The organism is Pseudarthrobacter sp. 05T312 (genome assembly GCF_056396685.1).
Genome location: NZ_JBFTLY010000004.1, coordinates 1 through 56,156 on the forward strand (window position 1 = coordinate 1; position 56,156 = coordinate 56,156).

Annotated in this window: 58 protein-coding genes (1 of these 58 running past the window's edge); 22 read left to right on the top strand and 36 right to left on the bottom strand. The window is 65.4% G+C overall.

The features are described from left to right. The coding region (locus AC1DIP_RS07670; RefSeq protein ID WP_477733389.1) for an integrase core domain-containing protein at window positions 1–272 on the top strand (272 nt) is incomplete at its 5' end. Window positions 273–331: 59 nt separating this feature from the next. Here the strand turns inward: AC1DIP_RS07670 and AC1DIP_RS07675 are convergent. From AC1DIP_RS07675 to AC1DIP_RS07695, 5 genes are all read right to left on the bottom strand, one after another. Beyond that, on the bottom strand, window positions 332–679 hold the full coding sequence (locus AC1DIP_RS07675) for an RNA polymerase-binding protein RbpA (protein WP_026266052.1): 348 nt from the start codon (window positions 677–679) through the stop codon (window positions 332–334). A 238-nt stretch (window positions 680–917) separates the two neighbouring features. Next, window positions 918–1,865, bottom strand: a complete 948-nt coding sequence (locus AC1DIP_RS07680; RefSeq protein WP_476211131.1) for an SPFH domain-containing protein — start codon at window positions 1,863–1,865, stop codon at window positions 918–920. 22 nt (window positions 1,866–1,887) lie between these two features. Continuing rightward, complete coding sequence (locus AC1DIP_RS07685) at window positions 1,888–2,361, bottom strand: NfeD family protein (protein WP_476211133.1); 474 nt, start codon at window positions 2,359–2,361, stop codon at window positions 1,888–1,890. A 129-nt stretch (window positions 2,362–2,490) separates the two neighbouring features. After that, the gene (locus AC1DIP_RS07690; protein WP_477733390.1) at window positions 2,491–3,372 is read right to left on the bottom strand and encodes a methyltransferase domain-containing protein; all 882 of its coding nucleotides are present in this window, start codon (window positions 3,370–3,372) and stop codon (window positions 2,491–2,493) included. A 68-nt stretch (window positions 3,373–3,440) separates the two neighbouring features. Next, the gene (locus AC1DIP_RS07695; protein WP_476211137.1) at window positions 3,441–4,121 is read right to left on the bottom strand and encodes a peptide deformylase; all 681 of its coding nucleotides are present in this window, start codon (window positions 4,119–4,121) and stop codon (window positions 3,441–3,443) included. Between the two features lie 54 nt (window positions 4,122–4,175). On the opposite strand from AC1DIP_RS07695, the gene AC1DIP_RS07700 reads away from it, so the two are divergent. Then, a complete protein-coding gene (locus AC1DIP_RS07700) occupies window positions 4,176–4,589 on the top strand; it encodes a nuclear transport factor 2 family protein (RefSeq protein ID WP_476211139.1) in 414 nt (137 codons plus the stop codon). A gap of 24 nt (window positions 4,590–4,613) precedes the next feature. On the opposite strand, the gene AC1DIP_RS07705 is transcribed toward AC1DIP_RS07700, so the two are convergent. The 4 genes from AC1DIP_RS07705 to AC1DIP_RS07720 form a co-directional block, all read right to left on the bottom strand. Next, complete coding sequence (locus tag AC1DIP_RS07705) at window positions 4,614–5,765, bottom strand: FAD-dependent oxidoreductase (RefSeq protein ID WP_477733391.1); 1,152 nt, start codon at window positions 5,763–5,765, stop codon at window positions 4,614–4,616. A gap of 1 nt (window position 5,766) precedes the next feature. Next, complete coding sequence (locus AC1DIP_RS07710; protein WP_476211143.1) at window positions 5,767–6,417, bottom strand: methyltransferase domain-containing protein; 651 nt, start codon at window positions 6,415–6,417, stop codon at window positions 5,767–5,769. A gap of 55 nt (window positions 6,418–6,472) precedes the next feature. Next, window positions 6,473–7,711, bottom strand: a complete 1,239-nt coding sequence (locus AC1DIP_RS07715) for a type III polyketide synthase (protein ID WP_477733392.1) — start codon at window positions 7,709–7,711, stop codon at window positions 6,473–6,475. Between the two features lie 251 nt (window positions 7,712–7,962). Beyond that, complete coding sequence (locus tag AC1DIP_RS07720) at window positions 7,963–8,112, bottom strand: hypothetical protein (protein WP_476211146.1); 150 nt, start codon at window positions 8,110–8,112, stop codon at window positions 7,963–7,965. A gap of 760 nt (window positions 8,113–8,872) precedes the next feature. Between AC1DIP_RS07720 and AC1DIP_RS07725 the strand changes: the two genes are divergently transcribed. From AC1DIP_RS07725 to AC1DIP_RS07750, 6 genes are all read left to right on the top strand, one after another. Further along, entirely contained in the window at window positions 8,873–9,829 is a 957-nt protein-coding gene (locus AC1DIP_RS07725; protein WP_477733393.1) for a polysaccharide deacetylase family protein, read from the top strand. Beyond that, window positions 9,787–10,314, top strand: a complete 528-nt coding sequence (locus AC1DIP_RS07730) for a glycosyltransferase family 2 protein (RefSeq protein WP_477733394.1) — start codon at window positions 9,787–9,789, stop codon at window positions 10,312–10,314. Before AC1DIP_RS07725 ends, AC1DIP_RS07730 begins: the two co-directional genes overlap by 43 nt. Before the next feature lie 191 nt (window positions 10,315–10,505). Further along, window positions 10,506–11,402, top strand: coding sequence for a chitinase (locus AC1DIP_RS07735; protein ID WP_477733395.1), 897 nt, complete (start codon window positions 10,506–10,508; stop codon window positions 11,400–11,402). An 82-nt stretch (window positions 11,403–11,484) separates the two neighbouring features. Further along, window positions 11,485–12,069 (top strand): hypothetical protein, encoded by a 585-nt coding sequence (locus AC1DIP_RS07740; RefSeq protein ID WP_477733396.1) that lies wholly within the window; start codon window positions 11,485–11,487, stop codon window positions 12,067–12,069. Window positions 12,070–12,078: 9 nt separating this feature from the next. Next, complete coding sequence (locus tag AC1DIP_RS07745; protein ID WP_477733397.1) at window positions 12,079–12,486, top strand: DUF3054 domain-containing protein; 408 nt, start codon at window positions 12,079–12,081, stop codon at window positions 12,484–12,486. A 118-nt stretch (window positions 12,487–12,604) separates the two neighbouring features. Next, a complete protein-coding gene (locus AC1DIP_RS07750; protein ID WP_141160402.1) occupies window positions 12,605–12,886 on the top strand; it encodes an Lrp/AsnC family transcriptional regulator in 282 nt (93 codons plus the stop codon). A gap of 7 nt (window positions 12,887–12,893) precedes the next feature. Here AC1DIP_RS07750 and trpD read toward each other — a convergent pair whose 3' ends face one another. Next, window positions 12,894–13,949: an anthranilate phosphoribosyltransferase gene (gene trpD, locus AC1DIP_RS07755; RefSeq protein ID WP_477733398.1), complete on the bottom strand. Its 1,056-nt coding sequence runs from the start codon at window positions 13,947–13,949 to the stop codon at window positions 12,894–12,896. Between the two features lie 148 nt (window positions 13,950–14,097). Between trpD and ctaE the strand changes: the two genes are divergently transcribed. The 4 genes from ctaE (at window position 14,098) to qcrB (ending at window position 18,428) form a co-directional block, all read left to right on the top strand. Beyond that, window positions 14,098–14,736 carry an aa3-type cytochrome oxidase subunit III gene (gene ctaE, locus AC1DIP_RS07760; RefSeq protein ID WP_175318541.1) on the top strand — a complete coding sequence of 213 codons (639 nt, stop codon included), beginning with the start codon at window positions 14,098–14,100 and terminating at the stop codon, window positions 14,734–14,736. 86 nt (window positions 14,737–14,822) lie between these two features. Further along, window positions 14,823–15,611, top strand: a complete 789-nt coding sequence (qcrC, locus tag AC1DIP_RS07765; protein ID WP_476211157.1) for a cytochrome bc1 complex diheme cytochrome c subunit — start codon at window positions 14,823–14,825, stop codon at window positions 15,609–15,611. A 98-nt stretch (window positions 15,612–15,709) separates the two neighbouring features. Then, window positions 15,710–16,780, top strand: coding sequence for a cytochrome bc1 complex Rieske iron-sulfur subunit (qcrA, locus tag AC1DIP_RS07770; RefSeq protein WP_141181610.1), 1,071 nt, complete (start codon window positions 15,710–15,712; stop codon window positions 16,778–16,780). Next, window positions 16,758–18,428 (top strand): cytochrome bc1 complex cytochrome b subunit, encoded by a 1,671-nt coding sequence (gene qcrB / locus AC1DIP_RS07775; protein ID WP_141181611.1) that lies wholly within the window; start codon window positions 16,758–16,760, stop codon window positions 18,426–18,428. The genes qcrA and qcrB overlap by 23 nt, the downstream gene beginning before the upstream one ends. A gap of 137 nt (window positions 18,429–18,565) precedes the next feature. Here the strand turns inward: qcrB and AC1DIP_RS07780 are convergent, their stop codons facing one another. Next, on the bottom strand, window positions 18,566–19,336 hold the full coding sequence (locus tag AC1DIP_RS07780; RefSeq protein WP_387565368.1) for a GntR family transcriptional regulator: 771 nt from the start codon (window positions 19,334–19,336) through the stop codon (window positions 18,566–18,568). A 158-nt stretch (window positions 19,337–19,494) separates the two neighbouring features. On the opposite strand from AC1DIP_RS07780, the gene AC1DIP_RS07785 reads away from it, so the two are divergent. Next, complete coding sequence (locus tag AC1DIP_RS07785; protein ID WP_477733399.1) at window positions 19,495–19,788, top strand: HPr family phosphocarrier protein; 294 nt, start codon at window positions 19,495–19,497, stop codon at window positions 19,786–19,788. A 75-nt stretch (window positions 19,789–19,863) separates the two neighbouring features. Here AC1DIP_RS07785 and AC1DIP_RS07790 read toward each other — a convergent pair whose 3' ends face one another. The 3 genes from AC1DIP_RS07790 to ctaC are packed head-to-tail and all read right to left on the bottom strand — an operon-like array spanning window position 19,864 to window position 22,815. After that, window positions 19,864–20,265 carry an aa3-type cytochrome oxidase subunit IV gene (locus tag AC1DIP_RS07790; RefSeq protein ID WP_476211160.1) on the bottom strand — a complete coding sequence of 134 codons (402 nt, stop codon included), beginning with the start codon at window positions 20,263–20,265 and terminating at the stop codon, window positions 19,864–19,866. After that, entirely contained in the window at window positions 20,262–21,989 is a 1,728-nt protein-coding gene (ctaD, locus tag AC1DIP_RS07795; RefSeq protein WP_477733400.1) for an aa3-type cytochrome oxidase subunit I, read from the bottom strand. The genes AC1DIP_RS07790 and ctaD overlap by 4 nt, the downstream gene beginning before the upstream one ends. A gap of 10 nt (window positions 21,990–21,999) precedes the next feature. After that, window positions 22,000–22,815, bottom strand: a complete 816-nt coding sequence (gene ctaC, locus AC1DIP_RS07800; protein WP_476211164.1) for an aa3-type cytochrome oxidase subunit II — start codon at window positions 22,813–22,815, stop codon at window positions 22,000–22,002. Between ctaC and AC1DIP_RS07805 the strand changes: the two genes are divergently transcribed. Next, window positions 22,748–22,954: a hypothetical protein gene (locus tag AC1DIP_RS07805; RefSeq protein WP_476211916.1), complete on the top strand. Its 207-nt coding sequence runs from the start codon at window positions 22,748–22,750 to the stop codon at window positions 22,952–22,954. The genes ctaC and AC1DIP_RS07805 overlap by 68 nt on opposite strands. A 104-nt stretch (window positions 22,955–23,058) precedes the next feature. Here AC1DIP_RS07805 and AC1DIP_RS07810 read toward each other — a convergent pair whose 3' ends face one another. Both AC1DIP_RS07810 and AC1DIP_RS07815 read right to left on the bottom strand, forming a co-directional pair. Next, window positions 23,059–23,445, bottom strand: coding sequence for an iron-sulfur cluster assembly accessory protein (locus tag AC1DIP_RS07810; RefSeq protein WP_476211165.1), 387 nt, complete (start codon window positions 23,443–23,445; stop codon window positions 23,059–23,061). A gap of 183 nt (window positions 23,446–23,628) precedes the next feature. After that, window positions 23,629–25,083: a M20/M25/M40 family metallo-hydrolase gene (locus tag AC1DIP_RS07815; RefSeq protein WP_477733401.1), complete on the bottom strand. Its 1,455-nt coding sequence runs from the start codon at window positions 25,081–25,083 to the stop codon at window positions 23,629–23,631. Window positions 25,084–25,175: 92 nt separating this feature from the next. Between AC1DIP_RS07815 and AC1DIP_RS07820 the strand changes: the two genes are divergently transcribed. Then, window positions 25,176–25,778, top strand: a complete 603-nt coding sequence (locus AC1DIP_RS07820) for a DUF3043 domain-containing protein (RefSeq protein WP_477733402.1) — start codon at window positions 25,176–25,178, stop codon at window positions 25,776–25,778. Between the two features lie 100 nt (window positions 25,779–25,878). Here AC1DIP_RS07820 and AC1DIP_RS07825 read toward each other — a convergent pair whose 3' ends face one another. Further along, on the bottom strand, window positions 25,879–26,949 hold the full coding sequence (locus tag AC1DIP_RS07825) for a quinone-dependent dihydroorotate dehydrogenase (protein ID WP_477733403.1): 1,071 nt from the start codon (window positions 26,947–26,949) through the stop codon (window positions 25,879–25,881). Between the two features lie 94 nt (window positions 26,950–27,043). Here AC1DIP_RS07825 and AC1DIP_RS07830 point away from each other — a divergent pair, with 94 nt between their 5' ends. After that, on the top strand, window positions 27,044–28,009 hold the full coding sequence (locus AC1DIP_RS07830; protein ID WP_477733404.1) for an alpha/beta hydrolase: 966 nt from the start codon (window positions 27,044–27,046) through the stop codon (window positions 28,007–28,009). On the opposite strand, the gene AC1DIP_RS07835 is transcribed toward AC1DIP_RS07830, so the two are convergent. From AC1DIP_RS07835 to leuA, 3 genes are all read right to left on the bottom strand, one after another. Continuing rightward, window positions 28,006–28,845, bottom strand: a complete 840-nt coding sequence (locus AC1DIP_RS07835; protein WP_477733405.1) for an isoprenyl transferase — start codon at window positions 28,843–28,845, stop codon at window positions 28,006–28,008. The two genes, AC1DIP_RS07830 and AC1DIP_RS07835, sit on opposite strands and share 4 nt — an antisense overlap. A gap of 2 nt (window positions 28,846–28,847) precedes the next feature. Continuing rightward, a complete protein-coding gene (gene recO, locus AC1DIP_RS07840; protein WP_141160392.1) occupies window positions 28,848–29,600 on the bottom strand; it encodes a DNA repair protein RecO in 753 nt (250 codons plus the stop codon). Window positions 29,601–29,684: 84 nt separating this feature from the next. Then, window positions 29,685–31,424 carry a 2-isopropylmalate synthase gene (gene leuA / locus AC1DIP_RS07845; RefSeq protein ID WP_476211172.1) on the bottom strand — a complete coding sequence of 580 codons (1,740 nt, stop codon included), beginning with the start codon at window positions 31,422–31,424 and terminating at the stop codon, window positions 29,685–29,687. 253 nt (window positions 31,425–31,677) lie between these two features. Here leuA and AC1DIP_RS07850 point away from each other — a divergent pair, with 253 nt between their 5' ends. Continuing rightward, a complete protein-coding gene (locus AC1DIP_RS07850) occupies window positions 31,678–33,630 on the top strand; it encodes a M13 family metallopeptidase (RefSeq protein ID WP_477733406.1) in 1,953 nt (650 codons plus the stop codon). A gap of 87 nt (window positions 33,631–33,717) precedes the next feature. Here the strand turns inward: AC1DIP_RS07850 and AC1DIP_RS07855 are convergent, their stop codons facing one another. The 5 genes from AC1DIP_RS07855 to AC1DIP_RS07875 all read right to left on the bottom strand — a co-directional run bounded on the left by AC1DIP_RS07855 (window position 33,718) and on the right by AC1DIP_RS07875 (window position 39,234). Beyond that, a complete protein-coding gene (locus tag AC1DIP_RS07855; protein ID WP_477733407.1) occupies window positions 33,718–35,307 on the bottom strand; it encodes an LCP family protein in 1,590 nt (529 codons plus the stop codon). A 97-nt stretch (window positions 35,308–35,404) separates the two neighbouring features. Further along, entirely contained in the window at window positions 35,405–36,364 is a 960-nt protein-coding gene (gene era, locus AC1DIP_RS07860; protein ID WP_476211178.1) for a GTPase Era, read from the bottom strand. After that, window positions 36,348–37,679, bottom strand: a complete 1,332-nt coding sequence (locus AC1DIP_RS07865) for a hemolysin family protein (RefSeq protein WP_477733408.1) — start codon at window positions 37,677–37,679, stop codon at window positions 36,348–36,350. Before AC1DIP_RS07865 ends, era begins: the two co-directional genes overlap by 17 nt. Next, complete coding sequence (gene ybeY / locus AC1DIP_RS07870) at window positions 37,676–38,149, bottom strand: rRNA maturation RNase YbeY (protein ID WP_476211181.1); 474 nt, start codon at window positions 38,147–38,149, stop codon at window positions 37,676–37,678. The genes AC1DIP_RS07865 and ybeY overlap by 4 nt, the downstream gene beginning before the upstream one ends. Further along, window positions 38,146–39,234 carry a PhoH family protein gene (locus AC1DIP_RS07875; RefSeq protein WP_476211890.1) on the bottom strand — a complete coding sequence of 363 codons (1,089 nt, stop codon included), beginning with the start codon at window positions 39,232–39,234 and terminating at the stop codon, window positions 38,146–38,148. The genes ybeY and AC1DIP_RS07875 overlap by 4 nt, the downstream gene beginning before the upstream one ends. A gap of 415 nt (window positions 39,235–39,649) precedes the next feature. On the opposite strand from AC1DIP_RS07875, the gene AC1DIP_RS07880 reads away from it, so the two are divergent. Next, the gene (locus AC1DIP_RS07880; protein WP_477733529.1) at window positions 39,650–40,567 is read left to right on the top strand and encodes a GerMN domain-containing protein; all 918 of its coding nucleotides are present in this window, start codon (window positions 39,650–39,652) and stop codon (window positions 40,565–40,567) included. On the opposite strand, the gene AC1DIP_RS07885 is transcribed toward AC1DIP_RS07880, so the two are convergent. From AC1DIP_RS07885 to hrcA, 3 genes are all read right to left on the bottom strand, one after another. Then, window positions 40,560–41,333, bottom strand: a complete 774-nt coding sequence (locus AC1DIP_RS07885; protein WP_477733409.1) for a 16S rRNA (uracil(1498)-N(3))-methyltransferase — start codon at window positions 41,331–41,333, stop codon at window positions 40,560–40,562. The two genes, AC1DIP_RS07880 and AC1DIP_RS07885, sit on opposite strands and share 8 nt — an antisense overlap. Window positions 41,334–41,335: 2 nt before the next feature. Next, window positions 41,336–42,463 (bottom strand): molecular chaperone DnaJ, encoded by a 1,128-nt coding sequence (gene dnaJ / locus AC1DIP_RS07890; RefSeq protein WP_477733410.1) that lies wholly within the window; start codon window positions 42,461–42,463, stop codon window positions 41,336–41,338. An 85-nt stretch (window positions 42,464–42,548) separates the two neighbouring features. Next, complete coding sequence (hrcA, locus tag AC1DIP_RS07895) at window positions 42,549–43,562, bottom strand: heat-inducible transcriptional repressor HrcA (RefSeq protein WP_477733411.1); 1,014 nt, start codon at window positions 43,560–43,562, stop codon at window positions 42,549–42,551. Window positions 43,563–43,732: 170 nt separating this feature from the next. On the opposite strand from hrcA, the gene AC1DIP_RS07900 reads away from it, so the two are divergent. After that, window positions 43,733–44,584, top strand: coding sequence for a DUF3097 domain-containing protein (locus tag AC1DIP_RS07900; protein WP_477733412.1), 852 nt, complete (start codon window positions 43,733–43,735; stop codon window positions 44,582–44,584). 121 nt (window positions 44,585–44,705) lie between these two features. Continuing rightward, window positions 44,706–45,116: a DUF4870 domain-containing protein gene (locus AC1DIP_RS07905; RefSeq protein ID WP_477733413.1), complete on the top strand. Its 411-nt coding sequence runs from the start codon at window positions 44,706–44,708 to the stop codon at window positions 45,114–45,116. 36 nt (window positions 45,117–45,152) lie between these two features. On the opposite strand, the gene hemW is transcribed toward AC1DIP_RS07905, so the two are convergent. Further along, window positions 45,153–46,382, bottom strand: coding sequence for a radical SAM family heme chaperone HemW (gene hemW, locus AC1DIP_RS07910; RefSeq protein ID WP_477733414.1), 1,230 nt, complete (start codon window positions 46,380–46,382; stop codon window positions 45,153–45,155). Between the two features lie 25 nt (window positions 46,383–46,407). After that, a complete protein-coding gene (lepA, locus tag AC1DIP_RS07915) occupies window positions 46,408–48,264 on the bottom strand; it encodes a translation elongation factor 4 (RefSeq protein WP_043454334.1) in 1,857 nt (618 codons plus the stop codon). A 175-nt stretch (window positions 48,265–48,439) separates the two neighbouring features. On the opposite strand from lepA, the gene AC1DIP_RS07920 reads away from it, so the two are divergent. Together AC1DIP_RS07920 and rpsT are read left to right on the top strand one after the other, a co-directional pair. Then, on the top strand, window positions 48,440–48,991 hold the full coding sequence (locus tag AC1DIP_RS07920) for a type II toxin-antitoxin system PemK/MazF family toxin (RefSeq protein WP_477733415.1): 552 nt from the start codon (window positions 48,440–48,442) through the stop codon (window positions 48,989–48,991). Between the two features lie 170 nt (window positions 48,992–49,161). After that, entirely contained in the window at window positions 49,162–49,422 is a 261-nt protein-coding gene (gene rpsT, locus AC1DIP_RS07925; protein ID WP_018761400.1) for a 30S ribosomal protein S20, read from the top strand. Window positions 49,423–49,559: 137 nt separating this feature from the next. Here the strand turns inward: rpsT and holA are convergent, their stop codons facing one another. The 6 genes from holA to leuS all read right to left on the bottom strand — a co-directional run. Continuing rightward, a complete protein-coding gene (holA, locus tag AC1DIP_RS07930) occupies window positions 49,560–50,576 on the bottom strand; it encodes a DNA polymerase III subunit delta (protein ID WP_477733416.1) in 1,017 nt (338 codons plus the stop codon). Beyond that, entirely contained in the window at window positions 50,510–52,624 is a 2,115-nt protein-coding gene (locus tag AC1DIP_RS07935) for a ComEC/Rec2 family competence protein (protein WP_477733417.1), read from the bottom strand. The genes holA and AC1DIP_RS07935 overlap by 67 nt, the downstream gene beginning before the upstream one ends. Before the next feature lie 8 nt (window positions 52,625–52,632). Beyond that, a complete protein-coding gene (locus AC1DIP_RS07940) occupies window positions 52,633–53,493 on the bottom strand; it encodes a ComEA family DNA-binding protein (RefSeq protein WP_477733418.1) in 861 nt (286 codons plus the stop codon). Between the two features lie 92 nt (window positions 53,494–53,585). Further along, the gene (locus AC1DIP_RS07945; protein WP_477733419.1) at window positions 53,586–54,653 is read right to left on the bottom strand and encodes a hypothetical protein; all 1,068 of its coding nucleotides are present in this window, start codon (window positions 54,651–54,653) and stop codon (window positions 53,586–53,588) included. Window positions 54,654–54,788: 135 nt separating this feature from the next. Next, window positions 54,789–55,784, bottom strand: a complete 996-nt coding sequence (locus AC1DIP_RS07950; protein ID WP_477733420.1) for a DegV family protein — start codon at window positions 55,782–55,784, stop codon at window positions 54,789–54,791. Between the two features lie 87 nt (window positions 55,785–55,871). Beyond that, a protein-coding gene (leuS, locus tag AC1DIP_RS07955; protein ID WP_477733421.1) for a leucine--tRNA ligase crosses the window boundary here: on the bottom strand, window positions 55,872–56,156 show its end. It continues 2,241 nt past the right edge of the window; only the last 285 of its 2,526 coding nucleotides appear in the window; its start codon lies beyond the right edge, outside the window; it ends in the stop codon at window positions 55,872–55,874.

Genomic DNA, 56,156 nt, shown 5'->3' on the forward strand with positions numbered 1-56,156 from the left:
ACCGCTCCCGGGCCTTCGCAGCAGCCCTGGGCCCACACCTCAAGCATCGGCGGACCCGCCCCTACCGGCCGCAGACCAACGGCAAGGTAGAACGCTTCAACCGCACTCTCGCTACGGAATGGGCCTACGCCCGGCCCTACACTTCAGAAKCCGAACGCGCCGCCACCTACGACCAGTGGCTCCACCACTACAATCACCACAGAACCCATACCGGCATCGGCGGCACAACCCCCATCAGCCGCGTTCACAACCTCAGTGGGAATTACACCTAGGGCCTCCGCCCGCGAGGGCACCGCCAGCGTCGCGCCGGCACAAAAGAGGGGGCTGGGCCTTAGGCCGAGCGGCGCTCTCCGCGGCGTTCGCGCAGGATGGTGAGGCGGTCCTCGAGGATCTGCTCGAGTTCAGGCAGCGAGCGGCGTTCGAGCAGCATGTCCCAGTGGGTGCGGACTGCTTTGTCGTTGCTGGTGTCCGGCTTTTCGCCGTCGACCAGGAGCGCTTCCTTACCGGTCTTGGAGACCCATACCGGAGGAATTTCCGCCTCGGAGGAGAACGTGACGAAGACCTGCTCGCCATCCGCGCAACGGTATTCGACCCGCTGGCGCGGAGCCGGCTCAACTCCGGACTCGGTCTCCATGCTCTGCGCACCAAGGCGCATGCCCCGCAGGCTGCGATCGCTCATGATTTCTCCCTCTGGTCGGTTCGCGGATGAAATCTCCGCGCTAGCCGGTGGCGCCGTGGCACCGCCGGACTACTTTGTGCAGTGTGTTGCATCATAGGATTCAACGCATTGCGAAGCTTGGTTGTTCCAGCTGGTATTCTCCTGCCGGACAAATACCCAATTATACGACTCTTATCCCACTGGAGACAAAACAGGAGGGTTTGGCGTCTGCCGCCAAACCCTCCTGTTGTTCGGGATGCTAGGGTTGCGTGCGCTCCGTGGGCTCGTCCTGGAACAGCGTCCCTGCCGTCCCGGCCTCCCCGGCGGTGCCGCCCAGAGCGTTCCCAATTCCCTTCAGGGCTTCCCCGACTTCACTGGGGATGATCCACAGCTTGTTGGCCGAACCTTCCGCGAGCTTGGGCAACGTCTGCAGGTACTGGTAGGCCAACAGTTTCTGGTCCGGGTTTCCCTTGTGGATGGCGTCGAAGACCTTCTGGATCGCCTGCGATTCACCGTCTGCCCGCAGGATGGCGGCCTTCGCTTCACCCTCGGCAGCCAGGATGGATGCCTGGCGCTGGCCCTCCGCGGTGAGGATGGCCGACTGCTTGGTTCCTTCGGCGGTCAGGATCGCGGCACGGCGGTCGCGCTCGGCGCGCATTTGCTTCTCCATGGAGTCCTGGATGGAGTGGGGCGGATCAATGGCCTTCAGTTCAACCCGCGAAACGCGGATACCCCAGCGGCCAGTGGCCTCGTCCAGGACGCCGCGGAGCTGCCCGTTGATTTGGTCCCGGGACGTGAGGGCTTCCTCCAGGTTGAGGCCGCCCACCACGTTGCGCAGGGTGGTGGTGGTGAGCTGTTCGACAGCCTGGATATAGTTGGCGATTTCATACGTCGCGGCGCGGGGGTCTGTCACCTGGAAGTAGACCACCGTATCGATGGAGACCACCAGGTTGTCCTCAGTAATGACGGGCTGCGGCGGAAAGGACACAACCTGTTCACGCAGGTCCAGGAGCGGCAGCAGCCGGTCCACAAAGGGAATCAGGATTGTCAGGCCCGGATTCAGGGTGCGCTGGTATTTACCCAGCCGTTCAACGACGCCCGCGCGGGCCTGCGGAATAATCCGGACGGACCGGACTAAAACTATGATGACAAAGACGATCAGAACCACCAGCACAATGGCCAGCGCGGTTCCGCCTGCGTTTTCCATACAACTCCTTGTTCCCCAATTGTCAGGCTGTATCGGGTCCGGTGGCCGCCGCCGGCGGTACCGAAACCACTGCTGTTGCGCCGTCGATGGCCGCGACGACCACCGTCTGTCCCGCGGGGAGCACTCCCGCAGCGGAGCGCGCACTCCAGATATCGCCGCCGATTTTCACCAGGCCGCCGTCAGACGTCACGGCTTCCATCACCACGGCCGGTTCACCGATCAGCCGGTCCACGTTGGTCCGCTGTTCGGAGGGTCCCTTCTTCAGGTGCGAGAGTGCCACAGGCCGGACGAAAGCGACCATGAGCAGGGACACGATGCAGAAGATGACTACCTGGAGCCAAGGCTCGGCGCCGGCAAAATCGGCGACCAGGGCGGCAAGTGATCCTCCGCCAAGCATGATGAAAAACAGGTCAAGGGTGATCATCTCGACCACTGCAAACGCCAGGAAAGCCGTGAGCCACAACGCCCACCAGTTTTCCCCAAGCCACTCGAACATTCCTGTTTCCCCCTTCGTCACGGCGCCGCGGTTTACGCGTACACGCCAGTAACTGTCTTTTCATCGTAGTCCGCGGACCCGGCCCGTGGGCCGGTTCACAGCGGGCGCCGGGGGATAGTGGCCAAGTCGTTACGGGGCGCCCTGGGCCCGGGGCCGGAACACTGAAATCCGGAACCTTGCGTCGGCCCGCACCGGTTCCGGCGAGCTTTCCAGCCGGGCCGCGATCTGGCCCCGGTCCAGGTGGTGGCCGGCCGGTCCCATGAACGCCAGGTCTGCGGCGGCCGTACGGCCCAACTTGAGGGGTATGTCCACCTCAAGGGATGTGTCGGGCTCGAAGTGCCCGGCCATCGCCTCCGCAAGCCGCTCATCCTTGCCCTCTTCAATGCCGAGCATTCCGGTTATGGCCGCGATATCTGCCAAATGTCCGGGCCGGGGAGTCACCACTGCCAGGACACCCCCTGGGCGCAGGACCCGGGCGAACTCGGCGGGGTTCCGCGGAGCGAAGACCACGGTGACCGCATCCACCGAATTGTCCGCCACCGGAAGCGGCCGCCAGATGTCCCAGACCAGGTTGGCGGCCTCCGGGTTGAGGCGGGCGGCCCGGCGAAGGGCGAACTTCGAGATGTCCAGGCCGACCGCGGAGGCCGGCCGCCCTGCGGTGGCTGCAGCGTCGAGGATCTCCCGCAGGTAATGGCCGGTCCCTGTTCCGGAGTCCAGGACCACGGCGCCTTCCTCCCGCAGCAGGGGTACAACGGCGGAGGCCAGGGCGTGTGCCAGCGGCGCGTAATGGCCGTTCCCCAGGAAGGCGAACCGAGAGGCCACCATCGCGGCGCTGTCCGGTTCAAAAGGTGTGCCCTTGCCCACCAGCAGGTTGAAGTAGCCCTGCCGGGCGGCATCGAAGTTGTGCCCCTCCGGGCAGGACAGGCGGGGCTGGCGCGTGGCCTGCGCAGACAGGTATTCAAGCGGACGTGAGCAGACGGGGCACAGGAGGGGAAGGTCCGCAGAAGGCATGGGAACCAGTTTAGGGCGGGCTCGGCTTTCCGCCCTGCCTGCCCGGCACGCGGGGGAGGCGGTCGTTATCAGCCGAGGGAGATCCCGGCGGGCCCGTCGTCGAAGCCCAGCCCTTCCCGTGCCTTGGCAATGCCCGACTCCGCCCAGTGCGCTGCGTATTCGGCGTTGCTGCTTAACGACCGAAGCTGGGCGCGGTCTATGTACAGGATGCCGTCGAGGTGGTCCGTCTCGTGCTGCACGATGCGCGCCTGCCAGCCGGAGAACTCCCGCCGCTCCGCCGCGCCGTCGGGCGTTACGTACTCCAGCAGCACGGCCTCCGGACGCGCCACCACAGCCTGCAGCCCGTTGAGGGAAAGACAGCCCTCGTAGAACGACGCATGTTCGCGCCCAAGCGGCGTGTAGCGGGGGTTGAGGATGGCCAGGAAATCCAGCGGGCTCCGGTTGCGCAGGGCGGCGGCCGCCGGGTCGATGTCGTACTGGTCCTCCAGGACGGCCAGCCGCAGCGGGATGCCCAGCTGAGGTGCGGCCAGGCCCACCCCGGGAGCTTCATGCATGACCTGGCGCATGACTCCGATCAGTCGGCCCAACTGGTCATCTGACAGCTGTCCATCCAAATCCGCGGCACGCTGGCGGAGCGCCGGGTGCCCGGCCTGGACGATGGGCGGCAGGGATCCGGCAGAGAGGACCTGCTCAACGATCTCGCGGATCTGGGCGGCGCCGGCGGTGGTCGTGGGAACAGTCTGGGTCATGGGGACAGCCTACTGGCGGACGGTGCGGAGGAACGGTCGGCTAGGGTCTACTTCATGGCTGAAGATTCCCTTCCTGCACAGTCCCCGCTGGAACACGTCCTGGCATTCATCCGGGTCCTCGAAGCGGGTGGCGGTGCGGCGGACATCCGGCCGTTCCTCTCTGAGCAGTTCGTGCTGATGGAGGCCCCGCACTTGTTGGCACCGGAAGGTTCCACGCGGACGCTGGCGGCGGTGCTGGCCGGCGCCGACCAAAGCCGGGACGTGGTCAAGGACCAGCAGTTCACTGTCCGGCGCACCACGTGCGAGGGCGGCCGGGTGGTGGTGGAGGCTGACTGGTCCGCCACGGTGCTGATGGACCTGCGGTATTGGGACCTCGGCGAGACGATCCGGGCCAGGACGTCGTCCGTCTTTGAGGTCAGCGACGGTGTGATCGTTAGCCAGGACAGCTACGACTGCTATTTCCGGTAGCCCCCGCGCCGCGGCCCGGAGCTGCTATTGCATGGTGAAGCGTGTGGCGGCCCACCGGTTCACCGCGGGTATTGCGGCGGCCGCACCAATGCCGGCAACCCGGAACCGCAGGAGCGGCTGCGGCAGCGGCCTGCCCAGCATCATGTTGATTTCCGCCTGCCGGCGGGCCACGTTGGCCGCCCGGCGGCGGTCCCGCTCGAATTTCCGAAGCCGGGGGCCTACGGCTTCACCCGCCAGGGCGGCGCAGACCAACGGCGCCAGGTCCCGGGCGCCCAGCCAGCCCAGGTTCATGCCTTGCCCACCGATGGGGCTGATTTCATGGGCGGCGTCACCCAGCAGCACTGCGCGTCCGGCGACCGTCCGCTGCGCAATTCCGGACCGCACGCTGAAGGCGCTCAGCATGGAGTTCGACGCTGGATCCGGTTGATTCCCGGTCCGGCGGCGTACCAGCTCCGCAAGGACATGTGGCCCTGCATCCGCTCCGGCGGGCGAGTCCAGCCGCACCACCCAGCGCCGGACACCTCCCGGCAGCGGGAACGACTCAACGATTCCGTCGGGCTCAAGGAACAGGACGGCCTTGTCTCCGTACTCCGTGCCGTCCTCGAAATCGCCCATGAGGTAGTGGTCCGGATACGTCCTGCGGACAACGGGGACGCCGAGCCGCCCCCGCAGCGCTGACCGGGCACCGTCGGCCGCAACGAGCAACGCTCCAGTGGCACTGCCGCAGGGATGCGTGGCACCCGGGCCGGTCTCCACCGCAGCGGTGACCCTGCCGCCGTCGTCCGTAACCCCCGTGATCCGGGCGCCCCTCACAATCGCGCCCGGATCAAGGGCGAGGACCCGCTCTTCCAAAATCTGCTCGGTCCTGAACTGGGGGAGTGCCAGCACGAATGGAAAGGCACTGGACACCTGGCCGAACTCCATCGTTCCCACCGTCCTCCCGCCGCTGACCGCCATTCCGGCACGGATGCGGACGCCTTCGTGAACCATGCTGGACGCCACCTGCACCCCGGCCAGGGCCTGCAGGGCCGGCGGGTGGATGCCGATGGCCCGGGTATGCCTGTTCAGAGCCTGCCGCTGCTCAAAGACTTTCACCGTTACCCCTTCCTGCAGCAGCGCCGCCGCCAGGTACAGGCCCACGGGACCGCCGCCGGCGATCAGGACATCGGCGTCCATGTCAGTCCTTCCGGCAGACCAGGACCTGGTGGAAGGCCGACGGGCGTTCCACTGACCAGCCCGGGGGAGCGGAAGCGGCCAGCTCCGCGGGCGTATAGCTGCGCCGGATGGAAGTGAGCCCGTCCTCGCGGATGTAGGACTTCCTGAACGGCAGCGCGGCCACACTGAAGAGGCCAAAGGCGGCGGGGCTGCGGATCAGGTCATTGTGAAGCGACTTCCTGGTGGCCAGGATTTCTGAGTCCGCCAGCAGTTGCCGGAGTTCCGTGGCCTCAAGGTGGTGCAACACGTGGTTGGAAATCACGACGTCGAACCGGGCGCCTTCCCCGACCAGGTCGCCGCTGTGCGCCTGCCGGAAGTCGACCCCCGGGGTTGGCGGACGACGGCGCGCAAATGCGGCGGCGCGGGGGTCCGGATCGATGCCAGTGACATGGATTGGCCGGCCGTCCCGCTTTGACCAGCGCGCCAGCATGACGGCGAGGTCGCCGCCACCGGAGCCGATGTCCAGCACGGTCAGTGGGCGCTGCTGCGCTGCGGCGACGGTTCGCAGCTCCGTCCGGTACAGCCGCCGCCAACCGGACAGCACCCGGTTAATGACCCAGAACTGCCGGTACGTATTGTCCAGGAGCCGGGCATCGCAGTCCGCGCGGTCCATCTGCTCCACCTCTCCGGCAGCGCGCGTTCGCAGCAGGATCCCCACGCGAACCCTGTCAGGCCATCTCTGCCGGCATCCGGTCCTGGCCCGGCTTCAGGGAGCCTGCCGGAGCGGATTCCCCCAGTCCGGGGTCGTCCCGGGTCTTTGCCGCGGCCTGCCGGAGTTTGGTGAACAGTCCCGTCTCCACCGTGAGCCCTGGGCCAAAAGCCATGGAACAGATGGCCTCTCCTTCGTGGGGTCCAGCCGGGTGCAGCGGTTGTTCCAGGATGTGCTTGAGGACGAACAGGACTGTGGCGCTGCTCATGTTGCCGTAATTCCTGAGGATGTCCCTGGCGGGAACCAGCTGCACATCGCTGAGGCCAAGCCGGGACTGGACCTTGTCAAGGATGCTGCGCCCGCCGGGGTGGATCGCCCAGTGGGGGATTGCGGTGTAGGGGAGTGCCGCCAATTCCGGGTCTTTTGCCAGCAGCGGCTGCAAGGCACCTACGATGTGGTCGTCGATGATGTGTGGCACATAGTTGCCCAGGACCATCTCGAACCCATGATCGCCGATGTTCCAGGCCATCGAGTCTTCACCAACGGGGGTGAGGACTGTTTCGAAATGGTCCAGCTTCAGAAGCGCGGCTTCCTCGGCGCCGGGGCGTGCAGTGACGACGGCGGCAGCAGCGCCATCGGCAAACAGGGCCGAACCCATGATCGTGTCCGGATCATTGGACGTGCGGACGTGCAGTGAGCAGAGTTCGGCGCAGACCACAAGGACAACCGCGTTCGGGTCGGATTCACAGAACAGCTTGGCCGCCCGGAGCGCAGGAAACGCCGCGTAGCAGCCCATGAAGCCCAGGTGGTACCGCTGCACGGAAGGACTAAGCCCGAGCTCGCGGACCACCTTGTAGTCCGGGCCAGGATTGAAAAAGCCCGTACACGACACCGTGATGAGATGAGTTATGTCAAGTAAATCAAGCTCCGGGGCCGCCTGCACGGCAGCCCGGGCCGCCTCTACGAACAGTTTGGTGGCTTCCCGGGCAAAAATATCGTTGCGGACTTTGGTACTGGGGTTCAGCAGGAGCCCGGTGTCGGGGTCGTAGAACTGGGGGTTCTCCGAGCGTGACGTGTTGGTGAGTTCCTGGACGGCAGTGAACCTCGTGTCGATCGCTGCGCCGTCGAAACAGGTGCTGACCAGGCGGGATGCGAGCCGGGAAAGTCCCGGCTGGGCGGCGAAGACATCACGGGCTTCGGACTGGATCAGTTTTGTCGCCGGAACTGCAGTTTCAAGTGAACGCACGTAAACCGTCATCACGTCATTCTTGACGTGCGGTTGGATAAAGACAATGGGCCGCCTCGGCTGGACGGTTGGAACGGCGCCCTGTGCATGGTTTTGCGTGGCGGGTGAAGGCCCGGCCGGCGGGTGTCCCATGCCCCGCTTCCAACCTTCCCGAAAACGCCGATAATCTACATTATGTCAACTAACGCAGAACTGGCACTCCCTCGTTCAGCCTTCTGGATGCCGTCCTGCGGCACAAGCCAACGCAGGCCCTCTGGCAGCCGCTAGTGCCGCCGCCGCATCGAGGCCCCCACCACCGCGCCCAGGCCGAGGCCCAACGCGAACCCCCAAAAGGGCGTGTGGAAGATCGCCAGGCCCAGGCTGATCCCCACAGCGGCGCCCACAAGGCTGCAGATCCATAGGGCTTTGTTCACGGTGTCTCCGTCATGGTTAGGGGGCCTCACCTACTGCAGCGAGATTACTGCATCCCTATCCCCTACGCGCCCAACAACGGGGAGGTCCCCCCGAAGTTGGGTAGGTTCCGTCCGTGCGCGGCCACGTGGAGGATCCTGGTGTGTTGGTGAAGGCGGCAGGCCCGCAAGGGCCGCCGCGGGCACGCGACGGAGGTAAGCCTTCAACGACACCTCCTTTGTTCATGCAGACGGCGGCGGCGCCCGGTTTCCCTGCTTCCCCCTAGGACGCCCCATGCGTGAACTCCCCCGCCTCAACGCCTGCGCAAACTGCTCAACTCCATGCACCCTTTGCCGGACACAATTCCGGGAGGAAGCGCTGCGGCAGGCGCCCGGCAGGCCCGTTGTCCTCCTTCACCCGGCAGCGGTTAAAGTCCGCTCGATCCAGGGCCGTGCGGTCGCCTACACGGTAACCGATGTCCTTGTGGAGTGGACTGAAGACTCCTTCTACCACCTCCGGTGGGAAGCAAGCTGGCTCGTCCGCCGAAGCCCGGGCTGACTGGGGGCCACGCGGACCGCCTGGTGGGGATTGTTGCGGGATACGCAGGCACCGTAGGTAAGTAGCCCCCAAATCTTCAATGACGTACCGCTTACGCGTGCCGGCCGGCACACCCAAACCTAGTCTCGTCCTCAGGACGGATCCTTGCAGCCGCCCGGAAGAGGCGGTCCTCCCCGTCTGGGGGTTCTCGCCGTTGCTTTTGCAGGTTTCCACGCAGGGGACCCAATGACAGACGTTTCCTCTACCAGCAGCACTGTTCACCAGCCCGTTTTTTTCGATACCAGCGGCACCCGCTGGTATCGGATCCTGAACGGCCTCCTGGCTGCAGTGCTGTCCATCGTGCTGACCCTGTGCGCCGTGCTGCCCGCGGCCACCGCTCCCCTGCGCCCTGGCCAGCTCAATCAGGCAGCCGGCTATCCGCGACAACTGCTTGCACAGCAGGACGTAAGAGACATTCCCCGCGTCGGCTACGAGCAGGGGAACGAAATTTTCCACCGGATCGACCTGGTGGAGAGGCGCGACGGCATCGATTACCTCACTGACCCGTTCAGCAACGAAGTGCTTCGCGAAGCCACGGCCGAGGAGGCTGCGGCTATTGGCGACAAGCCCTATGCCGTTGAAGCCTACGGCCTCCCTCCTGACCACACATTGATGCTGACATTCGACGACGGCCCGGATCCCACCTTCACCCCGCAAATCCTCGATCTACTCTCGCGTGAAAGCGTCCCCGCAACCTTTTTCGTTATCGGGGAGCAGGTGGTGGAAAACCCAGATATCTTCCGGCGGATGGTGCGGGAAGGCCACATGGTGGGGAACCACACCATGAGCCACATCGACTTCTGGGCGCATGACGACGCCTATAACCGCCAGGAAATCATTGGTGAAGACCGGGTGCTGCGCGCGGTGGACAACTACGCCTCAAGGCTCTTCCGGATTCCCACCGGCAATCCGGAGAACAACACGCTGGCGCTTTTGCAGTCGCAGCAGCTGGGGTACCTTCACGTCAACATGGACCTGGACACCCGCGACTGGGAGTACAAGCCCGGCACCCAGGTCCCCACTCCTGAACTCGACGGACTCGGGCACGTTATGTTGGTCCACGACGGCGGCGGGGACCGGACGGCGACCATCGAAACATTATGCAGGAGAACAATGCGGTGGCCTGGACGGAGGCGCCGCTGACCCTCAAAGGACTCTTCAAGCAGCGGCTCCGCTGGACTTATGGCAATATCCAGACGCTGTACAAGCACCGCTCCATGCTTTTCAACCCGAAGTTCGGAGCGCTCGGGATGCTGACCATGCCATACGCGCTGATCTCAGTCCTGGTGCCGCTGATCTTCATGCCGTTGGCTTTGGGAGTGGCCATGCTCAGCCTTGCACGCGGTGAATGGCAGGCCATTGCCCTGTTCTCCGCGTTCGTTGCCACCACCCACATGGTGGTCTCCGTGGTGGCGGTGGTCATGGTGCGCGAGAGCCCGCTGCACCTGCTCATCGTGCCGATCTACCGGCTTATCTACGAACCGCTGCGGGCCTACGTCGTTTTTGGCTCGGTGATCCGGGCGCTGAGGGGTTCCGCCGTCGGGTGGTACAAACCCCAGAGGACCAACAGCGCTTCGTTGCCCTCTCCCGCCGCTGCCTCGCGGCACCTCTCCCCCACGTCCGCCTGACCACGCCGACGATGAAGGCACTTCGCACTAGCCACTGGGGTCCCGTCCTTTTCAGCGCCGCGATCGCCCTGGCAGGCTGCAGTACTTCACCAACACAGGATGCGGGATCTCCAGCTCAACCAATTCCGGCCCGAAGAGCCGCCGGCTGGTTCGGCGGGTACCTGGACGTTACGCTGCCGCCGAATCCCGCCTTGCAGCATGAGGCTTCCGCGGGGTCCACCATGGTACTGGCCTTTATCACCGCGGATCCTTCCCAGCCCTGTATTCCAGCCTGGGGCGGAACGCTCGGCCTGGAAGCGGCCGGCAATCAGCTCCAGCTCGACATGCAGATACGGCAGGCCCGTGCGGCCGGAAGCAACATTGCCGTTTCGTTCGGCGGACAGCGAGGCCGGGAACTCGCAACCACATGCCGGGAGGCCGGCGCCTTGGCAGAGGCCTACGGCACTGTCATCAACCGGTATGGACTTGATGTGGTGGACCTGGACATAGAGGGACGGGCCGCTGAACCGGCCGCGGACCAGCTTCGCGCCGAGGCCATGGCCAGGCTTCAGGAACGGCGTCCAAGGGACCGCCCCCTCAGGATCTGGTTGACGCTCCCCGTAAGGAGGGATGGACTGGATGAAGGCGGTAAACGGAGCATCGAGACGATGCTCGCGGCGGGAGTCGCGCTGGAAGGAGTCAACCTGATGACCATGAACTTCGGCCGCCTGGGAGAGGGCGAAACCATGCTCAGCGCATCCACGGGCGCGGCGGAGGCAACCCACCAATATCTGGAGCAGTTGCCTTTCAGGGCCGGCGGATCCCCGGACGCTGCAGCGTTGTGGCGGAGCCTTGGGCTCACGCCCATGATCGGTAACAACGATGTGGAGGGCAACACGTTCTCATTGCAGGACGCTGCCGGACTCAACGCATTTGCCGCTGAACGTGGCGTAGGCAGGCTTTCCTTCTGGTCCATCAACCGGGATACGTATTGCCCCCGGCCGGCCCTGGACAACCCGGAGCGGCCGTCGAGTGGCTGCAGCGGCGTCAGCCAGGACGCGGGAGCCTTTGCCAGAGCGCTTGGCAAAGGCTTCACGGGCGGCAGTTGAGTATTGTGCCGGGGCGGGATCCAAGCGGGGCGGCCACCGGATGGCTCGCATGACCAGAGGGGGACGTGCGTGCAATAACGGCATGGCTGCGGCAGTTGCCTGCGGTATTGCGCTCGTCGCCAATGGATGCGTCGGGACGCCCCAGCCTGTCCAGGACGCGGAGACCCGGAAGGATGTCTTCGTCACGGCCTACACCTGGTTCGACAACACCCCGCCCGGCTCTACGGCTATCAGCCACCCGATCCTGCACAAAGCGGCGGGCGGTACCGGAACATACGCCGATCCGGTGACCATCGCCGTCGGGCATTCCCGTGAGACGGGTGATGACGTGCTCGACATCCCTGCAGGGACGCGGATCTACCTGCCGGACGTCCGCCGCTATTTCATTGTTGAAGACACCTGCGGGGACGGCCCGGCTCCTGAGGATGGGCCCTGCCATACAGGGGCCGAAAAATATGGCCACGCAAAGCTGTGGATCGACATGTGGATCGGGGGTAAGGGTGAACCGCAGTCATTCGTCCGAAGCTGCGCGCGGAAGGTAACGGGGATAAGTACCGCCATCTTCGACCCCCCGGACGGTTACCCTGTGGCATCCGGCCGGGGCGTGATCCATGACGGAAAGTGCGACGCCGGCTACGGAACCACTGCGCCTCCTGCCGGCAGCTAAGCTCGAAACATGAGTTCCCTGAAAATCAAGCCTGCACCTGCCTCACCAGGGACAGCGGTGGCTGCAGCAGCGGCCGACGTCGTGCTGATCCTTGTTTTCGCCGCGATAGGCCGGGATGCGCACCACCGCGAGGAGCCCATCCTCGGCGTGCTGCTGACCGCCTGGCCGTTCCTTGCCGGTGCATCAGCGGGATGGGCGATTGCCAGGGTGTGGCGCAGTCCATTCGACATTGCCCGGGCAGGCGTTCCCGTCTGGCTGGCCACCCTGGTTGGCGGAATGCTGCTCCGGGCCCTGACCGGGCAGACGGTGGTCCTTCCCTTCATCATCGTTGCCACGCTGGCCCTCGCCGTGTTTCTGGTGGGCTATCGCCTCCTGTTGGCGGGTGTGGTCCGCTTCCGCCAACGATCGGGCAGGTAGCGGCGGCGGAATCCGGGTGGCAGGGTGTCAGCCGGGTCCGGCGCCCGTGTAATAGGCTGGCTGGAGAGAAAAGCCTGCCGTGCGTCATCGCGGCGGCACCGATTGAAGGGGTTCAAGCGTGGTTACCGCATTTGTACTGATCAAGACTGACGCCGCCCGTATCCCGGAGACGGCTGAAGAGATTTCAGCGATCGAAGGCATCAGCGAGGTGTATTCGGTCACCGGAGAATGGGACCTTATTGCGGTAGCACGGGTCCGCAGGCACGAAGACCTCGCAGACGTCATCGCGGACCGGCTTTCAAAGGTTCCCGCAGTGGTCCACACCACAACCCACATCGCGTTCAGGGCATACTCGCAGCACGACCTTGACGCTGCTTTCTCCCTGGGCTTCGAACAATAACCGCCGGTTAGGCCCTCGAGAGGGACACCCAGCGGTCCAGGACGGCGGCGGCGGCGCCGGAATCGATCGAGTCCGCAGCCCGCGCGAAGGCGTCTTTCATGCGGTCCAGGAACGGGCCCTCGGCGTGCCGGTCGAACGCAACCAGGCCCGCCGCGGCGTTGACCAACACCGCGTCCCTTGCAGGCCCCTTACTGCCGGCCAGCACATCCCGGACAACTCCCGCATTGGCCGCCGCATTACCGCCACGGAGTTGTTCAACAGTAGCCAGGCTGATGCCAAGGTCCTCCGGCGAGAAACGCAGTTCACTGACGGCACCATCCCGGATCTCCCACACGGTGGAAGGCCCGGTCGTGGTCAGCTCGTCCAGTCCGTCATTGCCGCGGAAGACCAGTCCCCGGCTCCCCCGGCGCGCCAGGACGCCGGCCACGAGCGGTGCCATCCGCGCATTGGCGACGCCCACCGCTGACGCCTGCACATTGGCTGGGTTGGTGAGCGGTCCAAGGAAATTGAAGGCCGTGGGTACAGCCAGTTCCCGCCGCGGGACGGCAGTGTGCCGGAAGGACGGGTGGAATACCTGCGCAAAGCAGAACGTGATGCCTGCCTCCTCCGCGTTCCGTGCCACCTGGGCAATGGGCAGGTCCAGGCGGACGCCGAGCGCTTCCAGTACGTCAGCGGATCCGGACGACGACGACGACGCACGGTTCCCGTGCTTGACCACCTTGGCGCCGGCCCCGGCTGAGACCAGGGCTGCCATGGTGGAGATGTTGATGGTGTTAAGTTGGTCACCACCGGTGCCGACAATGTCGAGTTTTTCCCCGCTGATGGTCACGGGGTTGGCGTGGGCAAGCATCGCCTCCACGAGGCCGGAGAGCTCATCCACTGTCTCGCCCTTGGCGCTGAGGGCTACAAGGAATCCGGCGATCTGGGCCGGCGTTGCTTCCCCGGACATGATGGTGTCCATGGCCCAGGAGGTGCTCTCCGCAGTGAGGTCGTTGCCCTTGATGAGCGCCGAGATCAACCGGGGCCAGGTGTTGCCGGACGCTTTAGTTGCCTGAGAAGTCACGTGCTGATGCTATCGACCGATGGCGGCCAGTGACCAATGTGAACCGTCGCGGGAACTTTTCCGGGCAATTTCGCGTCTTTGTAGAAAAAGTCCTCCGAAAAGGCGGTTTGCGTTGGGCAGCACGGACTTTTACAGACATAATGTCTATGTGACATCTGCGACCCATGCCCCCAGTACCCCGGCGCACCCCACGCTGAACCGCCCCAATATGGTTTCCGTAGGAACCGTTGTGTGGCTGTCCAGCGAGTTGATGTTCTTCGCCGGTCTCTTTGCCATGTACTTCACTCTGCGCTCCACGAGCGGACAGATGTGGGCGGAAGAGACGGCCAAGCTCAACTTCCCCTTTGCGCTCGTTAACACGATCGTCCTCGTGGCCAGTTCCTTCACTTGCCAGATGGGCGTCTTCGCCGCAGAGCGGCTGCAGCCACGGCGCACCGGCGGCGCCCTGCAGTTTGCCCGCTGGGGAATGAACGAATGGTTCACCCTGACGTTCCTCATGGGTGCGTTCTTCGTTGCCGGGCAGACCACCGAGTACGCCATGCTGGTATCCGAGCACGTCTCGCTCTCCTCCAACGCATACGGCTCGGCCTTCTACATGACCACGGGCTTCCACGGCCTCCACGTGATCGGCGGCCTCATCGCCTTCCTGCTCATCATGGGCCGGTCGTTCGCCGCGAAGAAGTTCGGACATTTCGAAGCAACGTCCGCGATCGTCACCTCTTACTACTGGCACTTCGTTGACGTCGTGTGGATCGGCCTCTTCCTGGTCATCTACGTACTCAAGTAGCCAGCTTTGATTCTTTTTCTACAAGAGGCAGAATTTCAGGTAGCGGCTCCCGGAGCCGGCGCAGGATCGAATAAAGGAACCACCACGTGAAGGCACTCTCACAAAAGCGGCGTCACCCACTTGCAGCAATAGCGCTGCTTCTGATGGGGCTCCTCATCACGGGTGGGCTGTACGCCGTGGCAACCACCGTCAACCAGGCCAAGGCTTCCACCACCACGTTCAGTGCAAGCGACACGGAAGAAGGCGGCAAGCTCTTCGCCGCCAACTGCGCCACCTGCCACGGCATGGGTGCCAGTGGTTCCAAGGATGGCCCGTCGCTGGTGGGTGTCGGTGCAGCCGCTGTTGATTTCCAGGTAGGCACCGGCCGCATGCCGATGCAGATGAACGGCCCGCAGGCCATGAAGAAGCCCGTGCAGTTCAACGACGAGCAGACCCACCAGCTTGCAGCCTACGTTGCCTCCCTGGGAGCCGGCCCGGCAGTTCCTGCAGAAGACCTGACAAACGGTGGCGGCGATGCAGCTGCCGGCGGTGAGCTCTTCCGCACCAACTGCGCCATGTGCCACAACGCCGCCGCTGCCGGTGGTGCACTGACCCGCGGCAAGTTCGCGCCTGCCCTGGCCGACGTTTCCGGCAAGCACATCTACGAGGCCATGGTCACGGGCCCGCAGAACATGCCGGTGTTCAACGATGCCAACATCACTCCTGAAGGCAAGAAGGACATCATCACCTTCCTGAAGCAGATCGAATCCTCCGGCTCGCCGGGTGGAGCCGACCTCGGCTCGCTCGGTCCGGTTGCCGAAGGCCTGTTCGTTTGGGTAGCCGGCCTTGGCGTCATCATTGCCTTCACCATCTGGCTTACGTCCAGGACGTCCTGACTTTTCGCAGGAACCCACAACTTCTGCTGCCAAGTCAGCAGCTTGAAATTAGAAACTAACCCGGTAACTGCCGGGACGAGAGAAGGATGAGGCGAATTATGGGCAACCATAGTGACGGCAGTCCGAACCACTCGGGCACCGTAGCTACGGCTGGTCAGAATGAGGTGGAGAAGTTCCAGGATCCTGGAATTCCCCCGCATCGTTTGCGCCTGGCTGACACGGACCCGAAGGCCGCAAAGCGGGCAGAACGGCAGGTCGCCTTACTATTTGGCATTTCTGTTGTTGGAACCCTGATCTTCCTGGTGGCGTACTTCGCCATTGATCTGGGTGATGACTCCAGCATTGCCACCATCCGGCTCCAGAATGCCCTGCTCGGCATTGGCACTGCCTTTGCAATGCTGGGTATCGGTACCGGCATCGTGCACTGGGCCAAGGCCCTGATGCCCGACCACGAAGTCTCCGAAGAACGCCACGCCATCCGTTACGAAGAGGACCGCCAGGCCGCGGTGCGCATCGTCGACGACATTGTGGAAGAGACCGGCATCAAGCGCCGCCCGCTGATCCGCAACACCCTCCTGGGTGCTGTCGCACTGGCCCCGCTCCCCGCCGTCGCCATCTTCGGTGACCTCGGTCCCCGCCCTGACGACAAGCTCGCGCACACCATGTGGGCTCCGCAGGACGGGAAGCGCAAGCGCCTCACCCGCGACCCCGATGGCACTCCCATCAAGGCCTCGGACGTCACTATCGGTTCAGCCTTCCACGTCATCCCGGAAGGCCTGAATGAACTGCAGGAAGGCAAGCTCAACGAGAAGGCAAAGTCCGTTGTGCTGCTGATGCGCCTTGATCCCGCATCGCTGAACCCCTCAAAGGGCCGCGAAGAGTGGGGTTACAACGGCATCGTTGCCTACTCCAAGATCTGCACCCACGTTGGCTGCCCGGTTGCTCTGTACGAGCAGCAGACGCACCACCTGCTGTGCCCGTGCCACCAGTCCACCTTCGACCTCACGCAAGAGTGCAAGGTGATCTTCGGCCCCGCCAGCCGTCCTCTCCCCCAGCTGCCCATCGCAGTTGATGACGAGGGCTACCTCGTCGCTACCAGCGACTTCCATGAACCCGTAGGACCAAGTTACTGGGAGCGTGATTCGCATGAGCGCAGCATCAACAGCTGAGCCGGCTTTCGTCGCCAAAACCAAGACAGGCCGGATCACCGACTTCGTCGACTCGCGTGTTGGCGGCTCCGGAATCCTTCGCGAGTTCGGCCGTAAAGTCTTCCCCGACCACTGGTCCTTCATGTTCGGTGAAGTGGCGCTGTACTCCTTCGTCATCCTTCTGCTGTCCGGAACCTTCCTGACGTTCTTCTTCGATCCGTCCATGGCGGAGACGCATTACGACGGCGGCTACATTCCCCTCAAGGGAGTGGAAATGTCGGTGGCGTACAGCTCCTCGCTCAACATCTCCTTTGACATCCGTGGCGGACTCTTCATGCGCCAGGTGCACCACTGGGCGGCACTGCTGTTCGTGGCCTCCATCGCAGTCCACATGCTGAGGGTCTTCTTCACCGGTGCGTTCCGCCGGCCCCGCGAAATGAACTGGGTTGTGGGCAGCGTCCTGCTGATCCTGGCCATGGCTGCCGGCTTCACCGGCTACTCGCTCCCCGACGACCTGTTGTCCGGCAACGGCCTGCGCATCATCGACGGCGTCATCAAGTCCATCCCGGTCATCGGAACGTACATCTCGTTCTTCCTGTTCGGCGGCGAGTTCCCGGGCACGGCCATCATCAGCCGCCTGTACATGCTCCACATCCTGCTGGTGCCGGCTTTGATCCTGCTGATGATCGTCCTGCACCTGTTCATGGTGGTCGTCCACAAGCACACCCAGTACCCCGGTCCCGGCCGCAACGACAATAACGTTGTCGGCTACCCCCTGGGTCCTGTCTACGCAGCGAAGGCCGGTGGATTCTTCTTCATCGTCTTCGGTGTCATCGCGCTGATGGCGGCATTCTTCACCATCAACCCGATCTGGAACTACGGTCCGTACGACCCCTCCCCCGTGTCGGCCGGTACGCAGCCTGACTGGTACATCGGTTTCGTCGATGGTGCACTCCGCCTCATGCCCGGCACGCTCGGCAACTGGCACGTGGAGCAGATCTTCTTCGGACACGTGTTCACGTTCAACGTTCTGCTCCCGGCACTGGTCCCCGCTGGAATCCTGTTCACGGTGATGTTCACCTACCCGTGGATCGAACGCTGGATCACCAAGGATGACCGCGAGCACCACGTGCTGGACCGTCCGCGCAATGCCCCGACCCGTACGGGCATCGGTGTTGCTGGATTCATCTGGTACTGCGTGATGTGGGCAGCTGCAGGTTCGGACCTCATTGCCACGCACTTCCACGTGTCCCTCAACGACGTCACCTACTGGCTCCGGGCCCTGTTCTTCGTCGGACCGGTCATCGGCTTCATTGTCGCCAAGCGCGTCGCACTGGCGCTGCAGCGCAAGGACCGGGAGATCGCCCTCCACGGCCGCGAGACCGGACGAATTGTCAGGCTCCCGCACGGTGAGTTCATCGAGGTCCACGCGCCGCTGGACGAGTACAAGCGGTACAAGCTGGTTGGTTTTGAGTCACCCCAGGTGCTGCCGGCTGTACCGAACGAGCACGGCGTCGTGACCCGCAAGGAGAAGCGCCGCGCGTTCCTCTCCCGCTGGTTCTTCGAGGACCGGGTTGCTCCCGCTACGCCCGCAGAGCTCGAAGCAGCCCATGGCCATGGCCACGAGGCAGTCGAAGCGGCTGAAGGATCCAAGAGCCTGACGCACTAGGCTCTGTGTTCCAACACTGAAGGCCCGATCCTTATGGATCGGGCCTTCATTGTTTAATCCCGCCCGTTACCACTGCAAGGCCGTTGGGCGCCGAGGTTCCTGCCTGCGTCCGCACACAGGCGGCAGTCGTGAATCTGTCAGTGGTTGCGTGCCCGGCGGGCTCCGGGCCGTTGGAGGGGCACCCACAGCTTGTACCGGTCCGCCCGGTAGTAGGAGACGGAGTAGTCGACCATCGCCCGGGCCACGAAGGCATGCCGCTGGATCTTCAGCAAGGGCGCGCCTACCTCTACATTCAGGAGCCGGGCGGTGGACGGCGATGCGGCCGTAGCCTCGATCATGTCCTCACCCCACTCCATCACGAGCCCGAACTGCTCGCTCAGGACGTTGTACAGGGACGTGGGCGGTTCGCCATCCAGCAGGCCGGGGACCCGGTGCGCCGGAATGAAGTTCTCATCCACACTCATCGGCTCCCCATCGGCCAGCAGCAGCCTGCGGAAGCGGACCAGCGGTGTACCCTCATCGAGCTGGAGCTCGCGCGCCAGGAACGCGCTGGCGCCGATCTGCTCGAAGCTCAGCACTTTGGCTGCGGGCACCATTCCGCGCCGCTGCATCTCTTCGCTGTAGGAGGTGAGCTTTACCTGGAGATCCAGCTTCGGTCGCCGGACGAACGTCCCGAGGCCCACGACACGCTCGATGACCTCTTCCCCCACCAAGGCATCAATAGCCTGGCGCACCGTCATCCGTGCCAAGCCGAACCGCTCTGCCAGGTCCCGTTCGGATGGCAGCGCAGATCCCGGCGGGCACGACTGGGCGATGTACGCGCGAAGGATCTCACGAAGCTGGACGTAAATCGCCGTCCCGCTGGTGCGGTCGATGTCGCCCGTGATTGCGGCGGCGCCAGCTGCCATAATTTTTCTCCTGCCGGTGGGTTCACTCAATTTTAGGACGGTCTAGACCAGCCGCGGGACATCGCCCGTCTTTGGCGGCCTCAATGCGGTGACCGCTATATTTGGTCTGGAAATTCACCAATAAGACGGAGGGGGCCGTCTCTCGAAAAGGAGTCCCTTTGCCAATAGAGAAGGCTGTGGTGGCAGCGCCGGCAGGCCTGCATGCACGCTCCGCCGCGGTATTTGTCCGGGCCGTCACGGACACCGGGCTTCCCGTCACCATCAGCAAGGCCGGCGCCGCGGAGGTAGATGCCCGGTCGCTGCTCCACGTGATGGGCGCTGACTTCGCGCAGGGCTGTGAGGTGGAACTGTCAGTGAGTGAACCTCCGCTGGGCGACGCCCAGTGGCTTGGAAGGGCGGAGGCGGCCCTGCGTGAGCTGCGCGATCTTTTGGAGTCGCAGGGGGCGGCCTAAAGGCCCTGGAAGGCATTTAACGACGGCGGGCCCCACCGGATTGGTGGGGCCCGCCGTCGTTATTCTTTTTGTTGCTTAGTGTGCGTGGTCTCCGCGGCTGTACTCGTACACCCAGCCCACGAGGGCTACGACGGCGATGCCGCCGGCGATGAAGATGATCCAGGGGCCGACTGCCAGGCCCAGGAAGCCGGTAGCGCAGGCGATGCCGAGCACCAGGGGCCACCAGCTCCAGGGGCTGAAGTGGCCCTGCTCGCCGGCGCCCTCGTGGATCTCAGCATCGCTGCGGTCCTCGGGCCGCAGTCCAACACGCTTGCCTGTGAATCCCAGGTACGCACCGATCATGCCGGCGAGACCGCCCACGAGGAGGATGCCAAGGATGCCGACCCACTCGCCCCAGCTGGTCAAAAAGCCATAGACCAGGGCGACGGGTACGAAGAAGAAAACTCCGGAGCCAAAAATCCAGGATTCGATTTTCACTGTGCAGTGTCCTTCTGGTCGGCGTTACCGAGAACTGCGGCCGCGGGGGCCGGCGAATCGGCGGTGTGGACCTGGCGGAGTTCCGGGTGGTGCAGGTCCAGGGCGGGACGCTCCGAACGGATCCGGGGCAGGGAGGTGAAGTTGTGCCGCGGCGGCGGGCAGGAGGTGGCCCATTCCAGCGAGGCGCCGAAGCCCCAGGGATCGTCTACCTGGACTTTCTCAGCCTTGCGCCAGGTGATGTACACGTTCCAGAAGAACGGGATCAGGGACGCGCCCAGCACGAACGAGGCGATGGTGGAGAACTGGTTCATCCAGGTGAAGTTGTCCTCCGGCAGGTAGTCCGCGTAGCGGCGGGGCATGCCCATGACACCGAGCCAGTGCTGGATCAGGAAGGTGCCGTGGAAGCCCAGGAACAGCAGCCAGAAGTGGATCTTGCCGAGCCGCTCGTTGAGCATCTTGCCGGTCCACTTCGGCCACCAGAAGTAGAAGCCGGCGAACATGGCAAACACGACCGTGCCGAACACCACGTAGTGGAAGTGCGCCACCACGAAGTAGGAGTCCGAAACATGGAAGTCCAGCGGCGGGGAAGCCAGGATGATGCCGGTGAGGCCGCCGAACAGGAAGGTGATGAGGAAGCCGAGGCTCCACAGCATGGGGGTTTCGAAGGTCAGGGACCCCCGCCACATGGTGCCGATCCAGTTGAAGAACTTCACGCCGGTGGGCACCGCGATCAGCATCGTCATGAAGGAGAAGAACGGCAGCAGGACCGCGCCGGTGACGTACATGTGGTGGGCCCAGACGGTGACCGAGAGGGCCGCGATGGCGATGGTCGCATACACGAGGCCCTTGTAACCGAAGATCGGCTTGCGGCTGAACACCGGGAAGATCTCCGAGACGATGCCGAAGAACGGCAGCGCGATGATGTACACCTCAGGGTGTCCGAAGAACCAGAACAGGTGCTGCCACAGGACGGCGCCGCCGTTGGCGGGATCGAAGATGTGGGCACCGAACTTCCGGTCCGCGCCGAGGGCGAACAGCGCCGCGGCCAGCGGGGGGAATGCCATGAGCACCAGGATGGCGGTGATCAGGGTGTTCCAGGTGAAGATCGGCATCCGCCACATGGTCATGCCCGGGGCGCGCATGCAGATGATGGTGGTGATGAAGTTGACGGCGCCGAGGATGGTGCCGAAGCCGGACAGTGCCAGGCCGAAGACCCACAGGTCGCCACCGATGCCCGGCGTGAACGTGGTGTTGGACAGTGGCGCGTAGGCAAACCAGCCAAAGGACGCCGCGCCCTGCGGGGTGATGAAGCCGGACACGGCGATGGTGGAACCGAACAGGAAGAACCAGAAAGCCAGCGCGTTCAGGCGCGGGAACGCCACATCGGGGGCACCGATCTGCAGCGGCATGATCACGTTGGCGAACCCTGCGAACAGCGGGGTGGCGAACATCAGCAGCATGACGGTGCCGTGCATGGTGAACAGCTGGTTGTACTGTTCCTTGGTCTGCAGGATCTGCATGCCGGGCTCAAAGAGTTCGGCGCGGATCAGCAGCGCCATCACGCCGCCGAGGCAGAAGAACACGAAGGACGCAATCAGGTACATGTACCCGATGGTCTTGTGGTCCGTGGAGGTGATCCAGTTGACGACGATGCGCCCCTTGGATTTGGGTACCACGGGAGCCGACAGGACTCCCGCAGGTGCGGATTGGGTGTACGTAGCCACGTCGCTCCCCTTACTTGGTTTCGTTCAGGTTCGGGTTGCGGTCGTACTCAACACCGAGCAGGCCGGTGTTGCCTGCAGCCTTGAGCTGGTCCATGTGGGCCTGGAATTCGGATTCCGACACCACCTTCACGCGGAACAGCATTTCGGAGTGGTACTCGCCGCAGAGTTCGGCACACTTACCGTCGTAGGTGCCCTCTTTAGTGGGGGTGAACCGGATGTAGTTGGTCTTGCCGGGAATCATGTCGCGCTTCTGCAGGAAGGCGGGAACCCAGAAGGAGTGGATGACATCGCGGGAATTGAGCTCGAGGTCAACAGACTTGTTGACCGGCAGGTACAGGGTGGGGAGCTTTTCCATGTCGATGGTGTTGCCGGTGAGGTGTGCCTGGACGCCTGCCTCGTGGAGGTCTTCCTGGATCACCTGGCCGGACTTGTAGTTGAAGTCCCAGGCCCACTGTTTGCCGCGGACGTCGACGACGACGTCGGCAGGCTGTGAACGGTCATCGATCGCCTGCTGGTCACGGTCCGTGAAGTAGAAGAACACCAGGACCATGAAGATGGGGATGGTGAGGTAGAAGACTTCGAGCGGAAGGTTGAAGCTGGTCTGCCGCGGGAATCCGACGGTTCCCTTGCGGCGGCGGTAGGCGACAATACACCAAATGATCAGGCCCCATGTGATGGTGCCAACCACGAGCGCAGCAATCCATGAGTTGACCCAGAGGTCCATGATGCGGTCGGTGTTGCTGGTGGTGCCCCGTTCAGTGGGCATCCAGCCTTTCTCTACCTCTGGCGAACATCCGGTCAAAACCAACGCGCCGGCTATAGCCAAGCTTGAGATCGTGGTGATCGTTTTGCGTCGGCTGCCGGTTCGGTTCTGCGAACTCACAGACGGCCCTTCCTACTTGTTGCTGTTGTCCGGGCAGCCCATCGGCGCTCCGGGCACAAAAAAGTTTTACTACTCGATGTAGAGCTTACCGCTCCGCCGGGCGTTTCGCCCACATGTCGGCGCCGAGCCCCCGTGCCGTTTTAAACGGCTGGAAGCCCGGCGCCGACATCAGGCGAAAGAACCGGCTTAGTGGAATGAATCGCCGCAGGCGCAGGAGCCGCCGGCGTTCGGATTGTCGATGGTGAAACCCTGCTTCGAGATGGTGTCCTCGAAGTCGATGCTTGCACCGCTGAGGTACGGCACGCTCATCTTGTCGACGACGACCTCCACTCCGTCATAGTCACGGACAGCGTCACCCTCAAGGAGCCGTTCGTCGAAGTAGAGCTGGTAAATCAACCCTGAGCAGCCACCGGGCTGCACGGCAACGCGCAGGCGCAGGTCGGTGCGGCCTTCCTGCTCGAGGAGGCTGCGCACCTTGCCGGCGGCGACGTCGGTCAGGTTGACCTCGTGAACGGGCAGTTCGTCGCTGGCCACGGTGGTGGCGGTGCTGTTTTCGTTGGTTGAGGTGCTCATTGGCCTACCTTCTTAGGACGGTCTGGCGGCGTCGCCGTAACGGCGCCTGCCCCTACAAATACGGTATGGGCTATAGCTACATGCTACGCGCGGCAGTCCTGTAGCTCTAACTCCTGGCGTAACCGTCAAAGAACTCAGGTTGTTCCCTGGATGAAGGACAGGTGCCGGCGTGCCGAACGGTCATCATTTCCCTGTGGTGAGGCCTTCGTTGTTCAGCCTGCTGAGCATGAGCGCTTCGGCCAGGATGGCATTGCGGAAGTCGCCGATGTGCAGGGACTCGTTGGCACTGTGCGCACGCGAATCTGGATCTTCCACCCCGGTCACCAGGATCTGGGACTCGGGATACAACTCAGTAAGGTCGGCAATGAAGGGGATGGACCCGCCGATGCCCGTTTCGACGGCCCGAACCCCCCAGGCCTCCCCCAATGCCCACATCGCAACCGTTGCGGCGGCGGATGATGTGTCGGTCTGGAAGGGGTTGCCTGCCTCGCCCGGAGTGAAGACGACCTTTGCCCCGAAGGGCGCGTTGGCTTCCACGTGCCGGCGCACTGCATCCATGGCCTCGGCGGGGACCTGGCCGGGCGCCAGCCGCAGGCTGAACTTTGCCCTGGCCCGCGGAAGCAGCGTGTTGGAAGCGACGTCGACGGCGGGAGCGTCGAAACCGATGATGGAAAGGGCAGGCTTGGTCCACAGCCTCGAGGCGATGCTTCCCGACCCGGCCAGGCGGACGCCGTCAAGCACGGACGCGTCGGCGCGGTAGTCGGCCTCGGGCATCTCTACGGCAGCCGTATCGGTGGCCACCAGCCCTTCGATGGCGACGTTCCCGTCGGCGTCGTGAAGCGTGGCAATCAGCCGGGACAGCAGGGTGGGGGCGTCCAGGACCGGTCCACCGAACATGCCGGAGTGCACCGCGTGGTCAAGGACCTGGACCTCGATAGTGCCGTCGACCAGGCCGCGGAGGCTGGTGGTGAGGGCAGGCGTGCCGACCTTCCAGTTGCTGGAGTCGGCCACCACAATGACGTCGGCCCGGAGCAGTTCACGGTTCGCTTCCAGGAAGGTCCGGAACGTGGGCGATCCTGCTTCTTCCTCGCCCTCGATAAAAAATGTCACGCCGAGGCCCAGGGCGCCGCCAAGGACCTCGGCCGCAGCTGCAAAAGCGGCAATGTGCACCATGATGCCGGCTTTATCGTCGGCTGCGCCGCGTCCATACAGCCGTCCGTCCTTCTCGACGGCGGTAAAGGGCTCGGTTTCCCACAGCGACTCATCGCCCACGGGCTGGACGTCGTGGTGGGCGTAGAGGAGGACTGTCGGCTTCCCTTCGGCAGCAGGGCGGCGGGCGACGACGGCCGGGCCGCCGGGCGTCCCGTCGGCCTTATTAACGGACAGCACCTCGACGTCCCCAAGCCCCGCGGCTCGAAGAAGCTCCGCGACGGCGTCGGCGCTTCGCTCCAGGGGGGTGCGCTCGAAGCTGGGCCAGGCAATCCCCGGGATGGCAACCAACTCCTTGAGCCGGTCCAGGGTCTGGTCGAACGACCGGTCTACAGCCGAACGAAGGTCTTCCGTCCCGCCGCGGGCCTCCAGGCCCGGTCCTGTCGTGGTGGTCGTGCTGCGCGGGGTTGCCGCGGGTGATGAAGTCATGGCCAAAACATTACCCCCGTCACTTTTGGCCGGCGGTCAGCGGACCTGCCGCCGCAGGCGGGATGCGGGCCGCTGCAAGGTATTCTGGTCAGGTGTTCGGACGTAGAAAAGAAGCGCCTTCGGCGCAGGAGACCATAGACCAGCAGGCAGCGGAGGCGGCGGCACGGCAAGGAAGCGTGGCGGGCAAGGGCGCACCCACCCCAACGCGGAGGGCGCAGGAAGCCGCCCGCAAACGGCCGTTGGTACCTGAGGACCGCAAGGCATCCAAGGCCGCCGAACGCCAGGCCGTGCAGGACCAGCGCCTCAAGATGCGCCGTGCCCTGGATACCGGCGATGAGAAATTCCTGCCGCTTCGCGACAAGGGTCCGCAGAAACGGTTTGCTCGCGACTTTGTGGATGCCCGGTTCAACCTCGGCGAGTACCTGATGTTCGGCGCCCTGGTCTTTGTACTGGTGTCGTTGGTGGTTCCCGCCTCCAGCGACATGATGATCTACGTCCTGGGAGCTTTCTGGGTGATGTTCCTGGCGGTCTTCGTGGACGTGTTCATCCTGTCCCGCAAGCTCCGCAAGCGGCTGGCGGAAAAGTTCGGCGAGGTGGAGCGCGGTACGGTCTGGTACGGCTCCATGCGGTCCCTCCAGTTCCGGAAACTGCGGCTGCCCAAGCCCCAGGTCCAGCGCGGCCAGTACCCCGCCTGACCATCCATAAACCTTTTGAACACGGGCACCCCGGCGGAAATCCGCCGGGGTGCCCGTTTTTGGTAGGAGCCGCAGTCACAGGCGCCATGGGATTTAGGGGTCAGGAGCGGCGGTTCTTTGCCAGCTGCTTGTTGATCCGTGCCGCCCAGAAGGGTCCCTCGTAGAGGAAAGCCGTGTAGCCCTGCACCAGGGTGGCTCCGGCGTCGAGCCTTTCCTGGACATCCTGCGCCGACTCCACGCCGCCTACCGACACCAGGCTCAGGGCGTCTCCGGTGGCGTGCTTGAGCCGCTTCAGCACCTCAAGGGAACGCTGCTTCAGGGGAGCTCCGGACAATCCCCCGGCGCCGCAGTTCTGCACCGATTCCGCCGGCGATGCCAACCCATCCCTGGCGATTGTGGTGTTGGTGGCAATGATGCCGTCCAGCTTCAGGTCAAGGGCAAGTCGCGCCACGTCGTCGATGTCCTCGTCGCTGAGGTCCGGTGCGATCTTCACCAGCAGGGGTACGTGCCGTCCGGCGGCGCGGTCGGCTTCCTGTCCTACGGCGGTCAGCAGCGGACGAAGTGTTTCCACGTCCTGGAGCAGCCGCAGTCCGGGGGTGTTGGGGGAACTGACATTCACCACCAGGTAGTCGGCAGCAGGCGCCAGGCTGCGGGCGCTTACCAGGTAGTCCTCCACGGCGTCGGCAAGTTCCACCACTTTGGTTTTGCCGATGTTGACGCCGATGACCGGACGCACTGACGGGTAGCGGCGCTGGAGCGCGGCACGCGCTGCCTTCAACCGCGGCGCAACGGCAGACGCGCCGTCGTTGTTGAATCCCATCCGGTTGATGACGGCCCGGTCCTCCACCAGGCGGAAGAGCCTCGGCTTCTCATTGCCCGGCTGCGCCTGTCCGGTGATGGTGCCAACTTCAATGTGCCCGAATCCAAGGTCCGACAGGGCCTCAATCCCGTGGCCTTCCTTGTCAAAACCCGCAGCGAGCCCGAACGGCGAAGGAAAAGTCACGCCGAAGGCGGTGGTTTGCAGCGACGCTGCCGGAGCAGTCAGCTTCTGCAAGACCCTCCCTGCTCCCGACGCATGCGCGAGCCGGATGCCCTTGAATCCGATCTTGTGGGCGCGCTCGGCGTCCATCCATGAAAAGGCCAGCCTGAAGAAAGTGGGATAAACGCGCATGCCTTTAGTTTCACGTCTCCGGGGGCGCCACACCAAAACGGTGAAGCGGCCGAACGGACCGGCGGACCGCGGCGGGCCGGTCTAGCATGAGGGCATGCAGTGGCAGCAGGACATCCTGGGGGCTGATTTCGAGTCCCACACCTTTACGGCAGCCGGACCTGACGGGGTGGACCGGACAGCAACCCTGGTGCGGCTCAGGCCGGGCGCGGACACCGCGGCCGCCGGCGGCCGGCGCCGGGCTGTGCTCTTCCTGCACGGCTGGAGCGACTACTTTTTCAACGTTGACCTGGCCCGGTTCTGGGCTGCCGCCGGCTATGAGTTCTACGCGCTGGACATGCATAATCACGGCCGGAGCCTGCGCCCCGAGTCACCCGGGGGCTACGTGGCGGACCTGGCCGCTTACGACGCCGAAATCGAAGAAGCCACCCGTGTCATCCGCCAGGAGGGCGTACCCGGACCGCTGGCTTTGATGGGCCATTCGACCGGCGGACTGGTGGCGGCCCTGTGGACCAGCCGGCATCCGGAGGCTGTCTCCCTGCTGATCCTGAACAGTCCCTGGCTGGAGATGCACGGAAGTTCGCTGGTCCGGCGGGCAGCCTCCAGCATGGTGCGTCCGGTGGCCCGCTTCCGCCCCCAGGCGGTCCTCCGCCTTCCGGAGCGCGGCCACTATTGGCGGACCATCAGTGACGCGGCCGACGGCGAGTGGCCCGTTGATGAGCGCTACCGCCCCCGCCTGGCATTTCCTGTCCGGGCAGGGTGGCTGCGGGCAGTCCTTGCCGGGCATGCCCGCGTGGCCCGCGGCCTGGATATCGAGGCACCAATCCTGGTCCTGCTGTCCAAGGGAAGTGCCAACGGCCTGCTCTGGTCCGAGGAGATGCGGCGGACTGACGCCGTCCTGGATGTGAACATCATCAGCACCCGGGCACTGGCCCTGGGCCGTACTGTGACCATCGAGCGGATTGACGGTGCCCTGCATGACGTCTTCCTCTCCCCCGGCCCGGTCCGGTCCGATGCCTATTCCCGCCTGGCCCGCTGGCTGCGGGCCTACGGCGAAAGCTAGTCCGCCTGGGGATCCGGCGTCGCAGCGGCGGCATCGACGGCCCCGCCGTAGCGGCGGTCGCGCCTGGCATATTCCTCGACGGCGGTCCAAAGGGTCCGCCTGTCAACATCGGGCCACAGCGTGTCCATGAAGACGAACTCCGCATACGCGGACTGCCAGAGCAGGAAGTTGGAGAGCCGCTGCTCCCCTGAGCTGCGCAGGAAGAGGTCCACGTCGGGGAGGTCGGGCTCATCCAGGTACTTCTGGATGGTCCGCTCGGTGATGGCGCCCGGCTTCAGCCTGCCTGCTGCAACGTCCGCGGCTATAGCGGAGACAGCGTCGGTTATCTCAGCGCGGCCGCCGTAATTAACACACATGGTCAAATTACAGGTGGTGTTGGCCGCGGTGAACTCCTCTGCATCCTCCAGTTCCCGGATCACGGAACCCCAGAGGCGCGGCCGGCGTCCTGCCCAGCGCACGCGGACGCCCCAGTCGTCCAATTGATTCCGCTGCCGTCGAAGCACGTCCTTGTTAAATCCCATCAGGAAGCGGACCTCTTCCGGGGAACGGCGCCAATTCTCGGTGGAGAAGGCGTACACGCTGACATACTCAATCCCCAGCTCGATGGCACCGGCCATCACATCAAGCAGGGCCGGCTCTCCCGCCTTGTGGCCCTCGATCCGGGGCAGGCCGCGCTGGTTGGCCCACCGGCCGTTGCCGTCCATGACGATGGCCACGTGCCGGGGAATGAATTCAGCAGGGATGGAGGGGGCCACCGCGCCGGAAGGATGCGGGTAAGGGGCCACCACGGGATGGGTGCGCTTGCGGGGTGCATTGTTCTTTTTTCCCAAGGCCACTGTCAGCTGCGCTCCACATGTTTGAGGGATTTCAGTACTCGTTCAAGATGCCACTGCAGGTACGCCGCCACCAGGCCGGCGGCCTCCTTGCGGTGCTGCGGCAACGACGCATCCGCCGTGGCCCAGTCACCGGTCAGCAGGGCCGCCAGCAGGACAACGGTTTCGGATGCCGGCGCGGGTGACCCGGGCGGCCTGCACTGTGCGCAGACCATGCCGCCCAGTGGCGCGGAGAACGCGGTATGCGGGCCGGGCATTCCGCACCGGGAACAATCCGTAAAGCTGGGGGCCCAACCGCCCGTGGCCAGGGCACGGAGCAGGTAGGAGTCCAGGATGAGGCCTGCGGCGTGGTCGTCGCGGCTCAGTGCAGCGAGGGCGCCCACCAGCAGGTTGTACTGGGCGGTTCCGGCTTCACCGTCCACGTCGGTCAGTTTCTCCGCGGTCTCCGTCATGGCGGCGGCAACCGTGTACCTGCCGTAATCCGCGGCGATACTGCCGCCGTACGCACCCTTGGCAACTGCCTGCGTGACGATGTCCAGCGTGCGGCCGGACACCAGTTGCAGGTCTGCCACCATGAAGGGTTCCAGCCGGGCACCAAACCGGCTGCTGGTGCGGCGCACGCCCTTGGCGACGGCGCGGACCTGGCCGTGGTGCTTGGTCAGGAGCGTGATGATGCGGTCCGCCTCACCCAACTTGTGGGTACGGAGTACCACGGCGTCGTCCCGGTACGCCCGGGAGGCAAAAGACTGTTGAACCACGCTCTATCTTCCCATCCTGCCCGGCAGCATGCCGACAGGCCGCGGCGGCGCCGCCGGCTGGAACCGGCGGCGCCCCTTCAGGTGTCAGGCCCGGGCGTCCCGGATGGCGCGGTTGACCGCCGAAATGACGGCCTTGAGGGAGGACATGCTGGTGTTCGCATCGATGCCGACGCCCCACAGGACCCGCTCCCCCACGGCGCATTCGACATAGGCGGCCGCCGCGGCGTTGCCGCCCTCGGACAGGGCGTGCTCGCTGTAGTCCAGCACCCGGACGTCCACGCCGTCGTCGTGGAGGATGTTCAGCAGGGCTGCGATAGGTCCGTTACCCGTTCCGGTCCGGTTGACCTGGGCACCATCGATGGTGAGTGCGGCGTGAAGCGTCATGCCGCCGTCGGCATCCGTTTCCGTCTTGACCCCGCCCAGCGAGTAGCGTCCCCACTGCCCCTCGGCCTGGCCGGACGGCAGGTACTCGTCCTGGAAGGTCTGCCACAACTGGGCTCCGCTGACCTCGCCGCCCACGGTGTCGGTGCGGCGCTGGATGACGCCGGAGAACTCAATCTGCGCACGGCGCGGCAGGTCCAGGCTGTGCTCGTTCTTCAGCAGGTAGGCCACGCCGCCCTTGCCGGACTGGGAGTTCACGCGGATGACGGCCTCGTAGCTGCGGCCCAGGTCCTTGGGGTCCACCGGCAGGTAGGGAACCTGCCAGGTGAAGTCGTCCACGGCCTTACCGGCCGCGGCGGCGTCGCGCTCCAGTGCTTCGAAGCCCTTCTTGATCGCATCCTGGTGCGAGCCGGAGAAAGCGGTGAACACCAGGTCGCCACCGTACGGTGAACGCTCCGGAACCGGCAGCTGGTTGCAGTACTCCACGGTCCGGCGGACGTCGTCGATGTTGGAGAAGTCGATCATCGGGTCGATGCCCTGGACGAACATGTTCAGGCCCAGGGTCACCAGGTCCACGTTGCCGGTCCGTTCGCCGTTTCCGAACAGGCAGCCTTCGATGCGGTCGGCGCCGGCCATGTAGCCCAGTTCGGCGGCAGCCACCCCGGTTCCGCGGTCGTTGTGCGGGTGCAGCGAGAGGATGATGCCTTCGCGGGGGTGCAGGTGCCGGCTCATCCACTCGATGGAATCGGCGTAGACGTTGGGGGTGGCCATTTCGACAGTGGCGGGCAGGTTGATGATCACCTGGCGGTCGGCGGAGGCCTCGAAGACATCGGCGATGGCGTTGCACACCCGGACGGCGTACTCGAGTTCCGTGCCGGTGAAGGACTCCGGCGAGTACTCGTACGTTACGTGCGTGTCAGCGAGGGTTTCCTCGTACTTCCGGCACAGCCGGGCCCCCTGCAGGGCGATGTCCAGGATGCCGTCCTCGTCCTGGTTGAAGACCACGCGCCGCTGCAGCACGGACGTGGAGTTGTAGAGGTGGACGATGGCCTGCTTGGCGCCCACCAGGGACTCGTAGGTCCGTTCGATCAGGTGTTCCCGGGCCTGCGTGAGGACCTGGATGGTGACGTCATCCGGGATGTGGTTGCCTTCGATGAGCTGGCGGACAAAGTCGAAGTCCGTCTGCGACGCGGACGGGAACCCGACCTCGATTTCCTTGTAGCCCATCCGGACCAGCAGGTCGAACATCTTCATCTTGCGGGCCGGGCTCATGGGATCGATGAGCGCCTGGTTGCCGTCGCGCAGGTCAACTGCGCACCAGCGCGGGGCCTTGGTGATGATCTTGTCCGGCCAGGTGCGGTCTGGCAGTTCAACCTTGATCTGGTCCTGGAACGGCATGTACCGGTGGGCGGGCATTCCTGAGGGCTTCTGTGCGTTACGCATGATGTTCGTGGCCTTTTCTATCGATCTTCAGTGAAAGGGTGGCCGGGCAACACAAACTCCGCAGCGAGGGTGGGCCGTGCGCTAGATAGCGTCTGTGGCCTCGCCGCGGCAGCTAAGGAGAAGGAGCTCTGCACGCACACTTTGAGGGTAACACGGGTGCGTAAGATGAAAGGGCACTACCGTCCGTAAAGTCCAGCATGCAGACGCGCTGCGGTGTTCCGCCCGGCAGCGGCGTCCCAGCAAAGGAGTTGCAGTGCCCATTTCGGGGATCGATCTATCCACCATTGATCACACAGTCCGGCCGCAGGACGACCTCTACCAGCACGTCAACGGAGCATGGCTGAAGGCCACCGAAATTCCGGATGACCGTCCCCTGGAGGGCACCTTCACCGCCCTGCGGGACGGGTCCGAAATTGCCGTCCGGGACATCATCGAGGAGGCCGCAGCAAAGGGCGGCGACGCCACCGGGATCGAGCGGAAGATCGGCGGGCTGTACAACAGCTTCATGGACGAAGCCACCGTCGAGGGCAAGGGCATGGAACCCATCCGCGGGCGACTCGCGGAAGTTTTTGCCACAGCGTCGGTGCGGGACCTCATGGCCCTGGCGGGACGACTGTTCCGCAAGGACGTGGGCGGCTTGTTTTACATCTACCCCGCACCGGATGCGGGCAACCCCGACCGGGTCCTGCTGTACACCGGCCAGGGCGGCCTGGGCCTTCCCGATGAGTCCTATTACCGGGACGCGAAGTTCGAACCGATCGTTGCCGCGTACACGGCACACGTGGAGAAGATGTTCGATCTGGCCGGTGTTGCGGACCCGAATGGTGCGGCAGCACGCGTGGTCGGGCTGGAGACAAAGCTCGCGTCCCATCATTGGGACAACGTCACCCTCCGGGATCCGCAGAAGACCTACAACCTGAAGACAGCGGATGAAGCCGCCGAGCTCTTCCCCCTCCTAGCCACCTGGTTTGACGCCGCCGGGATCGATGCGGACAAGCGCGCTGAAATCGTGGTCAGCACACCCGACTTCTTCGCCGGCGCTGCCGGCCTCCTGGACGAAGTCCCGGTAGGCACGTGGCAGGAGTGGCTGGCCATGCGCGTCGTCAGCGCGGCCGCGCCCTACCTGTCCTCAGGGTTCGTGGACGCCAACTTCGCTTTCTACGGCACCACCATCAGCGGCACGCCCCGTAACAAGGACCGGTGGAAGCGCGGCGTCGCGGTTGTCGAAGCCGGCCTTGGTGAGGCTGTCGGCCAGATCTACGTGGCACGCCATTTCCCCGAGTCCCACAAGGCGCGGATGCAGACTTTGGTGGCGAACCTGATTGAGGCCTACCGCCGCAGCATCAATGACGTCAGCTGGATGGGCGAAGACACCAAAGCCGAAGCCCTGCGCAAACTGGAGGCGTTCAGGGCGAAGATTGGCTACCCGGACGAGTGGATCGATTATTCGGCCGTGGAAATCGACCCCCAGGACCTGCTGGGCAACGTGGAACGCGCCCACAACGCGGATGTCGACAGGCACCTTGATGAGGTGGGCAAGCCCGTGGACCGGAACAAGTGGCTGATGACACCGCAGACGGTCAACGCGTACTACCACCCGATGATGAACGAGATCGTGTTCCCTGCGGCCATCCTGCAGCCGCCGTTCTTCACCGCCGATGCCGACGACGCCGTCAACTACGGCGGCATCGGGGCTGTGATCGGCCATGAGATCGGGCACGGTTTTGATGACCAGGGCTCACAGTTCGACGGCGGCGGGGCCTTGCGGAACTGGTGGACCGACCAGGACCGGCAGGCTTTTGACGCGCTGACGGCGCGGCTGGTCGCGCAGTACGACGCGCTCTCCCCCACCGCCGCGCCAGGGCACCACGTCAACGGCCGGCTGACCCTGGGCGAGAACATCGGCGACCTTGCAGGGCTGACCATCGCTTACAAGGCGTACCTGATCAGCCTCGACGGCAAGGAACCAGAGGTCCTTGACGGCCTGACCGGTCAGCAGCGTTTCTTCGCGTCCTGGGCAGCGGGCTGGCGCCAGGTCATCCGGCAGGAGGAGGCCATCCGCCGGCTTGCGACCGATCCCCACTCACCGAACGAGTTCAGGACCAACGCCATCGCGAAGAACCTGGATTCGTTCCACGAGGCATTCGATGTCACCGAGGACGATGGAATGTGGAGGCCGGCCGCCGAGCGGGTCAGCATCTGGTAACCGGAGCGCAGGAAAATGGGCCCCGCCGTTTCCGGCGGGGCCCATTTTCTTTCAACTGGCGTTTGCGCGCCGCAGGAACGGCTGTTGCTACCTGACGATCAGCTCGGGATTGGCCTGCTGGCAGACCTTGTCGCCCGCGGTCTGGTTGACGATGTCCTGGGGCAAGGCAGCGGCAGTTCCGCCGCCTGCCGCCCCGTAGGCCGTGCCGGTGGTGAAGTCGCTGCCGACATACACCTGAACGCCGGACACGCCCGGGGCGGGAATCATGAGCGTGGCAGGGATTCCCAGCAGGGCGGCCACATCGGCGGCCACGTCGGCGAAGCCATTGCCGTAGTAGACCGCCGACTTGGCAACCGGCTGGGCGAGGAACTGGCCGGTTTGGGTGAAGCCGCCGGCCACCAGCGCCTGGACCAGCTCCTGGGCGCGGCCGTTGACGCCGCTTCCATTGGCGACTGTAACGGGCTGGATGGCCTTGTTGTACGGCGGCGCCGGCGGAGTTGTCTCCGTGGGTGTTGCCGACGGCGACGCCGACTCGGTAGGTGACGGCGTGGTGGGCGCGGCGGGGTCGGTCAGGTCCACGTTTTTCCGCAGTGCCGAAAACAGCTGGGCCCCTGCGGGTTCGGCAATGACCAGCCTGTTCGGGTCCACGGGCGCCGGCGTCGTGGGCACTGCCACGAACGCCACCTTGCTGATGTCGATGTTCTTGAGCCGGTTCCCGATGGTCAGCAGTGTGGGAACAGACGCGAGCCCGTCATCCACCGTCAGGTTCTGGGTTACGACGTCGGCGATCTTCAGCATCTTCGCGGGGTCCGACAGGGTGCCTTCATCCTTGATCTTCCGCGTCAGCGAGGAGAGGAATCCCTGCTGCGCCTTGATGCGGCCCAGGTCACCGCCGTCGGCAAAGGCATGGCGGGTGCGGAGGAACGCAAGTGCCTGCTCGCCCTGCACGGACGACGTTCCGGCCGGCAACCGCAGCCTGGAATCAGGATCGTACACGGCGTCGCTGATGCAGACGTCCACGCCGCCGACGGCATTGGACAGCTCCTTCACGGCGTTGAAGTCCGCCATCATGAAGTGGTCCACCTGCATGCCCGTGAGCTTGTTGACCGTGTCCACGGCGCAGCCGATGCCGGCTTCGCTCATGGCCTCATTGATCATGACTCCGGTGCGGGCCGGGTAGTCCTTCTTGGTCTTCGTATCCTTGCAGTCCGGGATGTCCACCAGCAGGTCACGCGGAAAGCTGATGACGTTGACGCGCTTGTTGTCCTCGGAGATGTCCATCAGCATCATCACGTCGGACTTGCCGTAACCCGTGGAATCATCGGCAGACCCATACTCCGAGTTCTTGCCGTCGCGCGTGTCCGAGCCAAGGATCAGGATCTGCAACCGTCCCGTGGCGTCGTTCCCCGGGGACTCGGTGGTCTCCCCGCCCGCGTTCAACGGCGCCTTGGAGATGTTGTTCTGGAGCCGGAAGAACCAAAATCCTGCGAACGCAGCAGCTGCCACCAGGACCAGCGCCACCACCCCCGTGACGGCTTTCAGCCACAGGGGCATGCTCCGCAGGGGACCGAGGTGCCGTGCGGCGCCCACGGTGTGGCTGTCCGCGTGACGGGATACCGGTCCCGGTCCGGCTGACAGGTCAGCCTCGTTGTCGCGATTGTCGCGGCCTCGACCCACGTGGTGAACCTTCCTCTAAAAACGAAATCCGGTCCATTTTAGTGGTCCAGTCCGGTGAACTTGCCTGGCACGCGCCCGCGAACGGCCCGAATGCGGGTCAGAAACCGAGTTTGACCAGCTGTTTCGGGTCGCGCTGCCAGTCTTTTGCCACCTTGACATGAAGGTCAAGGTAGATGCGGGTGCCAAGGAGGGCTTCGATGCCTTTGCGCGCGTTGGTACCCACTTCCCGCAGGCGGGCGCCCCCCTTGCCGATGATGATGGCCTTCTGCGAGGGGCGTTCAACGTAGAGGTTCACGCGCACATCCAGCAGCGGGTTGTCTTCCGGCCGGTCCTCCCGGGGAACGATTTCCTCCACTACGACGGCGAGGGAGTGTGGAAGCTCGTCCCGGACCCCCTCCAGGGCTGCCTCGCGGATCAGTTCCGCCACCATGACAGCTTCGGGTTCGTCGGTCAGTTCCCCATCCGGGTACAGCGGGGGCGACGGCGGCATGTGGCTGATGAGCACATCGGCCACTGTTCCCACCTGGAAACCGTCGGCGGCGGAGACGGGAACGATGTCCTTCCAGCCGTCCTCGCCCATCACCTCGCGGCCGAGGGCGGCCACGGCGAGCAGCTGTTCCGTCAGCGCCTGCTTGTCCACGAGGTCGGCCTTGGTGACGATGGCGATCACGGGCTTGCGGCCCACGGCTGCAAGCTGGGCGGCGATGAACTTGTCGCCGGGCCCGATCTTTTCGTTGGCCGGCAGGCAGAAGCCGATGGCGTCCACTTCGGCGAGGGTGTCGGCCACCAGGTCGTTGAGGCGCTTGCCGAGGAGGGTGCGGGGACGGTGCAGCCCGGGCGTGTCCACCAGGATCAGCTGGGCGTCATCACGGTGCACGATGCCCCGGATGGTGTGCCGGGTAGTCTGCGGCTTGGCGGAGGTGATGGCCACCTTCTTCCCCACCAATGCGTTGGTCAGGGTGGACTTGCCCGCGTTGGGCCTGCCAACCAGGACGGAAAACCCAGCGCGGAAACCGCCGAAGTCGTCCTGTTCGGCAGCCTTATTTTTCTTGCTCACGTGGAACTCCCTGCTGGGTTGCTTCGGCCTCTTCCAGGAGGCCTTCAAGGTCAGTCTCTACTCTTGGTACGGGCGCCGCAATGATATGGCTGACCCGGTTCCGCCGGCCCTCCAGCCGGTCCGCCCGCAGCGAGACGCCCTGCACGTCAACGCTGCTGCCCACGATGGGGACCCGGCCGAGCGCCTTCGCGAGGAGGCCGCCCACTGTGTCCACCTCGTCGTCGTCAATCTCGAGGTCGAAAAGCTCGCCGAGGTCGTCGATGCCCATGCGGGCGCTGACCCGGTAGGAGCCGTCACCCAGCGCCACGGCTTCAGCGCTCTCGGTATCGTATTCGTCCACGATCTCGCCCACGATCTCCTCGATGAGGTCCTCGAGGGTCACCAGCCCGGCGGTGCCACCGTACTCGTCGATCACGATGGCCACATGCGTGGACTCTTTCTGCAGTTCGCGCAGGAGGTCGCTGACCGGCTTCGACTCGGGCACATAGCGAACCTCGCGGGCCAGCGACTCCACCAGGGGCGGCTCCTGGCCAGCGCCCATCTGGTGGATGACTGCGGCCACGTCCTTGAGGTAGACGATGCCCAGGATGTGGTCCGTGTTCTCGTTGATGACCGGGATCCGCGAATATCCCGAGCGCAGGAACAGCGACATCGCCTGGTGAAGGGTGGAGCCGGCGTCGATGCTGACGATGTCCGTCCTGGGAACCATGACGGCCCGCACCAGGGTGTCGCCGAAGTCGAAGACCGACTGGATCATTTCGGCCTCGGTGTCCTCGATCATGTCCGACTCGCTGGCGCGGTCAACGAGTTCCCGGAACTCCTGCTCGCTGAAGAACGCGTCGTCGCCGCCGGGGGCGCCCGGGGCTGCCGAACTTCCCAAGGCCACCAGCCAGCCCGGGATGGGGCCCAGCACGCTGGTGAGGAAGCGGACCATTGGGGCGGTGAAGCGGACCACCGCGGAGGAGTGCAGCCTGCCGAGCTGCCGTGGTGAGACCCCGACGATCACGAACCCCAGGAGGGCCATGATGCCGGTGGCCACCAGTCCCGCGAGCCAGACGTTGTCGAGCAGGCTTGCGATCAGGACGGCGACGGCCACCGCGGAGGCCATCTCGAACCAGACGCGCCAGAAGCGAAGCGCCCGGGTGTGGGCGACGGGTTCAGCCAGGATGCGGCGCATCGCGGTGCCGCGGCTCCTGTGCAGTGCCTCTTCGGCGTCGTGCCGGGGAAGGAAGCTGAAGGCAGCCTCGGCCGCGGTCAGCAGGGCCGCGACGGCAAGGAAAACCAGTGCCACCGCAACCAGCAGCAGTTGTGTCACTGGGTGGTCTCGGCAGGGGCTTCTTTGCCGGTGAAGCCGGACAGGAGTTCCCGCTGGAGCCCGAACATCTCCGCCTTCTCTTCCGGCTCGGCATGGTCGTAGCCCAGCAGGTGAAGGATGCCGTGCGTGGTCAGCAGCAGCATTTCGTCCTGCAGCGCGTGCCCGGCATTCCTGGCCTGGACCTTCGCGACCTGCGGGCAGATGGCGATGTCGCCCAGCATGCCCTGGGGCGTGGGCCGGCCCGGTGTTCCGGGGGTCAATTCGTCCATGGGAACGGAGAGCACATCGGTGGCGCCCGGTTCGTCCATCAGTTCGATGTGCAGCTTCTCCATGGCCGGCTCATCCACAAGGAGGATGGAAAGTTCGGCCTGCGGATGGATGTAGAGCTGTTCGAAGATGTACCGCGACAGGGCCACAAGCGCGGATTCATCCACTTGGATGCCGGACTCGTTGTTGACCTCGATGCTCACGCGTGTTCCCCCCGTTTTTCGCGGCTTGCTGAATGCTTGACCCGGTTCCGCTGGGCTTCGTCCCAGATGCTGTACGCGTTGACGATGTCGCCAACGAGCCTGTGCCTGACGACGTCGGCGGCGTCCAGGACGGAGAAGTTCACGCCCTCGATGCCTTGGAGGATTTCTTCGACGATCCGCAGCCCGGAACGCGTCCCAAAGGGAAGGTCCACCTGGGTCACGTCTCCGGTGACCACCATCTTGGACCCGAACCCTAGCCGGGTGAGGAACATTTTCATCTGTTCCGGCGTGGTGTTCTGGGCCTCGTCGAGGATGATGAAGGCGTCGTTGAGGGTACGTCCCCGCATGTAGGCGAGGGGTGCCACTTCGATGGTGCCGGCAGCCATGAGCCGTGGAATGGATTCCGGGTCCATCATGTCGTGCAGGGCGTCGTAAAGGGGGCGCAGGTAGGGGTCGATCTTGTCGCTGAGCGTACCGGGCAGGAACCCGAGCCGCTCGCCAGCCTCCACCGCGGGGCGCGTCAGGATAATCCGGCTGACTTCCTTCTGCTGCAGTGCCTGGACGGCTTTCGCCATGGCCAGGTAGGTCTTGCCGGTACCGGCCGGACCGATGCCGAAGATCACCGTGTTGGCGTCAATGGCGTCAACGTAGGTCTTCTGGTTGAGCGTCTTGGGCCGGATGGTCCGGCCGCGGCTGGAGAGGATGTCGTGGGTCAGCACGTCCACGGGATTCTGCAGTGACTGCGTGCGCAGGAGCGCCACCAGCTGCTGCAGCACCGCGGGGGTGATGACGGTGCCGCGGGCCACAAGGCCACGGACCTCCTGGAGGAGCCGCATGATGCGGGGAACGTCGCTGACCGGTCCGCTGATGGACAGTTCGTTGCCGCGGGCATGGAAGTTGACGTCCGGGAACTGCTCCTCGATGAACCGCAGCGCCTCGTCATGGCTGCCGAGCGACTGAACCATCTGGTCTGAGTTCTCGAAGAGGACTACTTCGGTCCGGATGCCGGGAAGGGAGTGCGGGAATTCCCCCGGACTGCCATCGCCCGTGTTGAGCCGGCGCTTACCATTTGCTGATTCAGTCATGGTGCTGGCCCGCAGGCCCGTGGTCCCCTCGAAGATCGACATCAGTTGTTTGCTGCAGCCGGTGCCCGTTGCACGGAGCACCCTGCCAGCGATCCCTTTATCTTACGCCAGCACACGCCCCGGCCGGATACTTTGCGGGCCAGTGACCTGCACCTCCGCCACCCTGAAGGGCCGTCCGCCGGCAACGAAAAGCAGCGTTTGGTATCAACTTCATATCGGCCTCATATCGTTCCCGTTGCAGTTGCGGCCGGGGAGGCAAAAGTGCGGTTGGGGCGGCCCTCCCCTGTGCAATGCTGGAAATCCAGCAGCATCTGCTGGAACGCCAGGCCGCCAGGGGGATCGGCCCGCCACGCCATGAAAGGACAAGGGCAGGACAGTGCCGGAAACCTCTGTGCCCGAAAGGGCAGGACGACCCCTGGGCCGCCTGCGCCCGGCCGTCCTCGCGGGAATCCTGGTGCTCGTTCCGGTGCTCGCTGCCTGCACTGCCGAAGGCGGACCAGCCCCTACGGGGACCGTCGCCTCGGTCCCGGCCACCGGCGGCACCATGCCGGACGCACCCTCCACCAGCGCCCCGCTGGAAACCACCCAGTCCTCTAACAAGGCGCCTGTCTACTGGATCGGCCGCACGGGCGGGAACGTCTTCCTCTACCGCGAGTTCCGGGACGTCCCGGAGCAGGAAAACCCGGTGACACGGGCCCTGCGCGCCATGATGTCAGAGAAACCGCTTGACCCTGATTTCTTCACGCCGTGGCAGAATCCGGACAAACTGGCTACGTCCATTTCGGGCAAGGACATCATCACCGTTGACGTCTCCGCTGATGCGTTCAACAGCAACCTCGACGCTGATATGGCGGCCCGGGCCATCCAGCAGCTGATCTACACGGCCACCGCAGCCGCCGCGAGCTCGGGCCTGATCGACACCGGGCAGCAGATCCGGGTGCGGATCCTGGTGGACGGCCACACGGACTACGTGGCGTTCGGAAAAGTCCAGCTGGGCGCACTGATGACCCGGGCCGCCGGCCTGGTGGCGCCGGTCTGGATCATCGATCCCCAGGAAAACACCGAGGTGCCCAGCGGCAGCGTAAAGATCACCGGCCGCAGCACGTCGCCGGGGGCAAAGCTGCACTGGCAAATCCTGCAGTCCGGGGACGGCGGCAGCAAAACGCCCTTCCTGACCGGAGAGACCACGGCGGCCGCCGCCCAGGGGCAGGCGGGAGTTTTCACGCTGGCGCTCAACCTGCCACCGGGCGACTACGAGCTCCGGGTGGCCCAGGCAGGTTCCGGCGGGGAGCCGGACCGCAATGAGGACACGAGGTCCTTCAAGGTCAGGTAGCGGCCCACCGGCCAAGGATGTCGCTTGCCAGCACGACGGCGGCCGGACCGGCTGTGGAGGACCGCAGGACGTGGTGCCCCAACAGGGCAGTCACGGCGCCTTTGTCGCAAAGTTTCGTTACTTCCCGCGGGCTGATGCCACCCTCCGGACCGACAATCAACAGGACTTCCCGGATCCCGGCCGGGGCACTCCCCTGCCACTCCTGAAGGACAGCACGCATCGGGCGCACAGCGTCTTCGTGGAGGATGACCGCCAGGTCAGCGGCCTCCACGGCAGCGGAGAGCCCTGCCGTTTCAACCGCAGCCCGGACTTCGGGAATCCAGGCCCGGCGCGCCTGTTTCGCGGCCGCCGCCACGGCAGATTCCCACTTCGCATGGGCGCGGGCGGCCCTGTCGCCCTTCCAACGGACGATCGACCGTTCGGACTGCCACGGTACGACGGCGTCGATCCCCAGTTCGGTGGCCGTCTCGATTGCCAGCTCGTCGCGGTCACCCTTGGCCAGCGCCTGGACCAGTACCAGCCGGACGTCCGGCCTTTCATCCGTGGCCACGGCGCCGCACTCCACTTCGAGACCGGAAGGGGCAGCTGCGACGATTTTTCCGGTCATGCGGGTGCCGGCGCCGTCGACGATGTCCACCGACTCTCCCGGCGACAGCCGTTTGACCGTCACGGCGTGGCGTGCCTCGGAACCGTCCAGGACAAAATGGCCGCCAGGGACCATTCCGGCCAGCGAGCCGGCGGGTGTGAAGAAGACGGGATTGCTCACCGCTACAGGTTACCGAACCGGTCCCGAAGCTTGGCGAACATGCCACCGCTGGCGGCGAGCTTTCCCTCGGTGATCTGTTCCCCGCGAAGCTTGGCGAGCTGCCGGAGGAGGTCCTCCTGCGCCGGGTCGAGCTTGGCCGGCGTGTCCACCTGGAGGTGGACCTTCAGGTCCCCGCGGCCGTAGCCGCGCAGGTGGGTGACACCCAGGCCGCGCAGGGTGATGATCTCGCCGGACTGGGTTCCGGGCTTGACGTCGATGTCCTGGGTGCCGTCGAAGGTTTCCAGGTTGACGTCGGTGCCCAGGGCGGCGGCAGTCATCGGGATGTGCAGGGTGGCGTGAAGGTCATCGCCTTCCCTCACATAGGTGGCGTCATTGTTGACACGGATTTCCACGTACAGGTCGCCGGCGGGGCCGCCGGCAGGTCCCGCCTCGCCCTGCCCGGAGAGCTGGATCCTGGTTCCGGTGGCCACGCCGGCGGGTACCTTGATGGTCAGCGAACGCCGGCTGCGGATTCGGCCCTGGCCGCTGCATTCGTTGCAGGGGTCCTTGATGACGGTGCCGAACCCTTCGCAGGTGCCGCAGGGGGCCGCCGTCATGACCTGGCCAAGAATGGAGCGGACGGCCCGCTGGACCTGGCCGCTGCCGCCGCAGATGTCGCAGCGCTCGGGGTGCGTGCCGGGCCGGCAGCAGGATCCCTCACAGGTGGGGCAGACGACGGCGGTGTCCACTTCGAGCTTCTTGTTCACGCCGAACACGGCGTCGCGAAGGTCGATCCGGACGCTGATGAGGGCGTCCTGGCCGCGGCGGACGCGGGAAGCCGGGCCGGAGCTGCCCCCGGCGCCGAAGAAGGTGTCGAAGATGTCCTGGAATGCGAAGCCCTGGCCCGCGTAACCGGCTCCGCCGAAGCCGTTGTCCGTGCCGTTCTCGTTGCCCGTGGTGTCGTAGATCCGGCGCTTCTGGGGGTCGGAAAGGACCTCGTAGGCGTGAGTTACTGCCTTGAAGCGTTCCGAGGCATCCTCACCGGGGTTTACGTCCGGGTGGAGGGTACGGGCCAGTTTGCGGTAGGCCTTTTTGATCTCTTCGCCCGTAGCTTCGGGTGAGACTCCAAGGACGTCATAGTGGCTGCTCAAAGTTCGTATCTCTTCCTTGTTGTACTGCGTTCAGTCGGGCGCCCGGCTCTTTGTTCCCGGCCGGAGAATGCTCCGGCCGCGCGGGTCAGGGCCCCAAAATCCTGGAAAGGTAGCGGGCCACTGCCCGGACGGCGGCCATGGTGGTGGGGTAGTCCATCCTGGTCGGGCCCAGGATCCCTACCTTGGCGACGCTGTCGGGGCCGTAGCCGGTGGCCACTACCGAGGCCTCGGCCAGGCCGTCGTAGGGGTTCTCCCTTCCGATGCTGACGGCAACGCCGCGGTGGTCCTGTGCCATCTCGCTCAGCAACCGCAGCATCACCACCTGCTCCTCAAGGGCCTCGAGTACGGGGCCGATGCTGAGGGGGAAGTCCACGTTGGACCGGGCCAGGTTTGCTGTCCCGGCCATGACCATCCGGTCCTCCCTGGTGTTTTGCGCCAGACCCTCGAGGCCAAGTGCCAGGGCGTGCGCAGCCTGGCGGTGTGCCTGCGCTGTGCCCGCCACGACGGAGGGAAGGGCCGTGGCAAGCCGGCTCAGCGGCGTCCCGGACAGTGCGGCGAGGAAACGCGTGCGGAGTGCTGCCACGGCGTCGTCGCCCAGGTCCTGGCCGACGTCGATGACCCGCTGCTCCACCTTGCCGCTGTTGGCAATGAGCACCACCAACACCTTGCGGGGGGCAAGCAGCACGAATTCGATGTGGCGCACCAGTGCCTTGCTGAGGTGCGGATACTGGACCACAGCCACCTGGTTGGTCAGCTGGGAAAGCAGCCGGACAGTACGGTCCAGGACGTCGTCGAGATCGTCTGCGCCTTCAAGCAGGGACTGGATGGCCCGGCGTTCGGCTGCAGAGAGCGGCTTGACCGCCGAGATCTGGTCAACGAAAAGGCGGTAGCCCTTGTCCGTGGGAATCCGCCCTGCACTGGTGTGGGGGGCCGTGATTAATCCCTCGTCCTCAAGGGCCGCCATATCGTTCCGGATAGTTGCGCTGGAAACCCCAAGATGGTGCCGCTCAACCAGGGCCTTCGACCCGACCGGCTCGCGGGAGTGGACGTAATCCTCCACGATGGCCCGCAGCACTTCCAGTTTGCGTGGCTCGCTCACTCTCCACCTCCATCCACGGTGCGGGGCCCATGCCCCGCCAGATGCCACCTTGTTAGCACTCGACATGCCTAAGTGCTAACAGTCTATTATGCCTTGGCCCGTTGTTAGCATTGGTACCGCTCCGGGCGAAATTCCGGTGCGGAGGACCTAGCGCTAGGCGGATCGAATCCATGGATTACCAAAACTGGGGGCCCCGCGGCATATCCGCCCCGGCCAAAGCGGAATTGCCCGAGGTGCCGGTGGAGCGGGGCATGGTGCTGGAGGATGTGCAGTCAGGCTGGGTGGGTGCCGTGACGCGGGTGGAAAAATCCGGAGGGATGCACGTGGTTGCCCTGGAGGACCGGCGCGGGAAGTCCCGGTCCTTCAAGCTGGGTTTCGGTTTCCTCCTGGAGGGCCGGCCCATCAGGCTCGTGCCCCCGGCACCACGTCCGGCTGCCGGCGGTCCGGTCGCCGGCAGGACGGCCTCCGGTTCTGTCCGGGTCGCCGGCCAGCGGGCCCAGGTGGCCAAGGCAAGCCGTATCTGGGTGGAGGGCAAGCACGACGCCGAACTGGTGGAAAAGGTCTGGGGCGACGACCTTCGGGTAGAGGGCATCGTCGTCGAACCCCTGCACGGCATCGACGATCTCGCCGCTGCGGTTGCCGGCTTCAACCCCGGTCCCGGCCGGCGGCTCGGCGTCCTCGTGGACCACCTCGTTCCGGATTCGAAGGAGTCCCGCATCGCCGACGCCGTTATGGCCTCCCCCGGCGCGGCCGGGAATGTCCTGATCGTGGGACACCCCTACGTTGATGTCTGGCAGGCTATCCGGCCGGCGGTGCTGGGCATCGACAAGTGGCCTGCCGTGCCCCGTGGACAGGACTGGAAGACCGGGATCCTGAAAGCCTTCGGCTGGCCGCACGCCACCAAGGAAGACATCGGCCTCGGATGGCAGAAACTGCTGGGTGCCGTCCGCACATACGCCGACCTGGAAGCATCGCTGCTGGGGCGGGTTGAGGAAGTCATCGACTTCCTCACCGTGCCCTGAAGGGCGGACACTGCCCCCGGAGCCAGTATTCTTGATAGTGCAATGCCGGCTCTCCCAGGGGTATTGCACACCGCACCCGTATTTGACGTCAGCACCACTTGCATCTCCGAAGGAACAGACTGTGGCAGAAAACGCACGTGATCACAGGGACGGCCAAGGCCGCTCCGAGTACCATGGCGTCCCCGCCAATGCCCTGCCGCTCACGGCCAGCGAGGACCGCCAATGGGCCACGCTGGCACATTTCGGCGGGATCCTTGGCTGCGTGCCCTCGCTGCTGATCTACCTGATCTTCCGCCACCGCGGGCCGTTCACCGCGCAGGAATCCAAAGAGGCACTGAACTTCAGCCTGCCCCCCACCATCGCCGCCGTCCTGGCCAACATCCTGGTGTTCATTCCCTACGTGGGCAACATCTTCGCCGTGATCGCAACCCTGATTTGGGTCGCGCTGACCTGCTTCTCCGTGGCCGCAGGGATCCACGTCAACAAGGGCCAGCCGCACCGCTACCAGTACAACCTGCGCTGGATCAAGTAGCGGAGCGGGCCCTCCCCTTGGACGCGCCGGCGGCCGTCAGTCCGGAAGGACGCGGCGGACCACGGCGTCCGCCAGGAGCCTGCCCTTCAGCGTAAGGACAAGGCGGCCCTGGAAAGCGGCGGCCGGCTCCACCAGGCCGTCAGCAATGAGCCCTGCAACCTGGTGCCTTCCTCCGGCGCTGAGGGCCGAAACCTCAAGGCCTGACTGCAGGCGCGCTTCCAGCATCACCCGCTCCATGTTCCTGGTTTCGGCGTCAAGGGTTTCCCGGCCCGCCGCAGGCGAATGCCCCTGGGACAGGCGGTTGGCATACGCGGACGGGTGCTTCACGTTCCACCAGCGCACCCCGCCCACGTGCGAGTGCGCGCCGGGGCCGATGCCCCACCAATCGTCGCCACGCCAGTAGGCCAGGTTGTGGCGGCACGCGTGCTCCGGACTCCGCGCCCAGTTGCTGACCTCATACCAGCCGAGCCCTGCATCGGTGATGAGCTGGTCGGCGAGTTCGTACTTGTCGGCGTGGTCGTCGTCGTCAATTCCCGGCACCTCGCCGCGGCGCATCTGCGCGGCCAGCTTGGTGCCGTCCTCCACAATCAGCGCGTAGGCGCTGATGTGGTCCGGCTGGTAGGAGAGGGCAGTCTCCAGGGAGTGGCGCCAGTCGGCAAGCGACTCCCCCGGCGTCCCGTATATCAGGTCCAGGCTGACATCCAGCCCGGCCTCCCGCGCCCACTGCACCACCTGCGGAACCCTGCTGGGCGTATGGGTGCGGTCCAGGACCTTCAGCACGTGCGGGACTGCGGACTGCATGCCGAAGGAGACCCTCGTGAAACCCGCCTCCTTGAGGATGGCGAGGGATTCGGGGGTGACCGAATCGGGGTTGGCTTCCGTGGTGACCTCGGCGCCGTCCTCGATGCCCCACCGGTCAATGGCGGCGCGAAGGATCAGGGCGAGGTCATCGGCCGGAAGCAGGGTGGGTGTACCGCCCCCGAAAAAGACAGTGCTGAGCTTGCGTTCCGGCAGCCCCGAACGACTCATCACCTGGGCGGCCAAGGACACTTCCGACACTGCGGTTTGCGCGTAGGCATCCTGCGACGCGCCGCCGCCCAGTTCCGTAGCGGTGTAGGTGTTGAAATCGCAGTACCCGCAGCGCACCGCGCAGAACGGAATGTGGACGTACAGGCCAAAGGCCCGGCCCGCCGCATCGTCCGCAGCCTGGGCAGGCAGCAGACCGTCCGACGGCGCCGGGTCGCCGAGGGGAAGTACGCTGGGCATCAGCGGGTCCCCTGCTGCGCGGTGGTCACTTCTTCTTGGCCTTGTCCTTCGATTCGTCGGTGGTGAGGGCGGCGATGAACGCTTCCTGCGGAACCTCCACCGTGCCCACCATCTTCATGCGCTTCTTGCCCTCTTTTTGCTTCTCCAGCAGCTTGCGCTTTCGGGAGATGTCACCGCCGTAGCATTTGGCCAGCACGTCCTTGCGGATGGCCCGGATGCTTTCGCGGGCAATGATCCTGGAGCCAATGGCCGCCTGGATCGGCACCTCGAACTGCTGACGCGGGATGAGTTCGCGGAGCTTGCCGGTCATCATCACGCCGTAGGCGTAGGCCTTGTCGCGGTGGGTGATGGCGCTGAAGGCGTCCACCTGTTCGCCCTGGAGCATGATGTCCACCTTCACGAGGTCGGCGACCTGCTCGCCGTCGGCCTTCCAGTCCAGGGAGCCGTAGCCACGGGTCTTGGACTTAAGGATGTCGAAGAAGTCGAACACGATTTCCGCCAGCGGCAGGCGGTACCGGATTTCCACCCGGTCCTCGGAGAGGTAGTCCATGCCGCCCATGACGCCGCGGCGGGACTGGCACAGTTCCATGATGGCCCCGACGAATTCGTTGGGGGCCAGGATGGTGGCCGAAACCATCGGTTCGCGGACCTCGGCGATTTTGCCCGTGGGGTACTCGCTGGGGTTGGTCACCCGGACCACCTTCTTGTCCTCCAAAGTCACCTCGTATTCCACGTTCGGTGCCGTGGAGATCAGGTCGAGGTTGTATTCCCGCTCCAGGCGTTCGCGGGTGATCTCAAGGTGCAGCAGGCCGAGGAAGCCGACTCGGAAGCCGAATCCCAGTGCGGCCGAGGTCTCCGGTTCGTAGACCAGTGCTGCATCGTTGAGCATGAGCTTTTCGAGGGCGTCGCGCAGCACCGGGTAGTCGGCGCCGTCCAGCGGATACAGGCCCGAGAACACCATGGGTTTGGCGTCGGCGTAGCCGGGCAGGGACTCGGCCGCCGGCTTGGCAAGGTTGGTGACGGTGTCGCCCACCTTGGACTGCCGGACGTCCTTTACGCCGGTGATCAGGTAGCCCACTTCGCCCACGCCGAGGCCCTTGGAGGGTGTGGGTTCCGGGGAGCTGACGCCGATTTCGAGGAGCTCGTGCGAGGCCCGGGTGGACATCATCTGGATGCGTTCACGGGGGTGGAGCATGCCGTCCACCACGCGCACGTACGTCACCACGCCCCGGTAGGTGTCGTAGACCGAGTCGAAAATCATGGCCCGGGCCGGCGCGTCCGGATCGCCCTTCGGCGCCGGCAGGTCGCGGACGATCTTGTCCAGGAGCGCCTCCACGCCAACGCCGGTTTTGCCGGACACCCGCAGCACATCCTCCGGGTCGCCTCCGATTAGGCTGGCCAGTTCCGCTGCGTACTTTTCAGGCTGCGCCGCCGGCAGGTCGATCTTGTTCAGGACCGGGATGATGGCGAGATTGTTCTCCATGGCCAGGTACAGGTTCGCCAGCGTCTGGGCTTCGATGCCCTGGGCCGCATCGACCAACAGAATCGCGCCTTCGCACGCGGCCAGCGACCTGGACACCTCATAGGTGAAGTCCACGTGACCGGGGGTGTCGATCATGTTCAGCGCATAACTGACGCCGTCCACCTCCCACGGCATGCGGACGGCCTGGGACTTGATGGTGATGCCGCGTTCGCGTTCAATGTCCATCCGGTCCAGGTACTGGGCCTTCATGTCGCGCGCCTGGACCACCCCGGTTGACTGCAGCATGCGGTCAGCGAGGGTGGACTTGCCGTGGTCAATATGCGCGATGATGCAAAAGTTCCGAATAATTGCCGGATCTGTCGCGGCGGGCACCGGTGCGGTGCGGGCCATGGGAGACACGCAGGGTCCTTACTGTTGGCTTTTCTGCAGCCCTCCGCCAGGCACACCGAAAGGCGCCCGCGGTCCAGCCGCACATCTTTAACTTCCAGTGTCCCACGTCCCGGACCCGGCCTCCGCATCCTGGCGGCCCGCCCACGGCCCCCCGGTACCGCGACTCCGCCGATAGGCTGTCCGGATGGCAATGAATCTGCGTTCCCTGGGAAACGCCGTCCGCCGCGGCCTGCGCATGCTGCAGAACCGGCCCAAGACCCAGCCGACGGGTCCGGAACATGGCCCCGGCGGCCGCACCCCCGCGTCCGCCGGCGGCGGCGGCCCCGTCGAGGCTGCCGCCTATCCCGGTGATTACCGCGGCCGGGTCTCCGTCCGCTACGCGCCCCAACCGGACGGAGACCCTGATCCGGGCGAGGTGGTGTGGGCCTGGGTCCCGTACGAAGAGGATCACGGGAAGGGGAAGGACAGGCCGGTGCTGCTGGTGGGCCACAACGGCCCGTTCCTTTTGGGGCTGATGCTGACCAGCAAGGACCGGGTTCCCACCGGTTCGTCGTCCGCGGAGTATGTGGATCTGGGCGCCGGCGGCTGGGATAAGCAGGGCAGGCCCAGCGAAGTACGGCTGGACCGTATCCTGCAGATCCGCGCGGAATCCATCCGGCGCGAGGGTGCGGTACTGGACAAGGCACGCTTTGAAGAGGTGGCAGCCGGACTCCGGCGGCGACACGGCTGGGAGTGACCGCCCCAAAATGGCCAGAGCCGCCGCTGACCTGCTAGTCTTTATTGCTGTGTGTCCGTGCAGGTCGACGGTCACTGATGGTTGGCCGCCATAGGTATCCCCACGCCGCTCAGTCAAGGCCAGCCTGAAAGCCCTCTAGACCATTTCCGCATTACAAAGAGAGTTCACACGTGGCGAATATCAAGTCCCAGAAGAAGCGCATCCTGACCAACGAGAAGGCCCGCCTGCGCAACAACGCAGTCAAGTCTGAGCTGAAGACGGCCATCCGCGCCGTCAACACTGCTGTTGAGTCCGCTGACAAGGAAGCTGCTACTACTGCGCTCGTTTCTGCCAGCCGTAAGCTGGACAAGGCTGTCAGCAAGGGTGTTCTGCACAAGAACAACGCAGCGAACCGCAAGTCGGCGATCTCCAAGAAGGTCAACGCACTCTAAGGTTTCCAGTTCCCACGAACTGATGGTGTGGCCGGTACCCGCGGGTACCGGCCACACGCCTTTAAGCTGGCCCCCTGGCTGCGGCAGCACGCCGTCGGACGCCGCCGCGACGCCACGCCTGTAACGGGTGTGGGGCGCTATCTTCCCTGGACGGACATGGCAATGACTGTGACGGCGTGCTCCACGGCGTAGACGGGGTCGCGGGACAAGCCTTTGACCTGCGCGTCCGCCTCTGCGGTGGCCTGGATGGACCGCACCAGGCCCTCGGGGGTCCAGCGCCGGACGTCCCGCTGCGCCTGCTCCACCAGCCAGGGCTGCATGCCCAGTTCCGCCGCTATCTGCGCAGACGAGCCGGACGCACCAGCCACCCGCGCAACCGTCCGCAACTTCGACGCGAGGGCGGCCACCAGCGGAACGGGATCGGCGCCGGTGGCCAGCGCGTGGCGCAGCGTGGAGAGGGCAACGGGTGCATTCCCTGCCATGGCGGCGTCCGCTACCTTGAACGCCGTCGCTTCGACCCGGCCGCCGTAATACTTGTCCACGGTGTCGGTGGTGACCGTACTGCCGGCGTCGGCGATCAGCTGGGCGCACGCGGCAGCGAGTTCTGACAGGTCTGCCCCGACGGCGTTCACCAGCGCCTGCACGGCGTCCTGGTTGATGCGGCGTCCGGCTGCCTTGAACTCCGCGGAAACGAACTGGACTTTGTCCGCGTCCTTCTTCAGCGGCTGGCACTCAACGACCGGCCAGCCGGCTTTCCTGACGGCGTCAAGGAGTTTCTTCCCGCGGACACCGCCGGCATGGCGAAGAACGACGACAGCGTCCTCTTCCGGGTGCTGAAGATACTGGAGGGCGTCGGCGAGGAAGGCGTCATTCATGCCTTCCACGGCTTCAACCTCGATCAGCTTGCTCTCGCCGAACAGCGACGGGCTCACCTGCATGGTAAGGCTCCCGGCCTCATAACCGGCCGCATTGATGCGGCTGACTTCCACGTCCGGCGCTGCCGCCCTGACCTGCGAGCGGATCCTGTCCATGGCCCTGATGCCCAGATACTCTTCCGGCCCGCTCACCAGGACGATCCGTGCCGGGGTTACGTCCCGCCAGGAGGCTGTGTTCGATGCCGGGGAGCGGGGTGCTCGCTTTTGCGCAGCGGCCATCGAATGTTCCTTCCGGAGGTTTTATTGCAATAACCAAGCCTGCCACGTCTGTGCCCCCGGTCCAAGCTGCCCGGGTCCCGGGGCGCGTGCAGCCGCCGCTCAACGCCGACCAGCAAAACAACGGTTGCGGCGTGCACCTTGCGGATCCGCCGGACAACCGTGCGTGGCCGGGCCGCCACCCAGACGGCAGCCAGCGACAGGACCGACAGCAACACCATGGACAGCATGCCAGGCACCCCTTCCGGCCACGGCAGCGCCGAGCCCGGCAGCTGGGCGCCGAGCCTGGCCGTGGCGGCAACCCCGGCACTGAAGGTCCCGGCAACGGCTATCAACGCCGTGGCGGCCCACGGCAGCACCGCCACCAGGGGCACCGCGGCTGTTCCTAACAGGGTGACCGGAGCCACCATGGGCGACGCGGCCACATTTGCTGCCAGCGAATAGGTCGAAAACTGGGGCTGCAGGAGCACGATGACGGGTCCGCACAGCAACTGGGCGGATAAGGGAACCGATACTGCCGCGGCTGCCCACCGTGGGACTGCCGCGGGAATCCAGCCGATGATCCGCCGGCCCAGGATGATGATTCCGAGCGTGGCCAGCACCGAGAGCAGGAACCCGATGCTTGAGCCCAGCGCCGGGTCGGCCAGCAGGAGCCCCATCACGGCGAGGCAAAGAAGACTGAGGCCACGTCCCGGGCGTCCACCGGCCAGGGAGGCCACCCCGATGGCCCCCATCAGCGCTGCCCGCAGGACACTTGCATCGGGCCCTACCAGGACGACGAAAAGGGCCAGGCCCGCAAGGGCAGCGGCCGCAGCCGGTGCCCGCGGCAGCCGGAGCCGCCGGCACAGGAGCAGCAGCGCCCCCAGCACCAGGCTGCAGTTTGCCCCGCTGACAGCGGTCAGGTGGGTCATGCCTACGGCTTTCATGGCGTTGTTCAATCCCTCGTCCAGCGCGCTGGTGTCCCCGGTAACCATGCCCGGAAGGAGTCCTCGGGCGTCGGGCGGCAGGAAGGCTGCGGCGGCAACGAAACGCTGCCGGAGTTCCCTGGCAGACCCTTCCAGCAGTGACCCGCCCACCGCGGGGCCGGGCGCGGTGGACGCTGCCAGGTTTCCCGCTTCGGGCCCTCCGGGGTCCGCCGGCCGCAGCTTGCCCGCTGCACGCAGCGTCTGGCCCGGCACCACGCCGCCCCATCCCTGCCCGCCCATCACCACCAGCCGGGCACGGGTCCGCACCAGGATCCCTCCCGTGGTCACTTCCTGTGTCCATACCGGCACTGACCAACGTCCGTCCGACCCGCCGGGACCCGCCACTGCGCGGGGACTTCCTGCTACCTCGACGACGGCGACGGCGGACTTGCCGGCTGCGACCGCCTCGGCAAGTGGTCCGGTGAACCGTTGGCTGGACGGTGTTGCAGAGTGGGCTGCGGCCGTGCCGGCCAGCAGCAGGGCGACGCCCGCAGCGGCCGGGAAGCTCCGAACCCGCGACCGGGGCGTGGGGTTTCCGGTACGACCGGCGATGTTGGAGTTCCGCCCCGCCCGGCCGCCCGTGGCCACCCGGGCAAGCACGAGGCCACCGACCGCAGCCAGGGTGCAGCACATCGTGGCGAGCCCGACGGGCGGGAGCCAGAGCCCTGCCAGCGACGCTGCCCACACCAAGGCCGCAGGGAGTGCGAGCCGGAGGTCGATACGACGGAGGGGTTGCCCGGAACCGGCTTCCTTTTCCGCCTCGGCCCCACTGCGGTCCGCCATCTGCTTGCGGACGCGGGCCGTGCCGTTTGCCAGGAGCCTTAGCAGTACGTGGGGGCGCCGTCCGGGCAGGCGCCGTGATTTCAGGCGTGCCCGGGTTGGTGGGGGCAGCACTCCCCCGGAACGGTACTTTGGTTTGGCAGCCTGCACGGTACCTGTGGGGGTCCTGCCCTCCTGTTCCGGCCCGGTGCCTTGAACGGCGGATTCGACGAACCGGCGCCAAGGACTCCCGGCTCCTTCTCCGCGGGTGGACCCGCCCCGCCTCGTCTGGCCGGTCCCTTCCGTCCTGCCTGTAGTCGCAGCCATGGAACGCCCTAGACCGTCACCAGGGGCAACAGGGCTTCAAGCATCTTCGGCCCGACGCCGTCCACCGCATCCAGTTCTTCGACGCTCTTGAAAGGTCCATGGTCCTTTCGCCAGTCCACGATCCGCTGGGCGAGCACCGGCCCGACTTTAGGCAACGTGTCCAGCTCCGCAGCGTCGGCTGTGTTGAGGTTGACCTTTCCGCCGTGTGCCCCGGGTTGCCCGCCGGCAGCACCGGTGGCGCCTGTACCAGGATCTTCCGCACCTGCCGCGTCCGGTTCGGCCGGCACTAGCTCGCCGCTCCGCGGCACATAGATCTTCTGCCCGTCCGCCAGCACCAGGGCAAGGTTGAGCCGGTTCACGTCGGCGTCCGGGGCCGCCCCACCTGCGGCAGCAATGGCGTCATTAACCCGGCTGCCCTGCTGGAGCCTGATGACGCCGGGCGTGGCCACGGAACCTGCAACATGCACCACCACAAGCCCGCCGGCAGGATCCGCTGGTGGCGTGCTGCCGGGGTCAGCGCCAGCCGGCACCGCGGTTCTGCCAGCGGAACTGGCGCCGCTGAGTGGAAGGACTTCCGGGGATGCCAAACCTGCCTGCCACCAAAACCAAACTCCGGCCGCCATGGCCAAGGCACCCAGCAACAGGGCAACCCGCAGTCCCATCCGCCACCGGAGCGGCGGCACTTCGCCCGTGCTGCCCTGGGTAACGCTCCCGGCTCCGGCTGCGTCGGCGGCCCCGCGGTACTCGAAACCACCGGGGCCGTCTCCATCCTCCAGGAGCCCGGGCGCGGCCTCTCCAAGTGCCGCATGCAACCGGTCCCTCGCATGCCTTGCCTGCTGACGTGCTGCTCCAGCGTCCCGGCGTGACATGGTTCCACCCTAGGAATCTCCAGCGGCACGCCGCACCGGCCAAGGCCGCTATGTGGAAAGGTATGCATTATCAGCGCGTGGGACTTGCCGGTTCAGAAATCGATCCCCTTGACGAGGGTGATGAATTGTTCCTGCGTCTGTGCTTCGTTGGGCCCATCGGGGGAAATCAGGATCTGCGCGGTGAAGAAGGCCATGTTCGGGCCACGGGCCACCATCAACGACATGTAGGTGACCGGGGCATTGCTTTCCGGCCTGAGGGCCTTCGGGCCGCCGGGTTCGGACCGGACAACGAGGATGGCGCTATCGCCGACGCCTTGGATTATTTGGCCGTCCGGCGGCGCAACACCGGAAAGAAGCGAAGCACCGCCCTCATGGAGCTCGATGGAGAACATGAGCGAATCCGGCCCAGGCGTACTCGGCGTTCCAAACAGATAGCGGCAGCTGCCCTCACCGGGGAGTATCTGCGCCTGGGTGGTGGCACCGAATGCGTTCTTGACTGCGTCCGGGCTGACCAGGGCACAGACCGGGTTGTTGGATGTTGTCTGTTGGCCTGCGGGCGGCGCGGCGGGAACACGCAGCGCGCTCCCGTTCCCCCACCCGCCGTCGATGGCTGCCTGGGCGAGGGCGTGCGCGGAAGCGTTGCCATCCGGCACGGGGGTACCTGCTGCGATCGGCGGCAATGCCACGATGTTGAGGGTAAGGGATTCGTTGCCCTTGACGGCCTTGAGTACGGTATTTGCAGATGCCCCGGCGGGCTCGCCGCGGAACCACCCCGTCCACTGCAGGCAGGCGAAGTCTCCGATGCCATCCACGACGGAGCAGTCGGGTGCTTTTTTCGTTTCGGCGATTTCAGCGGCCGATGCGGGCGAAATGAGCGCCACCGAGAGCGTGAGGACCTGCTGGTACTTGCTCATATAGCTGCACAGATAGGCCGGACTTCCCGCCGGCTTTCCGTTTTGTCCCATTTGGACCAGCCCGGGATCGACCTTGGCAGCGATGGCAGGAGTGATCAGGTCGCAGGCCGGGTTTCCTGATCCTGCTGGTTTGGACTGGCTGGGGGACGACGGGCTGCCGCCTTGTGCGCATCCGGCCAGGCCAAATACCACTGCGGCCAAGACCACTGGCAGTGTCCAGGGAGCGCGGGCTCCGGGAGCACGCATGAGTTCCTCCAGCCTCTGACTGCCGTCCCGGACTGGAACGTCGCTGATGGGGCGACGCTACGGAATCCCGCGAACAGCCGCCAGAGGCCAAGGACTCTGCAGTTGGTGCGGCAGCGGCCCGCCCGGAGAACCCGCTCAGCTGGGGCGCGGACCGCCGTGAACCGTGGCAGACCTGCCGACGATCACCGCAAGGACCCCCAGGCCTGCGTGCGCTGCCAGGACGGCAGGAAGCGAACTGATCTGCGCCGGAGGGCACTGTGGAAGGGCCGCCTCCAGCCGCACCGCCAGGCTCTCCGCTTCCTCGGGATTACCGAAGTGGTGGACGGCCAGGACAACGGACTCTCCGGGATGCGCCTCCGCCTCCGCCACGACGATTTCCTCGAGCCTGGCCACGGCCCTGGCACCCGAGCGCACCTTTTCCAGCGGAACGATCCTGCCGCCGTCGACCGCCAGGATCGGCTTGATGGCGAGCATGGTGCCCAGGAGCGAGGCCGCCGCCCCGATCCGTCCGCCGCGGCGCAACTGCTCAAGGGTGGGCACGTAGAAGAAGACCTTGGTACGTGCTGCCTGCGCCGCCGCCGCAGCGGCCACCGCGGACCGGTCGCCGCCGGCTGACGCTGCTTCCACTGCCGCCTGCACCGCCATTCCCTGCGCCATGCCAACGGTGCGCGTGTCCACGACATCCACGGGAATCCCCACCCTGCCGGCGGCCAGCCGCGCCGCGTCAGCTGTGCCGGAGAGTTCGCCCGAGATGTGGATCGAGACGATTCCATCGAAGCCCCGGAGTTCAGCGGCCCGGTAGGCCTGCTCGAACTGTCCCGGCGAAGGCCGTGACGTCTTGACCGAAGTCCCGGCAGCCAGCGCCACGGCAATGGTCTCGAGGATGTCGTCTTCGCCCTCGCCGTAGATTTCGGCGCCAACCATGACGGGCATCGGAGTCACGGTCAGGATCCCGTCCAGGGGAAGTCCGCGGACATAGGCCGCCGGAAGGGCAGCGGCTGAGTCGGTGACGACGGCGGTGCGCACCACAGCGCCTGCGCCGGGCCGCCTGGACCTGGGCCGGACGGCCGGACGCAGGCCCGACAGCCGAGCACGGACCCACGGCCAGGCTGCGGCATTACTGTCGGGCAAGGTGCCTCCTGGGATCTGCGTCCGGCTCAAACGGCACCGGCCGCCGGAAAGCTTCCGACGGCCGGTAAATTACTGCGGGTACAGCAACTAGGCCGGAACGATGTTCACCAGCTTAGGGGCACGGACGATCACGGTCCGGATGCCCCGGCCGTCCATGGCCCGCTGGACGTTCTCCGACGCCAGGGCCAGCTCGCGCAGCTGGTCCTCCGAGACGTCCGGGGACACTTCCAGCCGGTCACGGACCTTGCCCTGCACCTGGACGACGGCGGTCACCGTGTCCTGGACCAGGAGGGCGGGATCGTGGGCGGGCCAGCCCGCGTTGGCAACCGATGCAGGGTGCCCCAGCAGGTTCCACATGTCCTCGGCCGTGTA

What these genes read in the sequence shown, in the direction of transcription:
- AC1DIP_RS07675 (WP_026266052.1), bottom strand. Translation starts at nt 679, where the DNA reads ATGAGCGATCGCAGCCTGCGGGGCATGCGCCTTGGTGCGCAGAGCATG.
- AC1DIP_RS07680 (WP_476211131.1), bottom strand. Translation starts at nt 1,865, where the DNA reads ATGGAAAACGCAGGCGGAACCGCGCTGGCCATTGTGCTGGTGGTTCTG.
- AC1DIP_RS07685 (WP_476211133.1), bottom strand. Translation starts at nt 2,361, where the DNA reads ATGTTCGAGTGGCTTGGGGAAAACTGGTGGGCGTTGTGGCTCACGGCT.
- AC1DIP_RS07690 (WP_477733390.1), bottom strand. Translation starts at nt 3,372, where the DNA reads ATGCCTTCTGCGGACCTTCCCCTCCTGTGCCCCGTCTGCTCACGTCCG.
- AC1DIP_RS07695 (WP_476211137.1), bottom strand. Translation starts at nt 4,121, where the DNA reads ATGACCCAGACTGTTCCCACGACCACCGCCGGCGCCGCCCAGATCCGC.
- AC1DIP_RS07700 (WP_476211139.1), top strand. Translation starts at nt 4,176, where the DNA reads ATGGCTGAAGATTCCCTTCCTGCACAGTCCCCGCTGGAACACGTCCTG.
- AC1DIP_RS07705 (WP_477733391.1), bottom strand. Translation starts at nt 5,765, where the DNA reads ATGGACGCCGATGTCCTGATCGCCGGCGGCGGTCCCGTGGGCCTGTAC.
- AC1DIP_RS07710 (WP_476211143.1), bottom strand. Translation starts at nt 6,417, where the DNA reads ATGGACCGCGCGGACTGCGATGCCCGGCTCCTGGACAATACGTACCGG.
- AC1DIP_RS07715 (WP_477733392.1), bottom strand. Translation starts at nt 7,711, where the DNA reads ATGACGGTTTACGTGCGTTCACTTGAAACTGCAGTTCCGGCGACAAAA.
- AC1DIP_RS07725 (WP_477733393.1), top strand. Translation starts at nt 8,873, where the DNA reads ATGACAGACGTTTCCTCTACCAGCAGCACTGTTCACCAGCCCGTTTTT.
- AC1DIP_RS07730 (WP_477733394.1), top strand. Translation starts at nt 9,787, where the DNA reads ATGCAGGAGAACAATGCGGTGGCCTGGACGGAGGCGCCGCTGACCCTC.
- AC1DIP_RS07740 (WP_477733396.1), top strand. Translation starts at nt 11,485, where the DNA reads ATGGCTGCGGCAGTTGCCTGCGGTATTGCGCTCGTCGCCAATGGATGC.
- AC1DIP_RS07745 (WP_477733397.1), top strand. Translation starts at nt 12,079, where the DNA reads ATGAGTTCCCTGAAAATCAAGCCTGCACCTGCCTCACCAGGGACAGCG.
- qcrA (WP_141181610.1), top strand. Translation starts at nt 15,710, where the DNA reads ATGGGCAACCATAGTGACGGCAGTCCGAACCACTCGGGCACCGTAGCT.
- qcrB (WP_141181611.1), top strand. Translation starts at nt 16,758, where the DNA reads ATGAGCGCAGCATCAACAGCTGAGCCGGCTTTCGTCGCCAAAACCAAG.
- AC1DIP_RS07780 (WP_387565368.1), bottom strand. Translation starts at nt 19,336, where the DNA reads ATGGCAGCTGGCGCCGCCGCAATCACGGGCGACATCGACCGCACCAGC.
- AC1DIP_RS07810 (WP_476211165.1), bottom strand. Translation starts at nt 23,445, where the DNA reads ATGAGCACCTCAACCAACGAAAACAGCACCGCCACCACCGTGGCCAGC.
- AC1DIP_RS07815 (WP_477733401.1), bottom strand. Translation starts at nt 25,083, where the DNA reads ATGACTTCATCACCCGCGGCAACCCCGCGCAGCACGACCACCACGACA.
- AC1DIP_RS07825 (WP_477733403.1), bottom strand. Translation starts at nt 26,949, where the DNA reads ATGCGCGTTTATCCCACTTTCTTCAGGCTGGCCTTTTCATGGATGGAC.
- AC1DIP_RS07830 (WP_477733404.1), top strand. Translation starts at nt 27,044, where the DNA reads ATGCAGTGGCAGCAGGACATCCTGGGGGCTGATTTCGAGTCCCACACC.
- leuA (WP_476211172.1), bottom strand. Translation starts at nt 31,424, where the DNA reads ATGCGTAACGCACAGAAGCCCTCAGGAATGCCCGCCCACCGGTACATG.
- AC1DIP_RS07875 (WP_476211890.1), bottom strand. Translation starts at nt 39,234, where the DNA reads ATGACTGAATCAGCAAATGGTAAGCGCCGGCTCAACACGGGCGATGGC.
- AC1DIP_RS07900 (WP_477733412.1), top strand. Translation starts at nt 43,733, where the DNA reads ATGGATTACCAAAACTGGGGGCCCCGCGGCATATCCGCCCCGGCCAAA.
- hemW (WP_477733414.1), bottom strand. Translation starts at nt 46,382, where the DNA reads ATGCCCAGCGTACTTCCCCTCGGCGACCCGGCGCCGTCGGACGGTCTG.
- AC1DIP_RS07920 (WP_477733415.1), top strand. Translation starts at nt 48,440, where the DNA reads ATGGCAATGAATCTGCGTTCCCTGGGAAACGCCGTCCGCCGCGGCCTG.
- holA (WP_477733416.1), bottom strand. Translation starts at nt 50,576, where the DNA reads ATGGCCGCTGCGCAAAAGCGAGCACCCCGCTCCCCGGCATCGAACACA.
- AC1DIP_RS07935 (WP_477733417.1), bottom strand. Translation starts at nt 52,624, where the DNA reads ATGGCTGCGACTACAGGCAGGACGGAAGGGACCGGCCAGACGAGGCGG.
- AC1DIP_RS07940 (WP_477733418.1), bottom strand. Translation starts at nt 53,493, where the DNA reads ATGTCACGCCGGGACGCTGGAGCAGCACGTCAGCAGGCAAGGCATGCG.
- AC1DIP_RS07945 (WP_477733419.1), bottom strand. Translation starts at nt 54,653, where the DNA reads ATGCGTGCTCCCGGAGCCCGCGCTCCCTGGACACTGCCAGTGGTCTTG.